At 74.0% G+C, this 55,717-nt stretch carries 51 protein-coding genes, 1 pseudogene and 1 riboswitch (1 of these 53 cut by a window edge); of the genes and pseudogenes, 17 read left to right on the top strand and 35 right to left on the bottom strand.

The window, feature by feature from the left end:
• Positions 1-145: 145 nt before the first annotated feature.
• From ABFY03_RS30670 to ABFY03_RS30655, 4 genes are all read right to left on the bottom strand, one after another.
• Complete coding sequence (locus ABFY03_RS30670) at positions 146-1,453, bottom strand: cellulase family glycosylhydrolase (RefSeq protein WP_346171331.1); 1,308 nt, start codon at positions 1,451-1,453, stop codon at positions 146-148.
• A 342-nt stretch (positions 1,454-1,795) separates the two neighbouring features.
• Entirely contained in the window at positions 1,796-2,986 is a 1,191-nt protein-coding gene (manA, locus tag ABFY03_RS30665) for a mannose-6-phosphate isomerase, class I (protein WP_346171330.1), read from the bottom strand.
• A gap of 150 nt (positions 2,987-3,136) precedes the next feature.
• Positions 3,137-4,111, bottom strand: a complete 975-nt coding sequence (locus ABFY03_RS30660) for an ROK family protein (RefSeq protein WP_346171329.1) — start codon at positions 4,109-4,111, stop codon at positions 3,137-3,139.
• Between the two features lie 141 nt (positions 4,112-4,252).
• Positions 4,253-5,641, bottom strand: coding sequence for a GH1 family beta-glucosidase (locus ABFY03_RS30655; RefSeq protein WP_346171328.1), 1,389 nt, complete (start codon positions 5,639-5,641; stop codon positions 4,253-4,255).
• A gap of 310 nt (positions 5,642-5,951) precedes the next feature.
• Here ABFY03_RS30655 and ABFY03_RS30650 point away from each other — a divergent pair, with 310 nt between their 5' ends.
• Positions 5,952-6,932 carry an acetylxylan esterase gene (locus ABFY03_RS30650; RefSeq protein ID WP_346171327.1) on the top strand — a complete coding sequence of 327 codons (981 nt, stop codon included), beginning with the start codon at positions 5,952-5,954 and terminating at the stop codon, positions 6,930-6,932.
• A gap of 214 nt (positions 6,933-7,146) precedes the next feature.
• Positions 7,147-7,796: pseudogene (locus tag ABFY03_RS30645) on the top strand (pectate lyase family protein); the annotation flags it as partial.
• Between the two features lie 84 nt (positions 7,797-7,880).
• On the opposite strand, the gene ABFY03_RS30640 reads toward ABFY03_RS30645, so the two are convergent.
• Positions 7,881-9,146 carry a phytase gene (locus ABFY03_RS30640; protein WP_319013644.1) on the bottom strand — a complete coding sequence of 422 codons (1,266 nt, stop codon included), beginning with the start codon at positions 9,144-9,146 and terminating at the stop codon, positions 7,881-7,883.
• Between the two features lie 540 nt (positions 9,147-9,686).
• Positions 9,687-10,886: an MBL fold metallo-hydrolase gene (locus ABFY03_RS30635; protein ID WP_319013196.1), complete on the bottom strand. Its 1,200-nt coding sequence runs from the start codon at positions 10,884-10,886 to the stop codon at positions 9,687-9,689.
• A 111-nt stretch (positions 10,887-10,997) separates the two neighbouring features.
• Between ABFY03_RS30635 and ABFY03_RS30630 the strand changes: the two genes are divergently transcribed.
• Together ABFY03_RS30630 and ABFY03_RS30625 are read left to right on the top strand one after the other, a co-directional pair.
• Positions 10,998-12,176 (top strand): Glu/Leu/Phe/Val dehydrogenase dimerization domain-containing protein, encoded by a 1,179-nt coding sequence (locus ABFY03_RS30630; RefSeq protein WP_346171326.1) that lies wholly within the window; start codon positions 10,998-11,000, stop codon positions 12,174-12,176.
• 60 nt (positions 12,177-12,236) lie between these two features.
• Complete coding sequence (locus ABFY03_RS30625; RefSeq protein ID WP_319013198.1) at positions 12,237-12,857, top strand: TetR/AcrR family transcriptional regulator; 621 nt, start codon at positions 12,237-12,239, stop codon at positions 12,855-12,857.
• On the opposite strand, the gene ABFY03_RS30620 is transcribed toward ABFY03_RS30625, so the two are convergent.
• The 3 genes from ABFY03_RS30620 to ABFY03_RS30610 form a co-directional block, all read right to left on the bottom strand.
• Positions 12,842-13,651 carry an SIMPL domain-containing protein gene (locus tag ABFY03_RS30620; RefSeq protein WP_346171325.1) on the bottom strand — a complete coding sequence of 270 codons (810 nt, stop codon included), beginning with the start codon at positions 13,649-13,651 and terminating at the stop codon, positions 12,842-12,844. The two genes, ABFY03_RS30625 and ABFY03_RS30620, sit on opposite strands and share 16 nt — an antisense overlap.
• A gap of 131 nt (positions 13,652-13,782) precedes the next feature.
• Entirely contained in the window at positions 13,783-14,805 is a 1,023-nt protein-coding gene (locus tag ABFY03_RS30615; protein ID WP_346171324.1) for a DUF6745 domain-containing protein, read from the bottom strand.
• Between the two features lie 37 nt (positions 14,806-14,842).
• Positions 14,843-15,169, bottom strand: a complete 327-nt coding sequence (locus ABFY03_RS30610) for a hypothetical protein (RefSeq protein WP_319013201.1) — start codon at positions 15,167-15,169, stop codon at positions 14,843-14,845.
• 184 nt (positions 15,170-15,353) lie between these two features.
• Between ABFY03_RS30610 and ABFY03_RS30605 the strand changes: the two genes are divergently transcribed.
• The 5 genes from ABFY03_RS30605 to ABFY03_RS30585 are packed head-to-tail and all read left to right on the top strand — an operon-like array spanning position 15,354 to position 20,494.
• Positions 15,354-16,313 carry an STM4015 family protein gene (locus ABFY03_RS30605; protein ID WP_346171323.1) on the top strand — a complete coding sequence of 320 codons (960 nt, stop codon included), beginning with the start codon at positions 15,354-15,356 and terminating at the stop codon, positions 16,311-16,313.
• Entirely contained in the window at positions 16,310-17,455 is a 1,146-nt protein-coding gene (locus ABFY03_RS30600) for an STM4014 family protein (protein ID WP_346171322.1), read from the top strand. Before ABFY03_RS30605 ends, ABFY03_RS30600 begins: the two co-directional genes overlap by 4 nt.
• Before the next feature lie 11 nt (positions 17,456-17,466).
• A complete protein-coding gene (locus ABFY03_RS30595) occupies positions 17,467-18,288 on the top strand; it encodes an STM4013/SEN3800 family hydrolase (protein ID WP_346172329.1) in 822 nt (273 codons plus the stop codon).
• The gene (locus ABFY03_RS30590; RefSeq protein ID WP_346171321.1) at positions 18,285-19,622 is read left to right on the top strand and encodes an STM4012 family radical SAM protein; all 1,338 of its coding nucleotides are present in this window, start codon (positions 18,285-18,287) and stop codon (positions 19,620-19,622) included. Before ABFY03_RS30595 ends, ABFY03_RS30590 begins: the two co-directional genes overlap by 4 nt.
• Before the next feature lie 8 nt (positions 19,623-19,630).
• Positions 19,631-20,494 (top strand): STM4011 family radical SAM protein, encoded by an 864-nt coding sequence (locus ABFY03_RS30585; protein WP_346171320.1) that lies wholly within the window; start codon positions 19,631-19,633, stop codon positions 20,492-20,494.
• On the opposite strand, the gene ABFY03_RS30580 is transcribed toward ABFY03_RS30585, so the two are convergent.
• Positions 20,481-21,284 carry an SGNH/GDSL hydrolase family protein gene (locus ABFY03_RS30580; protein WP_319013206.1) on the bottom strand — a complete coding sequence of 268 codons (804 nt, stop codon included), beginning with the start codon at positions 21,282-21,284 and terminating at the stop codon, positions 20,481-20,483. The genes ABFY03_RS30585 and ABFY03_RS30580 overlap by 14 nt on opposite strands.
• Positions 21,285-21,445: 161 nt before the next feature.
• Complete coding sequence (locus ABFY03_RS30575) at positions 21,446-22,423, bottom strand: M23 family metallopeptidase (protein WP_346171319.1); 978 nt, start codon at positions 22,421-22,423, stop codon at positions 21,446-21,448.
• Between the two features lie 4 nt (positions 22,424-22,427).
• Positions 22,428-22,591: riboswitch (cyclic di-AMP (ydaO/yuaA leader) on the bottom strand.
• Between the two features lie 388 nt (positions 22,592-22,979).
• Between ABFY03_RS30575 and ABFY03_RS30570 the strand changes: the two genes are divergently transcribed.
• Positions 22,980-23,804, top strand: a complete 825-nt coding sequence (locus ABFY03_RS30570) for a tyrosine-protein phosphatase (protein ID WP_319013208.1) — start codon at positions 22,980-22,982, stop codon at positions 23,802-23,804.
• A gap of 18 nt (positions 23,805-23,822) precedes the next feature.
• Here the strand turns inward: ABFY03_RS30570 and ABFY03_RS30565 are convergent, their stop codons facing one another.
• From ABFY03_RS30565 to ABFY03_RS30485, 17 genes are all read right to left on the bottom strand, one after another.
• On the bottom strand, positions 23,823-23,987 hold the full coding sequence (locus ABFY03_RS30565; protein ID WP_319013209.1) for a DUF6126 family protein: 165 nt from the start codon (positions 23,985-23,987) through the stop codon (positions 23,823-23,825).
• A gap of 20 nt (positions 23,988-24,007) precedes the next feature.
• Complete coding sequence (locus ABFY03_RS30560) at positions 24,008-24,637, bottom strand: helix-turn-helix domain-containing protein (protein WP_319013210.1); 630 nt, start codon at positions 24,635-24,637, stop codon at positions 24,008-24,010.
• Between the two features lie 88 nt (positions 24,638-24,725).
• Complete coding sequence (locus tag ABFY03_RS30555) at positions 24,726-26,111, bottom strand: aspartate aminotransferase family protein (protein WP_346171318.1); 1,386 nt, start codon at positions 26,109-26,111, stop codon at positions 24,726-24,728.
• A 10-nt stretch (positions 26,112-26,121) separates the two neighbouring features.
• Entirely contained in the window at positions 26,122-27,138 is a 1,017-nt protein-coding gene (hpnH, locus tag ABFY03_RS30550) for an adenosyl-hopene transferase HpnH (protein ID WP_319013212.1), read from the bottom strand.
• Positions 27,139-27,145: 7 nt separating this feature from the next.
• On the bottom strand, positions 27,146-27,799 hold the full coding sequence (locus ABFY03_RS30545) for a phosphorylase family protein (RefSeq protein ID WP_346171317.1): 654 nt from the start codon (positions 27,797-27,799) through the stop codon (positions 27,146-27,148).
• On the bottom strand, positions 27,799-29,817 hold the full coding sequence (shc, locus tag ABFY03_RS30540) for a squalene--hopene cyclase (protein WP_346171316.1): 2,019 nt from the start codon (positions 29,815-29,817) through the stop codon (positions 27,799-27,801). Before shc ends, ABFY03_RS30545 begins: the two co-directional genes overlap by 1 nt.
• Positions 29,818-29,925: 108 nt before the next feature.
• On the bottom strand, positions 29,926-31,026 hold the full coding sequence (locus tag ABFY03_RS30535; RefSeq protein ID WP_319013215.1) for a polyprenyl synthetase family protein: 1,101 nt from the start codon (positions 31,024-31,026) through the stop codon (positions 29,926-29,928).
• A complete protein-coding gene (hpnE, locus tag ABFY03_RS30530) occupies positions 31,023-32,420 on the bottom strand; it encodes a hydroxysqualene dehydroxylase HpnE (RefSeq protein ID WP_346171315.1) in 1,398 nt (465 codons plus the stop codon). The genes ABFY03_RS30535 and hpnE overlap by 4 nt, the downstream gene beginning before the upstream one ends.
• Positions 32,420-33,364 (bottom strand): presqualene diphosphate synthase HpnD, encoded by a 945-nt coding sequence (gene hpnD, locus ABFY03_RS30525; RefSeq protein WP_386723612.1) that lies wholly within the window; start codon positions 33,362-33,364, stop codon positions 32,420-32,422. The genes hpnE and hpnD overlap by 1 nt, the downstream gene beginning before the upstream one ends.
• Positions 33,361-34,266 carry a squalene synthase HpnC gene (gene hpnC, locus ABFY03_RS30520; protein ID WP_346171314.1) on the bottom strand — a complete coding sequence of 302 codons (906 nt, stop codon included), beginning with the start codon at positions 34,264-34,266 and terminating at the stop codon, positions 33,361-33,363. The genes hpnD and hpnC overlap by 4 nt, the downstream gene beginning before the upstream one ends.
• 284 nt (positions 34,267-34,550) lie before the next feature.
• On the bottom strand, positions 34,551-35,186 hold the full coding sequence (locus tag ABFY03_RS30515; RefSeq protein WP_346171313.1) for a TetR/AcrR family transcriptional regulator: 636 nt from the start codon (positions 35,184-35,186) through the stop codon (positions 34,551-34,553).
• A 120-nt stretch (positions 35,187-35,306) separates the two neighbouring features.
• Positions 35,307-36,095, bottom strand: coding sequence for an ABC transporter ATP-binding protein (locus tag ABFY03_RS30510; protein ID WP_346171312.1), 789 nt, complete (start codon positions 36,093-36,095; stop codon positions 35,307-35,309).
• Positions 36,088-37,020 carry an ABC transporter permease gene (locus ABFY03_RS30505; RefSeq protein WP_384668609.1) on the bottom strand — a complete coding sequence of 311 codons (933 nt, stop codon included), beginning with the start codon at positions 37,018-37,020 and terminating at the stop codon, positions 36,088-36,090. Before ABFY03_RS30505 ends, ABFY03_RS30510 begins: the two co-directional genes overlap by 8 nt.
• A 165-nt stretch (positions 37,021-37,185) precedes the next feature.
• On the bottom strand, positions 37,186-37,965 hold the full coding sequence (locus tag ABFY03_RS30500; protein ID WP_078867974.1) for a CDP-alcohol phosphatidyltransferase family protein: 780 nt from the start codon (positions 37,963-37,965) through the stop codon (positions 37,186-37,188).
• Positions 37,943-39,004 (bottom strand): iron-containing alcohol dehydrogenase family protein, encoded by a 1,062-nt coding sequence (locus ABFY03_RS30495; protein WP_319013220.1) that lies wholly within the window; start codon positions 39,002-39,004, stop codon positions 37,943-37,945. Before ABFY03_RS30495 ends, ABFY03_RS30500 begins: the two co-directional genes overlap by 23 nt.
• The gene (locus ABFY03_RS30490; protein WP_319013221.1) at positions 38,992-39,729 is read right to left on the bottom strand and encodes a phosphocholine cytidylyltransferase family protein; all 738 of its coding nucleotides are present in this window, start codon (positions 39,727-39,729) and stop codon (positions 38,992-38,994) included. The genes ABFY03_RS30495 and ABFY03_RS30490 overlap by 13 nt, the downstream gene beginning before the upstream one ends.
• Positions 39,726-41,540, bottom strand: a complete 1,815-nt coding sequence (locus ABFY03_RS30485; RefSeq protein WP_346172328.1) for a DUF5941 domain-containing protein — start codon at positions 41,538-41,540, stop codon at positions 39,726-39,728. Before ABFY03_RS30485 ends, ABFY03_RS30490 begins: the two co-directional genes overlap by 4 nt.
• Before the next feature lie 419 nt (positions 41,541-41,959).
• Here ABFY03_RS30485 and ABFY03_RS30480 point away from each other — a divergent pair, with 419 nt between their 5' ends.
• From ABFY03_RS30480 to idi, 3 genes are all read left to right on the top strand, one after another.
• Entirely contained in the window at positions 41,960-42,901 is a 942-nt protein-coding gene (locus tag ABFY03_RS30480; RefSeq protein WP_319013222.1) for a cation diffusion facilitator family transporter, read from the top strand.
• Between the two features lie 206 nt (positions 42,902-43,107).
• The gene (locus ABFY03_RS30475; RefSeq protein ID WP_346171311.1) at positions 43,108-44,373 is read left to right on the top strand and encodes a bifunctional class I SAM-dependent methyltransferase/N-acetyltransferase; all 1,266 of its coding nucleotides are present in this window, start codon (positions 43,108-43,110) and stop codon (positions 44,371-44,373) included.
• Between the two features lie 145 nt (positions 44,374-44,518).
• Positions 44,519-45,157: an isopentenyl-diphosphate Delta-isomerase gene (gene idi, locus ABFY03_RS30470; protein ID WP_386723611.1), complete on the top strand. Its 639-nt coding sequence runs from the start codon at positions 44,519-44,521 to the stop codon at positions 45,155-45,157.
• Here idi and ABFY03_RS30465 read toward each other — a convergent pair.
• A complete protein-coding gene (locus ABFY03_RS30465; RefSeq protein ID WP_319013224.1) occupies positions 45,123-45,641 on the bottom strand; it encodes an ATP-binding protein in 519 nt (172 codons plus the stop codon). The genes idi and ABFY03_RS30465 overlap by 35 nt on opposite strands.
• 130 nt (positions 45,642-45,771) lie before the next feature.
• The gene (locus ABFY03_RS30460) at positions 45,772-46,437 is read right to left on the bottom strand and encodes an HdeD family acid-resistance protein (protein WP_319013225.1); all 666 of its coding nucleotides are present in this window, start codon (positions 46,435-46,437) and stop codon (positions 45,772-45,774) included.
• A 71-nt stretch (positions 46,438-46,508) separates the two neighbouring features.
• Between ABFY03_RS30460 and ABFY03_RS30455 the strand changes: the two genes are divergently transcribed.
• Entirely contained in the window at positions 46,509-47,261 is a 753-nt protein-coding gene (locus tag ABFY03_RS30455) for an enoyl-CoA hydratase/isomerase family protein (RefSeq protein ID WP_346171310.1), read from the top strand.
• A 3-nt stretch (positions 47,262-47,264) separates the two neighbouring features.
• Here ABFY03_RS30455 and ABFY03_RS30450 read toward each other — a convergent pair whose 3' ends face one another.
• Both ABFY03_RS30450 and ABFY03_RS30445 read right to left on the bottom strand, forming a co-directional pair.
• Complete coding sequence (locus ABFY03_RS30450) at positions 47,265-47,906, bottom strand: DJ-1/PfpI family protein (protein ID WP_319013227.1); 642 nt, start codon at positions 47,904-47,906, stop codon at positions 47,265-47,267.
• Positions 47,907-47,917: 11 nt separating this feature from the next.
• On the bottom strand, positions 47,918-48,892 hold the full coding sequence (locus ABFY03_RS30445) for a GlxA family transcriptional regulator (RefSeq protein ID WP_346171309.1): 975 nt from the start codon (positions 48,890-48,892) through the stop codon (positions 47,918-47,920).
• Between the two features lie 127 nt (positions 48,893-49,019).
• Between ABFY03_RS30445 and ABFY03_RS30440 the strand changes: the two genes are divergently transcribed.
• Positions 49,020-49,886: an SCO6745 family protein gene (locus ABFY03_RS30440; RefSeq protein ID WP_346171308.1), complete on the top strand. Its 867-nt coding sequence runs from the start codon at positions 49,020-49,022 to the stop codon at positions 49,884-49,886.
• 116 nt (positions 49,887-50,002) lie between these two features.
• On the top strand, positions 50,003-52,354 hold the full coding sequence (locus ABFY03_RS30435; protein WP_346171307.1) for a Tex family protein: 2,352 nt from the start codon (positions 50,003-50,005) through the stop codon (positions 52,352-52,354).
• A 124-nt stretch (positions 52,355-52,478) separates the two neighbouring features.
• On the opposite strand, the gene ABFY03_RS30430 is transcribed toward ABFY03_RS30435, so the two are convergent.
• Genes ABFY03_RS30430 through ABFY03_RS30420 form a run of 3 tightly spaced genes read right to left on the bottom strand, consistent with a single transcriptional unit; the run spans position 52,479 to position 54,939 of the window.
• Complete coding sequence (locus ABFY03_RS30430; protein ID WP_319013231.1) at positions 52,479-52,883, bottom strand: hypothetical protein; 405 nt, start codon at positions 52,881-52,883, stop codon at positions 52,479-52,481.
• Positions 52,880-53,302: a 2-phosphosulfolactate phosphatase gene (locus ABFY03_RS30425; RefSeq protein WP_319013232.1), complete on the bottom strand. Its 423-nt coding sequence runs from the start codon at positions 53,300-53,302 to the stop codon at positions 52,880-52,882. Before ABFY03_RS30425 ends, ABFY03_RS30430 begins: the two co-directional genes overlap by 4 nt.
• A complete protein-coding gene (locus tag ABFY03_RS30420; protein WP_319013233.1) occupies positions 53,302-54,939 on the bottom strand; it encodes an ABC-F family ATP-binding cassette domain-containing protein in 1,638 nt (545 codons plus the stop codon). Before ABFY03_RS30420 ends, ABFY03_RS30425 begins: the two co-directional genes overlap by 1 nt.
• A gap of 52 nt (positions 54,940-54,991) precedes the next feature.
• Between ABFY03_RS30420 and ABFY03_RS30415 the strand changes: the two genes are divergently transcribed.
• On the top strand, positions 54,992-55,717 hold the 5' portion of the coding sequence (locus ABFY03_RS30415) for an NAD(P)/FAD-dependent oxidoreductase (protein WP_346171306.1). Its footprint extends 231 nt past the window's final position; the window shows 726 of its 957 coding nt (coding positions 1-726); its start codon is at positions 54,992-54,994; its stop codon lies beyond the right edge, outside the window.

Here is a 55,717-nt window from a genome sequence, read left to right as displayed (position 1 = left end):
CATACCGGTACGGGTATGCCCCTCAACGTCGTCTCCCTCCTCCCTCAGGAGGCGGCGGAAGCGGGCGAGGAGCGGGTTCCGGGGCAGGGACGTGCCGGCGGAACCCGCTCCTCTCGCACCCGGTGCGGCGGATGCGGTACGGGGGTCAGCCCTTGGCGCAGGGGACGCCGTCGAGGCTGAAGGAGGCGGGCACGGCGCCGGGGCCCGTGACGATGACGCCGAAGCTCACGGCCCCGCCGACCGGGACGGGCGCGGTCCAGGACTCGCTGGTGGCGCGGACCTGGCGGCCGTCCTGGGTGACGGAGGCGTTCCAGGCGGAGTTCACCGTGGCGCCCTCCGGGAGGGCGAAGTCGAGCTTCCAGCCCTTGAGGGGCTGTTCGCCGGTGTTGCGGACGCTGATGTCGGCGTTGAAGCCGGTGCCCCAGTCGTCGAGGCGGTGGGCGACCGAGCAGCCGCGCCGGTACACGCCGGCCTCCTGGGAGGTCTGCCGGATGCCGTCGGGGCCGTGGAAGAGGCGCTCGCCCCAGGGGGTGAGCCGGTCGGCGTCGAAGCCGGTGGCGAGGTCGAGGTAATCGACGCCGCCGCCGTTGCCGCTCCAGGACCAGCCGAGGTAGCCGAGGTCGAGTCGGCGGGCGGTGGCCATGATGGCGTCCTCGTCGGGGTTGCCGTCCGAGTGGTCGTGGCCGAACTCGCCCACGACGATGGGCAGTCCGCGGTCGACGAAGCTGCCGAGGTACTCTTCGACCTCGGCGGCGGTGTCATACACGCCGTACATGTGGATGGAGAAGACGGTGTTGCGGTCGGGGTCGGAGGCGAAGACGGCGGGGGCGTTCTCGCGCATGGTGCCGGACCAGTCCTGCCCCCAGTTGGGAGCGTCGACCATCAGGGTGTGGTCGAAGCCGGCCGCGCGCAGCCGGCCGATGGCGTCCTTGGTGTCCTGCGTCCAGGCGGGGTAGCCGGCGTTTCCGTGCGGCTCGTTGCCGAGGTTGACGATGACGTACTTCTCCTGCCCCTTGAGGGCGTCCGCCACCTCCAGCCAGTAGTCCACGGCGTCGGAGAGGGAGGCCGCGTCGCTCTGCTCGCCGTAGCCGGTGGTGTCGTGGGCCTCCAGGACGCAGACGAGCCGGTTGGCCTTGCACCGGGCGACGACGTCCGCGACGTCGGCGGCGTTGTTCTTCGTCCAGCGGGCGCCGGTGGAGAGCACCACCCGGACCGAGTTGGCGCCGAGTGCCTTGATGTCGGCGAGGGACCGTCCGGTGCGGTCCGTGTACCAGGCGTGGGCGTGGTTGACGCCGCGCAGGACAAAGTCTTTGCCGGTGGCGTCGACGAGTCGTCCGTCCACGACGCGGAAGCCGTCCGCGCGCTCGGCGGCCTGGGCGGTGGCGGGGATCGAGGTGATCGTGGCGGCGAGGGCGAGCAGCGTCGCCGCCGAGAGGACCCGTGTCCTGTTCATGTGGTGCTCCCAATTCGGTACCGCGTCCCGCGAGGAGAGCGGGCGCGGTGCTGCCTGACATGGAGTGAGATCGCGGCCGGCCGGGGCCGGTGGCCCGGGGGAGGGTCCACGCGTGGCGGGCGGACAGCCGCCGGGCCCCACCGCCCGGATGGTGCTGCGGCTCGATTCCGGGCGGTGGGGATTCTCCGCGGGTGCGGTTCAGGTCGTCGCCTCGATCGGTCGGCGATTTCTCCTGCCGATTCCCGGCTTTCGATTGGAGGCTAGGGGCCGTCTTGGCCGATCACAAGAGCTGGAACATAACCGGTTAAGGCCCATGAGGGTTTCGTGGCCCGGCCCGACCGTTCAGCCGAGGCGTTCCGCGGTGCCCGTCGTGGCGCGGAACACCGTCCCGCTCCCTTCCAGCCCCGCCTCGACGCCCGCCGCCACGTACACGGCCCGTCCCGGGCCGATGCCGAGGCCCTGCCCGGATGAGGTGACGGTCACGGTCCCGGCGGTGCAGAGGAGGATCTGCGGGGCGTCCAGAGTGAGGCGCCGCCACGGCTCGCCGACCCGCAGGAGGTACCGCGACAGGCGGAAGTCGTCCACCGGCGCCGGGTACACCTCCTCGCCCTCCTCGTCCCGGGGAGTCAGCACGCGGGCCGCGGGGGCGTCGAAGCGGACGATCCGGGTCAGCTCCTCGGCGTCGACGTGCTTGGAGGTCAGTCCGCACCGCAGGACGTTGTCGGAGCTCGCCATGATCTCCACGCCGAGCCCGGAGAGGTACGCGTGCGGGACGCCGGCGCCGAGGAACAGCGCCTCGCCGGGGCTCAGCTCGACGTACCGGAGCAGCAGCGCGGAGAGGAGCCCGGAGTCGCCCGGGTAGGCCCGCGCGATGCGGTCGTAGGCGGTGATGCGGGCCTCGGCGGGACCCTCCGCCGCGACGGCCAGCGCCCTGGCGACGGCGCCGAGGAGGCCCGCCGGCGGGCGGAGGAAGGCCCGGAACACCTCCGCGAGCGCCTGGGGCTCGGGGGCGGCCCGCAGGGTGTCGGCATACGGCCGGAGCGCCGGCACCTCCAGGGAGTCGAGCAGGTCGGCGGCGTCCGACGAGGCCCGGAAGCCGCACAGCCCCCGGAACGGGGTGAGGGCGACGATCATCTCCGGCTTGTGCTGGTCGTCGCGGTAGGTGCGGTGGGCCGCGTCCAGGGGCACGCCGAGCGCGTTCTCCCGGGCGAACCCGGCCTGGGCCTGGGCGAGGTCCGGGTGCACCTGGACGGAGAGCGGCGCGTCCGCGGCCAGGAGCTTGAGCAGGAACGGGAGCCGGGGCCCGAACCGGCGCACGGTGGCCGCTCCGAGCTCACCCTCCGGGTTCCCGGCGACCACCCGGTCCAGGGGGGTGAGGACGTTCTCCCTGAGCACGCGGGAGGGCGCCGCCGGGTGGGCGCCCATCCAGAGTTCGGCCTGGGGCGCTCCGGTGGGCGGCTCGCCCATGAGTTCCGGCAGCAGGGTGCGGGAGCCCCAGTCATAGGGCTGGACGGTGTTGTGGAGGAGGTCCATGGGCGTTTCCTGGAGTTCGGGCGGCGGGGTGGAAGCGGGGGCACCGCGGTGCCCCGAAGGGCGCCCGGTGCCGGTGCGTGCGGGCACGGGGGAGGCCCGTCCTCGCACGGCCGGGGAGGTCGGAGGCCAGGTGACCGCGGGGCGGCCGGGTCAGGTGGCCGTTCGCCCCCGCGTCCCGGCTCCGGCGCGGGAGAGCTCGGAGGCGGCGACGCCCGCGGCGGCCGCGCCGATCAGTCCGGCGTCGAGGGCCAGGCCGGCGGGCACGACCGGGAGGTCACGCGTGAAGTCGAGGGCGGCGTACGCCTTCAGGTGGTGCCGCAGCGGTGCGAACAGCAGGTCGCCCGTCTGCGAGACCCCGCCGCCCACGACGACCAGGTCGAGTTCGACGAGCGCGGCGGTCGCCGCGATGGCGGCGGCCAGGGCGCGGCCGGCCCGGTCGAACGCGGCGAGCGCCCTCGGGTCGCCCGCGCGGGCCGAGGCGGCCACCTCGCGTGCCGTGGCGGGAAGGCCCGCCGGGGGCGTCCAACCGGACTCCAGGGCGTGGGCGGCGATCGCCGTACCGCTGGCGTAGCGCTCGACGCACCCACGGGCGCCGCAGGGGCACAGCGGGCCGTGCTGGTCGACGGTGATGTGGCCGATGTGGCCGGCGTTCCCGGTCCTCCCCGCGTGGACGGAACCTCCCAGGACCAGCCCGCCGCCGACCCCGGTCGAGACGACCATGCACAGGGCGTTCGCCGTGTCCTTCGCCGCTCCGATCCAGTGTTCCGCCGCCGTCATGGCGACCGCGTCGCCGACGAGCACCGGCTCGATCCCGTCCGGAACGGCGGGATGACTCCGCACGCGCTCCACCAGGGGGAAGGAGCGCCAGGCCGGGATGTTGACCGGACTCACCGTGCCCGCGAACGTGTCCACGGGCCCCGCGCTCCCGATTCCCAGGCAGGACAGCGAGGCCCACTCGGGACGGGTGGCCAGCTCGTCCAGGACGGCGGTCACCGCGGCCATCAGCACCTCGGCGGACTCACGCGCGGGCGTCGGCCGCTGCGCCCGCGCCACCACGTGCCCCTCGGCGTCGACCAGCGCCCCAGCGATCTTCGTACCGCCGATGTCCAGCGCTCCGTACACCATCCCGCCCAACCTCTCCGAACCATCCGAACTGTACGAAGCACCACTCTGCCGACGGTTGACAACGTTGTCTAGACCGAAACGGATCCGGTTAAGTCACATACGCGGACGACCGGCGCCTTCTCGCCGTCGGAGGCGCGGGGGTCACTCGCCCCGGTGCTCACGGGCCGCGGAGGCCGCCTTGTACCAGTGGTAGGACGCCTTGGGGGTGCGCGTCCCGGTCGGGAAGTCGACGTGCACCAGGCCGAAGCGCCTGCTGTGACCGAACGCCCACTCGAAGTTGTCCAGAAGCGACCACGCGGTGTAGCCCCGCAGGTCGACGCCGTCCGCGATGGCCGCGGCGGCCGCCCGGAGGTGACTCTCCAGATAGGCGATCCGGTCGGCGTCGTGCACGATGCCGTCCGCGGCGGGGACGTCGTGCTCGGCGGAACCGTTCTCTGTGATGTGGATCGGCGGAAGGAGGGCACCGTAACGGTCGCGGAGGGAGACGAGGAGGTCCCTCAGGGCGTCGGGGACGACGGCCCAGCCCATAGCGGTGTGGCGGACACCCGGGTGGTCCACCCCTTCGAAACGGTTGTCCATCGCGGTGCGCCGGGCCGGATCGGGCTCGCGCCAGGGGGCCGCGCGCACGGTGGACGGCGTGTAGTAGTTGAGGCCGAGGAAGTCCATCGGGGCGGAGACGAGTGCGAGGTCGCCCTCTCGGCGGAAGTCCTGGCGCTCGATCAGCTCCCCGAAGGTGTCCGGCTCGCCGGGGGCGTAGCGTCCCGTCAGCAGCGGGTCGGTCCACATGAGGTTGCGCTGGGTCTCGGCGCGCAGGGCGGCCTCGGCGTCGGCGGGGTCCGGCGTGGCCGGGCGGACCCGGTCGAGGTTGAGCGAGATGCCCGCTTCCCGGACCCCGGCGGCGCGCAGGGCGCCCATGGCAAGGCCGTGGCCGACCAGGAGGTGGTGGGCCGCGGCGAGCGCGGGCGTCCCCTCGCGCGCTCCCGGAGCGTGCTCGCCGTTCGCGTATCCCAGGAAGGCGCTGCACCAGGGTTCGTTCAGGGTGATCCACCGGGCCACGCGGTCCCCGAGCCTCTCCGCGACCAGGGCCGTGTACTCCGCGAAGCGCTCGGCAGTGCCCCTGGACCGCCAGCCGCCCCGGTCCTCCAGGGGCTGGGGAAGGTCCCAGTGGTAGAGGGTGGCGACCGGCTTGATGCCGGCCTCCAGCAGGTCATCGACCAGGCGGGCGTAGAAGTCGAGTCCCCGGGCGTTCACCGGTCCCGAGCCCGACGGCTGGACGCGCGGCCAGGCGACGGAGAAGCGGTAGACGGACACCCCGAGGTCCGCGAGGAGGGCCACGTCCTCCCGGTGCCGGTGGTAGTGGTCGCAGGCCGTCTCGCCGCTGGTGCCGTCCGACACGGCGCCGGCGCGCCGGGAGAAGGTGTCCCAGATCGACGGCCCCCGTCCGTCGTCTCGCGTGCCGCCCTCGATCTGGTAGGCCGAGGTGGCGGCACCGAATTCGAAGCCGGGCGGGAAGACCGGGAAGTCGCTCACGGAACATGAATCCTCTCGTGCGGGGCCGGTGACAGGTGCGAGCTTGGGTGAATACGGCTGATCGGTCCAGGCGTGTATGGCCGGGCAGAAGGAGTTTTACTAAACCTCGGCTTAACCGGAAAGGCTTTACTGGACAACGTTATCGGGACGTGGGCAGAGTGACCTCCGCAACCGCTGTCGGGCCGCCGCGGAGAGGCGGACCGCGAGAGGGTGCGGAGCGCCCGACGCCGTTCCGCCCCTCCTGTCGTACGACGACGACCGCGCCCCGCTCCCCCGCGCGGTCACCCCGTTCCGAGGAGAAGCCCTTCCCATGCCGTACGCCGACCTGCCCCTCGACCACCCGGCCGCCCGGGACGAAGCCCCGGCCGAGCCGGACGGCTTCGACGCCTTCTGGTCCGAGACCCTGCGGACGGCCCGCGCGGCCGGCCGCGCTCCGGAGGTCCGCCCCGTCCGGGACTCCCCCCTGACCACGCTCGACACCTACGACGTACGGTTCTCCGGCTGGGGCGGGCACCCGGTCGCCGCCTGGCTCCTCCTCCCGTCGCAGGCCGAGGAGCCGCTGCCGACGGTGATCACGTACCTCGGATACAGCGGCGGACGGGGACTGGTGACCGACCACCTCCTGTACGCCTCCGCCGGCTACGCCCACCTCGTCGTCGACAGCCGGGGCCAGGGCCACGACACCCCCGACCCCCACCCGGACGCGGGTCCCCACTGGGTGCACGGCTACATGACCCGGGGGATCGAGGATCCCCACGCCCACTACTACCGCCGCCTCGTCACCGACTGCGTCCTCGCCGTAGACGCCGCGCGCTCCATCCCGCACGTGGACCCGGACCGGATCGTCGTCCAGGGAGCCAGCCAGGGCGGTGGCCTGGCCGTCGCCGTGGCCGGCCTGGCCGGCGACGGCATCGCCGGCGCCCTCCCCGACGTGCCGTTCCTGTGTCACGTCCGGCGCGGCGCCGAGACCGCGACCGAGGGCCCGTACACGGAGATCGTCGATTACCTGCGCCGTCACGCCCCGCACGCGGCCGAGCGGGCTTTCTCGACCCTCGCCCACTTCGACGGCGTGCACTTCGCGCGGCGCGCGACGGCCCCCGCCCTGTTCAGCGCCGGCCTGATGGACCCCGTCTGCCCGCCGTCCACCGTGCTGGCGGCCTACCAGAACTACGCGGGCGAGAAGGACATCAGGGAATGGCCCTTCGCCGATCACGCGGGCGGAAGGGGCGCGACGGCCGTCGAGCACCTGCGCTGGCTGCGCCTGCGGGGGCTGGCCCCCACGGAGCGTTGAGGATCCAACGGGGGCGGCACCGGCCCCGACCACGCCACCGCGACGTCCTCCGTCGCCTCGGCCCGGCACCGACGGCAGCCCGTAGCCGGCACGGCTCTCCCGCGCCCGCCGGCCGCCGGCTGGCCCCGCCGGGAAGGACAGCAGACCCGGCAACCTATCCGTCCCCGGCGGCGACAACGTCTCGACCACCCCCTCCACGGAACGGACAGTGCCCATGACGTCGAACCACCGCGCGGCCCGTCACCGCCGGCCCCGGAGGCCCTGGCCATCGCTCTGCCGGTGACACTGGCCGCCGCAGGAGTCCTGGCCTACGGGTCCGTGTTCGGCCTGGGACCGGGCGCGGACGGCAGGGCCGTCGCGGCCGAGGTGCCCGCAGGGGCGGCCGACGCCGCCGACGGCTTCGCCTCGGTCGACGCCCTCGGGCAGAACGGTACGTACGGCGGCCGGAACGGCAGCACCGTCACCGTCACGTCACTCGCCCAGCTGGAGAAGTACGCGACCGCCGCCGAGCCGTACATCATCGTCGTCGCCGACACGATCGAGATGTCCCCCGTAGGCAAGGAGATCGAGGTCGCTTCGGACAAGACGATCATCGGCTCCGGGACGCGGGGGCACATCGTCGGCGGCGGGTTCTTCCTGGGCCCGGGCGTCCACAACGTGATCATCCGGAACCTGACGATCCGTGACTCGTACCAAGGCGTGTGGAACGACAAGGAGCACGACTTCGACGCCATCCATATGGACGGCGCCCACCACGTCTGGGTCGACCACAACGGCCTGCGGCACACCGCCGACGGACTGATCGACGTCCGCAAGGACAGCACGTACGTCACGGTGTCCTGGAACAGGCTGGGCAACGCCAACTGTTCACGGGAACGCCGACGCGCGGGGCTCGTTCGGCCCGCGCGTCGGCATCAGCGGCGGTACACCACGGCCTGGCGGGGGCGGTCAGTCGTCGAGGACGTCCATGACCTCGGCGAGGTCGACGAACTTGAAGTTGGTCGCGTCGCGGTCGCCGTCGCCGGGGGCGTCGTGGCCGTCCTGGACGACGAGGAGGCCGTTGGGGTACTGGGAGCCGAGCGGGGCGTTCAGGACCGCGGCGCCGTCGCACTCCTCGGAGCCGTCGAGGGTCTCGTTCACGGCGGCCACCCGGAAGCCGCCCTCGTACTCGTTGGCGTCCTCCAGCTCGCGGTCGTAGGCGGCGAAGGTGTCGTCGCCCTGGCTGGAGGCGAGGACGTAGCCGTCACCGTCGGACTCCGTGAGAAGCGTCAGGCCCTCGACGTCGGCGGAGATCTTCGTGCCGCCGAAGCCGGGGTCGGCGCCCGGCGTGCATTCCTCGGTCTCCTCGTCGTAGACGCCGGGGACGCCGTACTCGCGGACCTTGTCGATCAGCTTCGGCGTGCCGGTGAGGTCGGCGCGCATGCGCCAGACGCCGACGTCCTCCTGACCGGCGTAGAGCATGCCGTTGGCCGGGTCGACAACCATGCCCTCGACCTGCGGCAGCTCACCGGGCTCGCCGCACGGGGACCACGAGGTGCCGTCGGGCAGCCGGAAGGAGGACGGCAGGTCCAGGGTGCGGACCTTGCGGTAGGTCACCTTGCCGTCCGCGGCCGGCAGCAGCTCCAGGAGGGCGATGCTGGTGCGCTCGCGGCGGCTGACCAGGGCGTAGGACTTCCCGGTCGCCCGGTCCGTCCAGGTCGCCAGGCCGTAGGCGGTCCGCTGGTCGTTGATCTCGGCCTGGTCCTGGGAGAACACCGGCGGCGCGGCCGGGTCGGTGACATCGCTCAGCGGGCCGCCGACGCGGTCGCGGTCGATGCGGTAGAAGCGCAGCCGGTCGTGGCCGCGGTCGCTGGTGACGGCCAGATCCGCCTTCCCCGAGGAGAGCCGGAGCCCATGGACGAGGTCCACGTTGTTGAAGCGGGCCGGGGCGTCGTCCTCACCCGCGGCGGGCGGTGCGGCTATGGACTGCACCAGTCGCGCGTCCAGGTCGTAGACGCGCAGGCCGCCCTCCTTGGCGGTGGCGACGACGAGGCTGCGGCCGGGCGCAGCGGCGTTGCGCCAGATGGCCGGGTCGTCCGCGTCGGCGTTGCCGCCCTCATCGTCGTCGTGGAGCACCGGCGTCTCCGCACGGGGGGTCACGGCGGGCAGGGTGTCGGCGTCCAGGCGGTGCCGGGCCTCGGCGGGCGCGGCCAGTGCCACGGCCGCGAGAGCCATGGTCACGGCCAGCGCGGCCGATCGGACGACGGCGGAGCGGGTCACGCAAGTCTCCTCTGCAAGAGGGTGGTTGGACCTGCGAGAGCCTGAACCCGGAGAGTGTCCGCACGGCGGCCGCCGTGCGACGGGTAACACCGGGTCACGGTGTACGTACGGTGAACGAACCCGTGCCGTCCCGCCGCACACGCGCGTGACCCGCGCCGTGCGGTGTGGGTATGGGCGTCGGTCAGATCCTGACGACCGTACCCGTCGCCCTTCCCCTGGCCGCCGCTACCGCGGCCCGTCCCGACGGGAGGACCGCGTCACGGCCCCACGCACGCGTCTCTCACGCGTACCGTCCCCGCCCCTCGTGGGAACGTTGGAGGGATCCAGGTCTTCATCGCTCCCCCGGGATCACGCCGCCTCCGCCCCCACGCCCCAGGGCGACCGAACGCTACCGCCGGGACGGACCGTCCAGAGCGCGCACCACACGATCACGCTCCTCGCCGGAGAGACGAGCCAGCAGGGCCACGACCCTGCCCAGCTCGTCCTCACCCGACCTCACCGATCACCCGCCAGGTCGAGATCCCGCTCGGACGCCTCGACGGGAATCTGCGCCTGCTTCGGCCGGCGCCACGGACGAGCGATCGGCTGGGACACCCCGCGCCACCACGCATCCGCAGGCAGCTTCCCCGCCGGCTCGAACGGCTCACCGGGACGAGGGAACGCCACCGCCTGCCCGGCCTCCTCCGCCGCGTCCTTCGTCCACTCGCCCGGCTCCGCCCAGGCGTGCGGGGCCAGGTTGAAGGTGGCCCAGTGGATCGGGAGCAGGACGCCGCCGGGGCTGCCGCCCTGGAGGTCGAGGTGGGCCCGGAGGCCCTCGGCCGGGGTCATGTGGATGTCGGGCCAGAACTCGGAGTAGGCGCCGATCTGGATCATCGTCACGTCGAAGGGGCCGTGGGCCGCGCCGATGTCCCGGAAGCCCTGGAAGTAGCCGGTGTCGCCGCTGTGGAAGACGCGGTGGCGCGGGCCGCGGACGGACCAGGAGGCCCAGAGGGTGTGCTGGCGGTTGCGGATCGCGCGGCCGCAGAAGTGGCGGGCCGGGGTGGCGGTGAGGGTGACGTCGCCGACCTCGGTGGACTCGTGCCAGTCCAGCTCGCGCAGGCGGGAGGCGGGGACGCCCCAGTGCTCCAGGTGGGCGCCGACGCCGAGCGGGACGGCGAAGAGGGTGTCCGTGCCGGCCAGCGCCTTGATCGTCGGCAGGTCGAGGTGGTCGTAGTGGTCGTGGGAGATCACGACGACGTCGACCGGGCCGAGCGCGGCCAGCGGCGCGGGGGCCGGGTGGAGCCGGCGGGGGCCGACGAAGGAGAAGGGCGAGCAGCGCTCTCCCCAGACCGGGTCGAAGAGGATCCGTACGCCGTCGATCTCGGCGAGCACGCTGGAGTGGCCCAGCCAGGTGATCCGCAGGCCGGTGGCGGCGGGGCGGGCGAGGTCGGCCACGGTCGTCGGGTGGACCGGGATCACCCCGGCCGGGGCCCGGCGGGCGCGCGCCTCCTTCTCGAAGTAGATCTTCATCAGGTCCGTGGTGGAACCGGACGGGCCGCGGCGGGCCTCCTCGGGGTTCTGGAAGACGCCGTCGGCGAAGTGCGGCGAGCGGCGGATGCGGGCGAGCCGCTCCCCCGTGGGCTCGGCGCCGAAGGACTCGGGCCGCAGGGCGCGCAGCCGGGCCCACAGCGGACGGTCGGAGCCGGAAGCGGTCACAGGTCCTCCTGGTCGGTGGGGGTCGTTCCATTATGGGCGGCCGGGCCGGGGACGGGCAGGCCCTCTCCGTCATACTGAACCGGCGTTCAGCAACCCGCCCCGAGGAGTCCCATGACCGCCGCCCCGCTGATCTCCCTCACCTGGACCGACCACGTCACCGGCCGCCGCGGCCACCTGGTCGTCGACCGGCTGGTCAGGGGCGTGGCCAGCGGCGGGCTGCGGATGCGGGAGGGGTGCACCGCCGAGGAGGTCGCCGGGCTGGCCCGGGGGATGACGATGAAGGAGGCGCTGCACTACGACCCGTCCGCGCGGTACGTGCCGCTGGGCGGCGCCAAGGGCGGCATCGACTGCGATCCGCGCTCCCCCGAGGCGTACGGGGTGCTGGTCCGCTACCTGCGGGCGATGCGGCCGTACGTGGAGCGGTTCTGGACCACCGGGGAGGACCTGGGGCTCGGCCAGGAGACGGTGGACCGCGCGATGGCCGAGGCCGGGCTCGACTCCTCGGTGCAGGCCGTCTTCCCGCTCCTGGAGGACGAGGCCGCGGCCCGGAAGCGGCTCGCGGACGCCTTCGCCGTCGAGGTCGACGGCATCGGACTGGACGCGCTGGTCGGGGGGCTCGGGGTGGCCGAGTCGGTGCTGGTCGCGCTGGACCGGGCCGGGCGGCCGCATGCCGGCACCCGGGTCTCCCTGCAGGGCCTCGGCACCATGGGCGCGGCGACCGCCCGGTTCCTCGCCCGGGCCGGGCTGACGGTCGTCGCGGTCGCCGACGTGCGCGGCACGGTGGTGAACCCCGGCGGGCTCGACGTGGAGGCGCTGATCGCGGCCCGCGACGGGCACGGCACCGTGGACCGGGCGGCGCTGCGCCCCGGCGACCGGGAGGAGCCCGGGGACGCGTGGCTCGCGGTCGACGCGGAGGTGCTGGTGCCGGCCGCCGTCTCGTACGCGATCGACGCCGCGAACCAGGGGCGGATCCGGGCCCGCTGGATCGCCGAGGCGGCGAACATGCCGGTGCTCCCGGACGCCGAGGCCGCCCTGGCCGCGCGCGGGGTCACGGTGCTGCCGGACGTGGTGGTCAACTCCTGCACCAACGCCTGGTGGTGGTGGACGCTCTTCGGCGACGTCGAGGCCGACGCGGACCAGGCGTTCGCGCGGGTGCGGAGCGCGATGCGGGCGCTGACGGGCGCGGTGCTCGACCGGGCCGAGGCCGACGGCGTCCTCCCCCGCACGGCGGCGCACGCCCTGGTGGCGGAGCGGCTGCCGGTGATCGCGGAGCGGTACGGCTGGTACTGACCGGTCCCCGGCGCCTCGCGTCGATCATGACTCCGACATGTGCTGTGTAGGCTTCCCGGCGTGGCGAGAGTGCGGTTGAGCGTGGCCGAACGGCGCGAGGAGCTGCTGCGGGCCGCCGTCGAGCAGATCGAGGCCCGGGGCGCCGCCGCCGTCCGGATCGCCGACGTGGCCGCCGCCCTCGGCGTCAGCAACGCGCTGGTGCTCTACCACTTCTCCACCAAGGAACAGCTGGTCGCCGCGGCCTTCGCACACGCGGCGGAGGGCGACCTCGGCCGGCTGCGGCGGGTCCTCGGCCGCCGCACGACGGCGGAGCGGCGGCTGCGCGCCGCCGTCCGCTGGTACGCCCCGACCGGGCAGGCCAAGGGGTGGCGGCTGTGGATCGAGGCGTGGGCGGCCGGGCTGCGCGACCCGGAGCTGCGCCGGGTCGCGGTCACCCTCGACCGGGAGTGGAAGGCGGCGCTGACCTCGGTCATCGAGGAGGGCGTCGCGGCCGGCGAGTTCGCCTGCGCCGATCCGGCCGGTGCCGCCTGGCGGCTGACCGCCTACCTGGACGGCCTCGCCGTCCAGACGACGGTCTACGCGGGCGGCCTCTCCCGGTCGGCGATGCTCCGGTGGGCGGACGAGGCGCTCGCCCGCGAACTGGGCCTCCCGGCGCCGCCGGGGTCTCAGAGCAGTTCGTAGACCGCGGAGACGGTGACCTGCTCCTGGATCTCGCCGGGGGCGAGCGGCACGCTCGGCTCGTCGGCCGGCATGGACGGCAGCGCGCCGTGGCCGGGCCGCAGCGAGTCGCCCTCGCTGAGCGAGACCAGCCGGCCGAGGCGGTGGCCGCTCAGCCGGGCGTGCTGGGACGCCTTCTCGTACGCGTCCTTGTAGGCGGCCTCGCGGGCCTTGGCGCGCAGCTCCTTCGGGTCGGCCACGTCGAAGACGACGCCGTTCACCCGGCCGGCGTCCCCGGTGGCGCCGTTGACGGCCCCGATGACCTGGCCGGTCCGGTCGATCTCGCGGACCTTCACGGAGAAGGTCTGGCTCGCCTGATAGCCGGTCACCTTGGACTCGCCGCCGGTCGTCTGGGCGTAGACGGGGGTGAGGGCGAGGCTGTCGGTGCGGATGTCCCGGTCCTCGATGCCCTCCTTGCGGAGGACCGCGAGCAGCGCCTCGGCGGCGGCGGTCTGCGCGGCCATAGCCTCCTTCGCCGTCGCCTTGGTGACCTCCACGCCCACGGAGAGGAGGGCCAGGTCGGGGGCGGCGGACGCGCTGCCGCTGCCCGTGACGGTGACCGTCGCCGGGGTCTCGGCCCGGGCGGCGGCGCGCGGTGCGGACCGCTCGGGCGCGGCGGCCAGGGCGGGCGCGGCCGCGCCCAGGAGGAGCCCGCCGAGGACGGCGCCGGCGGCGAGCAGCCGGGCGGCGCGGGCTCGGCGGTCCGGGAAGGCGGTCACGGGGCGGCCTGGGAGGGCGGTCACGGGGCGGTGCGGCACGGGCGGTCCCTTCGACGGGTGGGTGCCGGGGGGCTCCGGCGGGCACATCCCAGCACCCGGTGCCGCCGCCTCCCGGGCGCCACTCCTGACCGGCGCCGCCCTTCACCTCTCCGTACCAGCGGACGGCCGGTTCAGGTCTGGACGAGCGGCTCGTACACCTCCGCCCCGAGGCCGAAGGTCCAGGCGACGCCCTCGCGGGCGGTCCTGGTGGTGGGCGGCACCCGGAGCCAGTAGGTGCGGTGGGTGCCGTCCGGTTCGGGCGTCGAGTTGACCACCTCCACCATGACGACGTCCTCGTCGTCGGCCAGCTCGATCCGCCAGAGCGCGCCCGTCTCGTCGTGCCCCTCGGGGCGGGCCCCGGAGTCGGCCAGGTAGCGCTCGTATCCGTAGAACTCCAGCATCACGCGGCGGAGTTCGGCGTTCTCCTCGGCGCGGATCCGCTCCGGGTCGAGGTCCGCGAGCCCGGCGAGGAAGCCGGGCGTGACCGGCATGCCGCGCCAGGCGTGGAGGGCGAAGCCGTCCCGGTGGGCGAGGGCGGGGCCGTCGCCGCGGTCGAGCCGGCCGGCCTCGTCCCGGTGCAGCTCGACCGGGCGCTCGCAGACGACGGCGACCTTCTCGTACGGCCACCACCAGCCGGCCTGCGCGGCGACGGCGGCGAGGCCGGCGAGCCGGGTCCCGTGGCCGTCGAAGGCGGCGAGCCAGGCGGCGTCGTGCTGGCCGAGCACCGCGTCGTACAGCAGCTCGCGGCCGGCGCGCTCGGTGAGCGCGCCGGGCTCCTCCCGGTCCCCGAGCACGTCCAGGACCCCGGCTCTGACCCGCTCCGCGAGCGCCCGCGTCGGTTCCCAGAGCCGGGCGCCGGTGGCCTGCCAGTGCGCCGTCCAGCCGGCCGGGCCGAGCGCGTCGTGGAGCCGGCGCCGCTCTTCCGCCCAGGGCAGGGTCCGCACCTCCTCGCGCACCGGGCGCCCGCGGTCCGCGAGGCCCGCGACCAGCTCGACCCCGGCGAGCGGCGAGTCCGCCCAGACCACCCGCTCCGGCGCGGGCAGCCCGGCGGCGGCGTAGGCCAGCCGGATGCCGTCCTCGACGGCGGTCCGGTCGGCGGGCCCGGTGGCGGCCGCGACCGCCCGCCACTTCTCGTACACGTCACCGTCGTTCATCGTTCCGTCCCCCACGTCGCCTTCCGTTCCCTCGTCCTCAGTCCGCCACGATCCGGTACGCGCCGGGCACGTACTCCCGCTGCCGCACCACCCGGTACCAGCCCTTCGGGAGCACGATCGGCGCGTGCTCCTCGTGCACCAGCCTCCCGCCCTCGGGCAGTTCGAGCAGGAACGGGCCGTACGGCCCCGGCTCCCGCACCAGCCGGCCGGGTCCCGGTATCGCGTGGGCGTGTCCGGTGACCTCGCCGAAGGCGAGCACGAGCCGCCCCCGGCCGTCCCTCGGCTCGCCCCGCACGCCCTTGGCCCGGGCGGGCACGGCCCGCTCGTCGACGGGCACGATCAGCACGTCCCCCTGCCGGTACATGGCTCTCCCCTCTCCCGTCCGGAACCCGCTGCCCGAACACGAGAACGACGCTAGAGGCCGCCACTGACAACGCGTCGGGTCCGGGCCCCGCCGCCCCCGGCTGTCGGTGCGGCTTGGTACAACTCTTGGCGTCAGTCCGTACGCCCGTAGTCCGTACACCCGTCCGTCGTCTGGAGCCACCGTCATGACCATTGGGGCCTACCTGGAGGAGTTCCACGGCCTCCCCGTCCTCGACTTCGCGGACGCCGCCTCGGCCGACGCCCTCCCCGACGCGGCGGCCGTGGCGTGGCGGGTCTCCGGCGCGACGTACCGCGACGGCGACGACCCGGAGTGGGGCGGGCTCTTCGAGGACTTCCTGAAGACCGTCGACACCCACCGGGTCCGCGCGATCGTGGTCGGCGGCTGGGAGGACGCCTACGACACGTCCTCGGCCGCCATCGTCACCGCGCTCATCGCCGCGAACGACCGGCTGACCGGTCTGGAGGCGGTCTTCCTCGGCGACATGACCGTCGAGGACTGCGAGATCTCGTGGATCGTCCAGTCCGACGTGACCCCGCTGCTCGCCGCCTACCCGGCGCTGCGGGAGCTCGGGGTGCGCGGCGGCAGCGGGCTCGCCTTCCCGTCGGTGCGCCACGCCGGCCTGGAGACCCTGGTCGTGGAGACCGGCGGGCTCGGCGCCGAGGTGGTGCGGGGCATCGCCGGCAGCGACCTGCCCGCCCTGGAGCGCCTCGAACTGTGGCTCGGCACCGACGAGTACGGCGGCGACTCCTCCCCCGCCGACCTGGCGCCGCTCCTCTCCGGCGAGGCGTTCCCGGCCCTGCGCAGCCTGGGGCTGTGCAACAGCGTCATCGAGGACCAGGTGGCCGCGGCCGTGGCGAGCGCCCCGGTCGTCGCCCGCCTCGACCGGCTCGACCTCAGCATGGGCGTGCTCACCGACGAGGGCGCGGCCGCGCTCCTCGACGGCCAGCCGCTGACCCATCTGCGGGAGCTGGACCTGGCGCACCACTACCTCTCCGAGGCGATGCGGGAGCGGCTGACGGCCGCGCTCGCCCCGCACGGGGTGCGGGTCGTCCTGGACGACCCGCAGGAGCCGGAGGACGACGGCGACGGGGACGTCTGGCGCTACGTCGCCGTCGCCGAATGACCGCCGGTCCGCGCCTCGTCGTCGTCGGCGACCCGGCGGGGCGGCGCGTCGCGTTCTTCCAGGACGCGCTGCGCGCCGCCGGGCTGCCCGGGGCGCGGACCGTCGGCTGGCTCGACGTGCTGCGCGGCCGGGCCCGCTTCGCGGCGGGCGAGACCGTGCGCGTCGACTCGCCCGGGGAGGTGCCCGAGGTGGACCGGCTGCTGCGCGACACCGACGACCCGGCCCGGGTCGAGGGCGGCCGGCTCTGGTACGAGCGGTTCACCGCCGCCGTCGCCGGTCTCGCGACCGAGGCCCGGCGGGCCGGCGCGGTGCTGGTGGACGATCCGGCGGAGACGGCGGTCCTCTTCGACAAGCGGCTCACCCACGGCCGGCTCGCCGCCGCCGGGGTGCCGGTGCCGGCCTCGCCGACCTCGGGTCCCGGCGGGGCGCCGGTGCGCGGCTGGGACGACCTGGTCGCGCTGATGGCCGCCGCCGGGCTGCGCCGGGTCTTCGTGAAGCCGGCCCACGGCTCCTCGGCCTCCGGGGTCCTCGCCCTGGAGACGGCCGGCGGCGACCGGGTGCAGGCGACCACCTCGGTCGAGCGGGACGGCTCCGGTCGGCTCTTCAACTCCCTGCGGGTGCGGCGCTACACGGGGGCGCGGGAGGTCGGCGCCCTGGTCGACGCGCTCGCCCCGGACGGGCTGCACGTGGAGCGCTGGCTGCCGAAGGCGATGCAGGGCGACCGGGCCGCCGACCTGCGGGTGGTGGTGACCGGCGGCCGGGCCACCCACGCGGTGGTCCGCACCAGCCGCACCCCGCTGACCAATCTGCACCTCGGCGGCGCCCGCGGCGACCTGCCCGCCGTCCGGGCGGCGATCGCCGCCGCCGGCGGGCGCTGGGAGGACGCCCTCGCCGTCTGCGAGCGGGCGGCGGCGGCCTTCCCCGGCACCCGGTGCGTCGGGGTGGACCTGCTGCCGGGCGCCGGCTGGCGCCGCTTCGCGGTCGGCGAGGTCAACGCCTTCGGGGACCTCCTGCCCGGCCTCACCGGCCTCCCCGGCAGCGGGGCGGAGGGCCTGGACACGTACGGTGCCCAGGTCGCCGACCTGCTGCGCGCCGCCGGGACACCGACATCCAGCACCACAGGAACGAGCACCGCCCCGTGAACCAGCCCGACATGAACGAGGTCGTCGGCAGCCACGACCTGCTCCTGGTCACCCTCGACACCCTCCGGTACGACGTGGCCGCGGAGCTGGCCGCCGCCGGCCGCATCCCGAACCTCGCGCGCCACCTCCCAGACGGCCGCTGGGAGCGGCGGCACGCCCCCGGCAGCTTCACCTACGCCTCCCACCAGGCGATCTTCGCCGGTTTCCTGCCGACCCCGGCCGCGCCGGGCCCGCACCCGCGGCTCTTCGCGGCCCGGTTCGCGGGCAGCGAGACCACCGCGGACGGCACCTTCGTGTACGACTCCCCCGACCTGGTGTCCGCGCTCGCCGCCGAGGGCTACCGGACGGTGTGCGTGGGCGGCGTCGGGTTCTTCAACAAGCGGCCGCCGCTCGGATCGGTGCTGCCCGGTCTGTTCCAGGAGAGCCACTGGGAGCCGTCGTTCGGGGTGGCGTCGCCGACCTCGTTCGAGGAGCAGGTGACCAGGGCGGAGGAAGTGGTGGCCGCGCTCCCGGCGGACCGACGGCTCTTCCTCTTCGTGAACGTGGCGGCGCTGCACCAGCCCAACTGGTTCCACACGCCGGGCGCGAGCCGCGAGGCCGGCGACACCCGCGCCACCCACGCGGCGGCGCTGGAGTACGTGGACCGGCACGTCGGGCGGCTGTTCGCGGCGATGTCCTCCCGCCGCCGCTGCTTCGCGATCGTCTGCTCGGACCACGGCACGGCCTACGGCGACGACGGGTTCACGGGTCACCGGCTCGGCCACGAGGTGGTGTGGACGGTGCCGTACGCGCAGTTCACGCTGGCCGGTCCCCGGGAAGGAGCCGCCGCGTGACCGGCGCCCCGCACCCGCGTCCGTACCGCTCGTACGTGTACGCCTACCCGCACAAGACGGCGTACCGGCCGCTGCCCGAGCGGCCGGAGCTGGCCGCGCTGTGGGCGGACGAGCCGAAGGACGCCCTCTCGCTCTACGCGCACATACCCTTCTGCGAGGTCCGCTGCGGCTTCTGCAACCTCTTCACCCGGATCGGCGCCCCGGACGAGCTGACGACCCGCTATCTCGACGCCCTCGACCGGCAGGCCGTGGCGGTCCGGGAGGCGCTGGGCGACGCGGCGCCGGTGCGGTTCGCGACGGCGGCGTTCGGCGGCGGCACCCCCACCTTCCTGACCGCCGCCGAACTGGAGCGGCTCTGCGACATCGCCGAGCACCGCATGGGGGCGGACCTGCGGGCGGTGCCGCTCTCCGTGGAGACCTCGCCGGCCACCGCCACCGCCGACCGGCTCGCGGTCCTCGCCGCGCGCGGCGCGACCCGGCTCAGCATCGGCGTGCAGAGCTTCGTGGACGCCGAGGCGCGGGCGGCGGTCCGGCCGCAGCGCCGCGCGGACGTGGAGGCGGCGCTCGGCCGGATCCGGGACGCCGGGGTGCCGGTGCTCAACATCGACCTCATCTACGGGATCGACGGGCAGACCGACGAGTCCTGGCGGTACTCGCTGGACGCGGCGCTCGCCTGGCGGCCCGAGGAGCTGTACCTGTACCCGCTGTACGTGCGGCCGCTGACCGGGCTGGGCCGCACGGCCCCCGCCGAGTCGGACCGGGAGTGGGACGAGCGGCGGCTCCGGCTCTACCGGCGGGGCCGCGACCACCTCCTGGCGCACGGCTACGAGCAGGTGTCGATGCGGATGTTCCGGCGGGCGGACGCGGGCCCGGCCGGGCCGGACGACTACGCCTGCCAGACGGACGGCATGATCGGCCTGGGCTGCGGCGCCCGTTCGTACACCGCGGCGCTGCACTACTCCTTCGACTACGCGGTGGACATGCGGGAGATCCGCTCGATCATCGACGCCTACACGGAGACCGCCGACTTCTCGCGGGCCGAGGTGGGCCGGTGGGTGGACGCGGGCGAGGCGCGCCGCCGCCACCTCCTCCAGTCGCTGCTCCAGGCAGAGGGGATGGAGCTCGCCGGGTACGAGAAGCGGTTCGGCTCGGGGGCGTACGAGGACTTCGGTCCGGAGCTGGAGCGGTTCGCCGGGTACGGCTGGCTGGACGGGTCGGCGCCGGACGGGCTGCTGCGGCTTTCGCCGGAGGGCCTCGCGCACTCGGACGGGCTCGGTCCCGAGCTGTTCTCCCCCGCCGTACGGGCCGCGATGGCCGCGTACGAGCCGAAGTAGGGGCGGGCGTGGACCTGACGCTGCTGTACCGGGGGCCGCTCGCCTCCTGCGACTACGACTGCCCGTACTGCCCGTTCGCCAAGCGGCGGGACAGCCCGGAGACGCTGCGGGCGGACCGGGCGGCGCTGGAGCGGTTCACCGGCTGGGCGGCCGGGCAGGCCGGGGACCGGCTGCGGATCCTCTTCACCCCGTGGGGGGAGGGGCTGGTCCGCTCCTGGTACCGGCGGGCGATGGTCGAGCTGTCGCGGCTGCCGCACGTGGAGCGGGTGGCCATCCAGACCAATCTGAGCTGCCGGACCTCGTGGCTCGACGAGGCCGACCTCGGCACGCTGGCCCTGTGGTGCACGTACCACCCGGGTCAGACCCCGTACGACCGCTTCCTCGGCAAGGCGCTCGACCTGGCGGCCCGCGGCGTCCGGTTCAGCGTGGGCGTCGTCGGCCTGCCCGAGCACCACGGGGAGGCGCTGCGGCTGCGGGCGGCGCTGCCGGACCACGTCTACCTGTGGGTGAACGCCGCCGAGGGGCACACGTACACCGACGCGGAGGCGGCGGCGTGGACGGGGGTCGACCCGCTCTTCCCGTACAGCAGGCATCCGCACCGCTCGGCGGGGCTGCCCTGCCGGACCGGCGCGTCGGTGGTGTCGGTGGACGGCGCCGGGACGGTGCGGCGCTGCCACTTCGTCCCGGCGGAGCTGGGCAATCTGTACGACGGCTCGTACCGGGCCGCGCTGCGGCCGCGCGCCTGCCCGCTCGCCGTCTGCGACTGCCACATCGGCTACGTCCACCTGGAGACGCTGCCGCTGTACGACGTGTTCGCCGGCGGGGTCCTGGAGCGGATCCCCGCCGGCCGCCCCTGGACTACAGGGGCATGAGGTCGGGGCGCTTCGCCTCGACGTGGTCGCCGGAGCTCTCGCCGCGCAGCCGCCGGCCGATCCACGGCACCAGGTACTCGCGCGCCCACAGGATGTCGTCCCGGCGGACCTCCAGCGGGCCGCGGGCGGGCAGCGGCGGCCACTCCTGGTCGGGGTCGGCGGGCACCGGCAGGCCGAGGACCTGGGCGGCGCGCAGCGCGACCCGGGTGTGCCCCTCGGGCGAGAGGTGCAGCCGGTCGTCGTCCCAGGCGCGCCGGTCCTGGACCGACCTCAGCGACCACAGGTCGAGGACCGGGCAGTCGTAGCGGTCGGCGATGGCCCGGACGTGGGCGGTGTACGTGGCGATCTTGCCGCGCAGGTGCTTGAGCACGGGCACGTCGCGGGTGTCGAAGCCGGTGGTGACCATCACGGTGCCGACGGCGGAGGTGAGGTCGCGCACGGCCCGCTCGAAGCGCTCGGCGACGTCGTCGGGGTCGGTGCCGGGGCGGATGATGTCGTTGCCGCCGGCGCAGAAGGTCACCAGGTCGGGGGCGAGCTCCTTCGCCCGGGGGACCTGCTCCTCCACGATCTGGTCGAGGAGGCGCCCGCGGACGGCCAGATTGGCGTAGCGGAAGTCCTCGTGGTCCGGCAGCTGGTCGGCGAGGAGCACCGCGAAGCGGTCCGCCCAGCCGACGTAGGTCCCGTCGGGGCCGGGGTCGCCGACGCCCTCCGTGAAGCTGTCACCGATCGCCGCGTACGACCCGAACGAACCGAACGCCTGCTTGTCTGTTTCTCTCGAATCGTCTGCCACGGCAGGACATCCTTCCGTTTCGGATGTGACCTACGCGACCGTAAGGAGGGGTTGACGGCGGGTGATATATGCCACCGCTAAAGAAATGGCCAAAGCCGGAATAGGGCGAAGGCCCGGCACCAGGGGTGCCGGGCCTTCGTGCGGCCGTTCGGCCGGACGGGTCAGAGGGAGACGCCGTGCTGGCGCAGGTAGGCCAGCGGGTCGATGTCCGAGCCGTAGCTCGGCGAGGTGCGGATCTCGAAGTGCAGGTGCGGGCCGGTGGAGTTGCCCGTGGAGCCGGAGAGGCCGATCTGCTGGCCGCCGCTGACCGACTGGCCGGCGGAGACGGAGAGGGAGGAGAGGTGGGCGTACTGCGAGTAGTTGCCGTCGGCGTGCTGGATGACGACCTCGTTGCCGTACGCGCCGCTCCAGCCGGCGGAGACGACCGTGCCGGCGCCGACGGCGCGGACGGTGGTGCCGGAGGAGGCGATGAAGTCGGCGCCGGTGTGGTAGCCGGAGGACCACATGGAGCCGGAGGCGCGGTACGGGGTGGAGATGCCGCCGGAGACGGGGGCGACCCAGCCCGAGGACGCGGCCGGCTGGGCGGCGGCGGCCGGGGCGGCGGCGCGCTCGGTGGAGCGCGAGGCGCGGGTCTGCTCGGTGGCCTTCGCCTCGGCCTTCGGGGCCGCCTTGACCGCGGCCTTCGGGGCGGCCTTGCGCTCGGCCTTCGGGGCGGCCTTGACCGCGGCCTTCGGGGCGGCGGCCTTGGCGGGGTTCTTGGCGCCGAGGGTGAGCTTCATGCCCGGGAGGATGAGCGAGGGGTTCTCGCCGACGACCTGGCGGTTGTCCGCGTAGAGCTTCTGCCAGCCGCCGGCGACGTCGTGCTCGGCGGCGATCTTGGACAGGTAGTCGCCGGCGACGACGGAGTACGTCTTCGGGGCGGCGGCCTTCGCGGCCGGGGCGGCGGCGGGGGCCTGGACGTGGGCGGCGGCGCTCACGACGGTGCCGGAGACGGCGGCCGGGGCGGCCTGCTCGGCGGCGTGGGCTCCGGTGGCGCCGATGAACGGCAGGGCGACGACGGCGCCACCGGTGCCGGCGGCGACCAGGCCACGGGTGATGAGGGTGGACTTCTGGCGGCGGTGCTTACCCTTCGCGGGCATGGCGAATTCCTCTCCGGCGCCTGCGAGGTGAGCTGTCGGGTTCGGACTGGAGATGCCCGGCCGCGCTTCTCACGCGGCTTCACCCCGAGCCGTCCTGCGTCGCGGGACCGGCGTACTTCCTTGGGTCCCCCGCTCCTGCCGTGCGATGGGATGGGGTCGAATTCCGGACGGTGGCAGGATTCGGCGGTCCGACCGGATTGACGGCGACGCTAGACGAGCGGGGTCGGCGCGAACAAGCCGCGGAATTCACCGGGCATTCCGGGGCGATCTTCGGGCCCGGAATTCCGGTCACCCTCCGTCGATGACGGCCCCTCGATTCCCTTTTCGAGGACGGGAATTGGACCGGGCGGTCGGCCACGATCCGTCACTTCTATGACGCTGCTCACGCACTGAATGCCATCTCCCCCTCAACCAGGGCGCGTTACCCCAACCATCGCAATACGGACAGATCACCCATTACCGTCCAGGGGGGTGCGCCGCACCCCCGCTCCCGGCGATGATTGCAGGGGGAACCGATCCGTCCCGGCCCCGCGAACGCCTACCCCCTGGAGCATCCGTGACGCAGCAGCTGCCGCAGGTCCAGTCGCCCCTCGAACCCGGCGAGCCCGAGCTCGCGGAGGTCCGCAACTTCCGGGACGTGGGCGGCCTGCCGACGACGGACGGACGCACCGTCCGCCCCGGCGCCCTGTTCCGCAGCGGCCACCTCGCCGACGCCACCGAGTCCGACGCGGCCTTCCTGGCCGGCCTCGGCCTGCACACCGTCTTCGACTTCCGCAACGCCGCCGACGCCAAGGTGGAGGGGCCCGACGTCGAGCTCCCGGGCGTGCGGAACGTGAACATACCGCTGAGCGACCCGGCCGACGGCAAGGAGTTCTGGCGGATGGTCCGGGAGGGCGACCTCGACACGCTGCGCGGCCTGCTGGGCGACGGCAAGGCGGCGGAGCGGATGCGGAGCTCGTACCGCCGGATGATCGTGGAGCGGACCGCCGAGCACAGCCGGGTGCTGCACGCCCTCGCCGAGGACTCGGTCCCGGCCCTGATGCACTGCGCGGCCGGCAAGGACCGCGCCGGGCTCTCGATCGCGATCACCCTGCTCGCGCTGGGCGTGGAGCGCGCGGCCATCGAGGCCGACTACGTGAAGTCCGACGCCCCGCACCGCCGCTACAAGGTGCGCCGCAGCTCCACCGCCCGGGACGCGATGGCGCCCGAGGTGATGGAGCTGCTGAGCCCGCTCTTCGACGCGCGGGTGGAATACCTGCGGGCCGCCTTCGAGACGATCGACGCGACCTGGGGTTCCGTGGACGTCTACCTCGCGGAGGGCCTGAAGCTGGCGCCCGAGACCCGCGAGCGGCTGCGGGAGCGGTTCCTCACGGAGGCGTGAGGAACCGCCCGGGACCGGCTACTGGTTCTGCCCGCCGAGCATGAAGAGCAGGTAGAGGAAGCCGGCGAAGAGGTGACCGGCGATCAGGTACGCGAAGAGGCGGAGCACCAGCCCCTTGGGGAACTTGCCCTCCCCGCGCTCCTCGCCGGTGACCGGGGCGGAATGCACTGACTTGTCGGACATGTCGGTCAACCCTTCGGGGCTCAGACGGGATGCGGGGCGCCGCCGCCCAGGCACAGCTCGGCGGCGGGGCTCTGCAGCAGGGTGTGGACGAAGAGCACCTCGGCGCCGGCGCGGCCGGCCGCGCCGATCCGGTGCGGGGTGAGCGAGTCGAAGTGCGCGCTGTCCCCGGGATCGAGCAGGTGCACGGTCTCGCCGAGCGCGAGCCGGACCTGCCCGTCGAGGACGTGCAGCCACTCCTCGCCGGGGTGCACGCGCACGATGTCGGCGCGGGTGGCGTACGGCACGTGGACGCGCAGGCACTGCATCGCCCGGCCGGCGCCGCCGGCCTGCCGGTAGACCCAGCCGTCGGCCTCGACCGGCTCCGAGCGGCCGGCCCGGATCACCGGGTCGCGCTCGGGCGGGGTCTCCCCCAGCAGCTCGGCGACCGTCGTACCGTAGATACGGGCGAGGGCCAGCAGCATCGGCAGCGAGGGTTGCCGGTTCCCGGTCTCGAGCCGCGAGAGGTGGGCCGGGGAGAGTCCGGCCCGCTGGGCGGCGGCCTCCAGGGTGAGCCCCCGGCGCCGGCGCAGGGCCCGCAGCTGCGGGGCGACGTCGGGCACCAGATCGGGGGCGGCGGTTTCCGGGGCGGGGCCCCGGGGGACGTGGTCCATGCGTCCATTCCGCCAGGAACGTGCCTCTGAGGCAAGTTTCTTGCCTCAGAGGCAAAAGGCGACAGGGTCAGCTCCCGGGAGCGACCGCTCAGCGCTGCGCGACCGCCTGCTTGACCAGCGTCTTCCCGAAGTCCCAGAGCAGCCCCCCGCCACCGTGGGCGTCCTCCATGACCGCCGTGAAGGCGGTGACGAAGCGGTCCACGTCCGCCTCGTCGATCACCAGCGGCGGGATCAGCTTGATCACCTCCAGATGGTCGCCGGAGACCTGGGTGAGGATCCGGTGCCGCTGGAGCAGCGGCACCACCACCATCTGCGCGAAGAGCCCCTTCCGGGCCGTCTGGAGCATCGCCCACCGGCCGCGCAGCCCCAGCGAGCTCGGCCGGCCGAACTCGATCCCGATCATCAGACCCCGGCCGCGCACCGCGTGCAGCAGCTCGTACCGGGGCACCAGCTCCTCCAGGCGGCTCTTCAGCAGCCCGCCGACCCGCCGCACGTGCGCGACCGTCCCCTCGGACTCCATCACCGAGAGCACCGCGAGCCCGGCCGCCATCGCCTGGGCGTTGGAGCCGAAGCTGGCCGAGTGGACCAGGACCCGGTCCATGGACGAGTAGACCTTCTTGAAGATCCAGTCCCTGCCCAGCGTGGCGCCGACCGGCACGTACCCGCCGGAGAGCGCCTTCGCCACGCAGACCAGGTCCGGCTCGACCCCGTCCTCGTGCTGGTACGCGTAGAAGTCCCCGGTCCGGCCCAGGCCGGTCTGCACCTCGTCGGCGATCAGCAGCGCCCCGTGCCGGCGCAGCAGCTCCTGGGCGGCGGCGAGGAAGCCCGGCGGGGCCTCCTGGACGCCCTTGCCCTGGATCGGCTCGACCACGAAGGCGGCCACGTCGCCCCCGCGGAGCTCGCGCTCCAGGGCGTCGAGGTCGCCGAGCGCGATCGGGGTGTCCGGGAGCAGCGGGTCGAAGCCCGCCCGGAAGCCCTGTTCGCCGTTGACCGAGAGGGCGCCGGTGGTGAGCCCGTGGAAGGCGTGCTCGCAGTAGACGATCCTGGGCCGGCCGGTGGCGTACCGGGCGAACTTCAGGGCGGTCTCGACGGCCTCGGTGCCGCTGTTGCCGAAGAAGACCCGGTCGAGGTGGGGGCTGTGGGCGAGCAGCCGCTCGGCGAGCAGTCCGGGCAGCGGCGGGCAGTCGAAGCGGGTGAGGTCGGGGAGGTCCGCGTCGAGGACGTCGTGCAGGGCCTTGCGGACGACGGGGTGGTGCCGGCCGAGGCCCATGACGCCGAAGCCGGCGAGCATGTCGAGGTGGTCGTTGCCCTCGGCGTCCCAGAAGTGGGCGCCGGCGGCCCGCTCGTAGACCTTGTCGAAGCCGATGGTGTGCAGCATCCGCGGCAGCTGCGGGTTGAGGTACCGGGCGTGCAGCCCGTACCGCTCGCCGCCGCGTTCGGCGAGCAGTGCCCGCAGGTCGAACCCGTCGGTCATGGCCCGCCCCTCAGCTCCCCTGGACGGTCTCGCGGACCGCCCGCAGCGACTCCTTGAGCGAGCCCATGGTGGCGAGCACGGCGGTCGGTTCGTAGCCGCAGTGCGCCATGCAGTTGGCGCAGCGCGGGTCCTTGCCGCGGCCGTACTTGTCCCAGTCGGTCTCCTCGACCAGCTCGCGGTAGGTGGGGACGTAGCCGTCGCTCATCAGATAGCAGGGGCGCTGCCACCCGAAGAGGGAGTAGTTGGGGATCGCCCAGGCGGTGCAGGGGAAGTCGGCCTTTCCTTCGAGGAAGTCGAGGAAGAGCGGCGAGTGGTTGAGCCGCCAGCGGCGCCGGTTGCCGCCGGCGAAGGCTTTCCGGAACAGTTCCCGGGTCTGCTCGACGCCGAGGAAGTGTTCCTGGTCGGGCGCCTTCTCGTAGGCGTAGGCGGGCGAGATCATCATTTCGTCGACCTGGAGGTCGTCGTTGAGGAAATTCAGCACCTCGATGACGGTCTGCGGGGTGTCGGTGTTGAAGAAGGTCGAATTGGTGGTGACCCGGAATCCGCGCCGCTTGGCTTCCTTGATCGCCGCCACGGCCTCGTCGAACACGCCTTCCTTCGCCACTGATTCGTCGTGGCGTTCACGCAGTCCGTCGATGTGGACGGCGAAGGCGAAGTAGGGGGACGGGGTGAAATCGGCGAGCTTCTTGCGCAGCAGCATCGCGTTGGTGCAGAGGAAGACGTATTTCCGACGGGCGACCAGCTGGCGCACGATCTCGTGGATCTGGGGGTGCATCAGGGGTTCGCCGCCTGCGATGGAGACCATCGGGGCGCCGGACTCCAGGACGGCGCCGACCGCCTGGGCGACCGGCATGCGCTGCTTGAGGACGCCGGCCGGGTGCTGGATCTTGCCGCAGCCCTCGCACTTGAGGTTGCAGGCGTAGAGCGGCTCCAGCTCGACGATGAGGGGGAACTTGTCCCTCTTGCGGAGCTTCTGTTCGAAGAGATAGGTCCCGACCCGGACGGACTGACGGAGCGGCATGGCCATGACCGGCTCACCTCCTGGGGAGCAGCAGAGAACGGTGCCATTCGAAGAAAGCGGGAAGGACGGCACGGAGGACGCGGAAGGCCGATATTCCCCCGCGTACCGTGCCGATCCGGACCAGTTCGTGCTCGGGGGCGTCCACGACCACCCGTACGGCGGCAACGGGGCGGGGTCCGGCGGCCCGTGCGGTACGCAGGGTGGCGGCGGACTCCATGTCGACGGCGATCGCCCCGCCGGCGGCCAGCGCGGCCCGCTCGGGGCCCCGCACCACGTGGTCGGAGCCGGTGAGCGGGCCGGTGTGCACGGTCCGTCGGGGCAGCGCCCGGGTGAGGGCCCGCACGAGGAGGTCGGTGCCGTCGCAGACGGTGGCGCCGCCGGGGCCGCGGGTCTCCTCGGCGACGACCAGGTCGCCGGGGTGCATCCCGGGGGCGAGCCCGGCGCAGAAGCCGGAGGCGATGACGGCGGCCCCGTCCCAGCCGGAGCGGCCGAGGGCCTGGGACACCCCGCGGGCGGCGTGGGCGGGGCCCATGCCGGTGCGGACCACCCGGACCGGGCCGGGCGCCCCGTCCCGGCCGCCGCGCAGGGCGAACCGCTCGATGCCCAGCGCGCAGGCGACGAGCAGCGGCGGCACGCCGGTGCCCGGTTCCCCGGGCGGGCGGTCCATCACCCTTCCCGGTGGAGCGTGGGCTCGCCGTACAGGTACCGGCCGAGCGCGGTGAGCGGGAAGACCTGCCGGTAGAGGTGGTAGTTGATGGAGAAGTCCCAGGGGAAGCCGGTGCCGGTGAAGTACGGCTCGTCCCAGGAGCCGTCCTCCCGCTGCGTCTCCGTCAGCCAGGCGACGCCCCGGCGGACGGTCTCCGACTCGCGCTCGCCGGCGGCCAGCAGGGCGATGAGGGCCCAGGCGGTCTGCGAGGCGGTGGAGGTGCCGCGGCCGATCCAGGACCGGTCGTCGTACGAGCGCAGGTCCTCGCCCCAGCCGCCGTCCTGGTTCTGGACGGAGGCGAGCCAGGCGACGGCCCGGCGGACCGCCGGGTGGGAGGCGGGGATCCCGGCGGCGGCGAGGGCGGGGAGCACCGAGCCGGTGCCGTAGACGTAGTTGACGCCCCAGCGGCCGAACCAGGCGCCGTTGGGGTCCTGTTCGGCGAGCAGCCAGTCGATGCCCCGGCGGGTGCGGGGGTCGTCGGTCCGGCCCTCGTGGGCCAGCATCTCCACCACGTGGGCGGTGACGTCGGCGGAGGGCGGGTCGATGACCTCGCCGAAGTCGCAGAAGGGCAGCTTGTTCGGCAGGACGCCGGTGTTGTCGGCGTCGAAGGCGGCCCAGGCGCCGTTGCCGGACTGCATCCCGGCGGTCCAGCGCGCGGCCCGGTCGACGGCGGCGTTCACCCGGGCGGGGTCGGGGTGGCGGACCCGGCGCAGGGCGAGGATCACCTCGGCGGTGTCGTCGATGTCGGGGTAGTTGTCGTTGTGGAACTCGAACGCCCAGCCGCCGGGTGGCAGTCCGGGCCGGCGCACGGCCCAGTCGCCGGCCTTGGTGATCTCCTCGCCGAGCATCCAGTCCGCGGCCTTGACGAGGGCCGGGTGGTCGGCGGGCAGGCCGGCGTCGGCGAGGGCGATGGTGGCGAGGCAGGTGTCCCAGACGGGCGACTGGCAGGCCTCGATCATGCGGACCGGGCCCTCGGGCTCCTCGCGCCAGACGGCGAACCGGTCCAGGGACTCCAGGCCGGCCCGCATGACCGGGTGTTCCAGGTCGTAGCCGAGCAGATGGAGGGCGATGACCGAGTAGACGGCCGGCGGCTGGATGCCGCCCCAGCAGCCGTCGTTCTCCTGCCGTTCGACGATCCAGCGGGAGGCGGCGTTCATGGCCGCCCTGCGCAGCCCGCGGAGGGCGAAGCGGTGGTAGACGTGCAGGGCCTTGTCGAGGCGCTGGAAGAGGCCGTCCCAGCCGGTGAGCGGGGCGAGCGGGCGCGGCGGCGCAGGCCGGTTCGGGTCGGTGTGCAGCTCGTCGAGGGGGAAGGGCGCGGGGCGGACCGGGCGGTGCGCGGAGACGATGGTGAGCGGCACGATGGTCTGCCGGGCCCAGCAGCCGAAGTCGTAGATGTTCAGCGGGAACCAGGACGGCAGGAAGATCAGCTCGGGCGGCAGCTCGGGCAGGTCCTCCCAGCGCCACCAGCCGAAGAGGGCCAGCCAGATGCGGGTGAAGACGCGGGCGCCGGCGATGCCGCCGCGGGCCCGGACCCAGGAGGCGGCGCGGGCCATGTGCGCGGCCTCGGGCCGGTCCCCGGCGAGCCGGAGGGCGACGTACGCCTCGACGGTGGCGGACAGGTCGCCGGGGCCGCCGTGGAACGTGGGCCAGGTGCCGTCCTCGTACTGCCGGCTCCGGATGTGGCGGGCGGCCGCGGCGAGGGTGTCCGGGTCGAGGATGCCGAGGAACCGGCGGAGCAGGAGGTCCTCGGCGTCCATGGTGACGTTGGTCTCCAGGTCGCCCTTCCACCAGCCCTCGGGGTCCTGGCGGGCGAGGAGGTGGTCGGTGGCCATGCGGGCCGCGAGGGCGGCGGCCTCCTCCAGGAGCCCCGGGGCGGCGGCGGGGCCGTCCGCGGGGGTGGTGCGGTGTCGTGGTGTCGTGCGGGCCGCGGGCGCGAGGGGACCGAGGGCCCCGGCGTTTCCGTCGGTCGTCGCTGTCATGGCTTCCCCTTCGTGGCAGTCGGTTTCCTCTGCTCCTGCGGGTCTGCCGTCGGCCGGCGCCGGGTGGCACCGGCCGGCGACTGCGCACTCATATCTGGCTGTGGGTGATCATTTCTTCCGTACGACGACGAAGTCGGCGAGGGCGATCAGCTGGTCGCGGACCCGGGCGGGCATGTCGACCTCGTGCAGGGCACGGAGCGCGATCGCGTGCTGGCGGCGGGCCTCCTCGGCGGTCCACTGTCGGCCGCCGGCCTCCTCGATGAGGGCGGCGCGGTAGGCGAAGTCCTCCTCGGAGAAGGAGTCGAACTCGGTGGACTTGGCGTCCTCGGCGAGCAGCCGGCCGAGTCGCTCGGACGCCTCCCCGCCGGCCGCGAGGGCGGCGACGACCGGCAGCGACTTCTTGCGCTGCCGCAGGTCGCTCCAGGTCTGCTTGCCGGTGGCGTCCGGGTCGCCCCAGATGCCGAGGAGGTCGTCGACGGCCTGGAAGGCGAGGCCGAGGTGGTAGCCGTACTCCTCCAGCTTGTCGGCGGTGCGGTCGTCGGCGCCGCCGAGGACGGCGCCGATGGAGACGGCGCAGGCGAGGAGGGCGCCGGTCTTGTTGCCCTCCATCTCCAGGCACTCCTCGACGGTGACCCGCTCGCGGTGCTCGTAGGAGATGTCCTGGGCCTGACCGTCGATGAGCTTCCGGTTGGCCGTGGTCAGCCGGCGGGTGGCGCGGCCGGCCTCGACGGTGCCGAGTTCGAGCAGCACCTCGTTGGCGAGGGCGGAGAGCGCGTCGCCGACCAGGATCGCCTGGGCGGGGCCGAAGACCTTCCACACGGTGTCGCGGTGGCGGCGCTGCTCGTCGCCGTCCATCAGGTCGTCGTGGAGCAGCGAGAAGTTGTGCACGAGCTCGACGGCGACCGCGCCGGGGACGCCGACCTCGGGCGCGGCGCCGGCGGCCTCGGCGGAGAGCAGGGCGAGCGCGGGGCGCACGGCCTTGCCGCTGTCGCCGTCGGTGGGGTTGCCCTGGGCGTCGATCCAGCCGAAGTGGTAGGCGGCCACGGTGTCCATGGGAGGCGCGAGGCGGCCGACGGCCGCCCGCATGACGGGGGCGGACAGGGTCCGTCCCCTCTCCAGCAGGGCGTTGACGTCGGCGGTGTCGACGGCCGGGGACCCCGGGGGCACGGTCGGCACGGTCTCTCCTCTGGTTCCTGTGATCACACTCATGCCGCCTCCTGCAGCGGATGGTCGTGGCGGCGGCCGAAGGCGGAGAGCGCGGCGCCGGCGGCGCTGAAGCCGCTTCGGACGGCACCCTCCATGGTCGCGGGCCAGCCGGTGGCGGTCCAGGCGCCGGCCAGGTAGAGGCCGGGCGCACGGGTGCGGGCACCGGGGCGGAGGCGCCCGACGCCCGGGGTGGGGGCGAAGGTGGCGGTCCGCTCCCGGGTGACGAAGAAGTCGCGGACGCCGGCGCCGCGGGCGGCCGGCAACAGCCGCTCCAGCTCCGGGAGGTAGCGCGCGCGGAGGGCGGCGACGGGCACGTCGATCTCGTCCTGGGCGGCGGACTGCGAGATGGCCAGGTACTGGCCGCCGCCGGTGAGCCCGGCGGACTCGGTGCGGTCGAAGACCCACTGGACCGGGGAGCCGAGGGCGGTGAAGAAGGGCCGCTTCAGCACCTTGCGGTCGTAGACCACGTGCAGGTCGAGGATGGGCGCGGTGCCGATGTCGAGGAGCCGGTCGGCGTCGTCGAGGGCGCCCTCGGGGAGCAGGGCGTGGGTCTCGGTCTGCGGCACGGCGAGGACGACGGCGTCGGCGGTGAGGGTCTCGCCGGGCACCTCGACGGTCCAGCGGCCGTCGCCGGTGCGGGAGATCCGCTCGGCCTTGGTGCGCAGCAGGGTCCGGACGCCGAGCCCGTCGAGGGCCTTCGCGGCGAGGGTGTCGTGGAGCCGGCCGAGCGGCACGTGGGCCCAGCCGATGTCGGCGGCGCCGGGGTCGGTGAGCAGCCCGGTCTTGAAGACCATGGCCGCGAGCCCCATGGAGGCCCCGGGGGCGGGGGCGTTGAGGGTGGGGACGCCGATGAGGTCCCACAGCGCCTCGACGGCGCGGGGCGACTGCCCGTGCCGGCCGAGCCAGGTGCCGAAGTCGATGCCGTCGAGGGCCGGGTCGGCCGGGTCGAGCTTCCTGAGCGCGAGCGCGGCGCGGCCGACGGAGGCCCGCTCGGCGAGGGAGAGGTGGGGGTACGTGGCGAGGCTGCGGGCCAGGTGGAAGGGGACCGGCAGCGGGTCGCGGCGGATCCGGCCGAGGCGCGGTCCGCGGGGGTGGCCGACGTCGAGGACGGGCACGTCGAGCCGGTCCTGGAGGGGGGCGAGGCGGGTGCCGTCGATCCGGTCGAGGAACCAGCGGTAGGCGGTGCAGCAGCGGAGGTAGACGTGCTGGCCGTTGTCGACGGTGAGCTCGCCGCGGCGGAAGGAGAAGGCGAGGCCGCCGAGGCGGGGCCGGCCTTCGAGGAGGGTGACGGCGACGCCGGCCTCGGCGAGCTGGAGGGCGGTGGTGACGCCGGCCAGCCCGCCGCCGACGACGACGGCGCTCGGGGCCGGTTTCCCGGCCTGGTCGACGGGGGCCATCAGGCGCGCCCCCGGGCGGTGCGGCGGGCGATGTGGCGGGCGTCGAGGCCGGAGAGGCCGCGGACGGCGACGTACGCCTTCTCGGGGCCGGGCAGCGAGACCCGGCGGCGGAGCACCGCGTCGGGGTCGCGCTCGATGCGGTCGAGGAGCCGGCGGTAGATGCCGGCCATGGCGGCGACGCAGGCGCCGCTGCGCCGGTCGAGCATGGGCAGCAGCCGGTAGCCCTCGGCGAAGAGGGCGCGGGCGCGGCGGACCTCGAAGTGGACGAGCCCGGCGAAGTCGGCGCCGGCGGGCAGGGCGCGGGCGCCGAAGCCGTCCTCGCAGCCGAAGCGGGCGAGGTCGTCGGCGGGCAGGTAGGTGCGGTCGTTGCCGGCGTCCTCGCGGACGTCCCGGAGGATGTTGGTGAGCTGGAGCGCGAGGCCGAGGGTGTCGGCGTACTCGGCGGCCCGGTCGGCTCCGGCGGCGCCCGGCTGGGTGCCGAAGACGCCGAGGGAGAGCCGGCCGATGGCTCCGGCGACGCACCGGCAGTAGACCTTGAGGTCGTCCCAGGTGCGGTAGGTGGCGCCGCGGACGTCCATCAGGACGCCGTCGATGAGTTCGTCGAGCCCTTCGAGGGGGATCGGGAAGCGGCGGGCGGAGTCGGCGAGCGCGACGCCGACGGGGTCGGTGTCGTCCTCGGCGACGTCGCCCTTGCGGACCCGGTCGAGCAGGGTCCGGGTGGCCTCGAGCCGCTCGTGCTTCTCCTCCGGGGCGAGCGGGCCGTCGCCGATGTCGTCGACGCGCCGGGAGAAGGCGTACAGGGCGGACATGGCCTGCCGCTTGTCCGCGGGCAGGAGGCGGATGCCGTAGGCGAAGTTGCGGGCCTGCTGTCCGGTGACGGCCTCGCAGTAGCTGTACGCGGCCTGCACCGGCGCGGACGGCCGGGTCAGTTCCTCCACGGTCACGATCCCCCCTCTTTTCGCGCGTGGAGCAGGACCGCTCCCGCCTGGCGCGTCAGGCTCGGCTTGGTGGGCTTCGGCGGTCCGGCGAGGACGTCGAAGCCGGCGGCGGCGATGGCGTCGAGCGCGGCGAGTCCGCCGGCGGTGAAGCCGGCGAGGAGCAGGCGGAGGCGGCCGCGGACGCTGCCGACGAGCGGGGTGCCGGCGTGCAGCAGGGCGCGGGCGCGTTCGGCCTGGAAGGCGACGAGGGAGCGCACGGCGGCGCCGGCGGTGGGCCGGGCGAGCTCGTCCTCGGTGACGTGGAACCGCTTGAGGTCCTCGGCGGGGAGGTAGATCCGGTCGCGGCGCAGGTCCTCGGCGACGTCCTGGAGGTGCTCGACGATCTGGAGGGCGGTGCAGATCTCGTCGGAGCGGCGGATCCGCTCGGGGGTGGCGGTGCCGGTGATGCCGAGGACGATCCGGCCGACGGGGTTGGCGGAGAGCTCGCAGTAGGCGAGGAGCTCGTCGTAGGTCTCGTAGCGGCTCACGAGCTGGTCCTGCCGGTTGGCCTGGATCAGGCCGAGGAAGGGGCCGCGGGTGAGGCCGTGGCGCCGGACGGTCGGCTGGAGGGCGCGCAGCAGCGGGTGGCGGGGGGTCCCGTCGAAGACCCGGTCCAGGTCCTCCTCCAGCGCGTCGAGGAGGGGGAGCGGGCCGGCGTCGGACCCGAGGCCGAAGGCGTCGGCGCCGCCGGGGGCGAGGTCGCCGTCGCCGATGTCGTCGACGAGCCGGGCGTAGCCGTAGACGGCCATGAGGTCGTCGCGCCAGGCGCGGGGCAGGAAGAAGGGGGCCACGGGGAAGTTCTCGTCCGCGGCCTTGCCGAGTGTGGTGCGCGAGGGGTCGTCGGTGCGCACGTGCCGGGAAGCCGTCACCGGGCGGCGCCCGACGGGGGGACGGCGACACCCACGGGGAGATGGAGATTCTGCGTCATGGCCGTCATATCTCCCGTTCTACACTGCCGATCGAATCCATCCCATTTCGGACACGCCGCCGCACGCGGAGCACGCGCCCGCCGGGTTGTCCCGGGGGCGCCGCGGGCGGTGTGGATCAGACCGGTACAGCTTACGTTGTACGAGGGATGTCGCCATTCGGGGGCCCCGCGCCACGCCGGGCCGGTCCGGCGGGGCCGCCCGTGGCGAGGGGACGCGCCGGGAGGTCAGCGGGCGCGGGCTCCGGAGACGACCATGGCGAGGGTGGTCTCGACGACGTCGGCGCGGCGCTGGGCGGAGAGCCGGCGCAGCGGGCCTTCGAGGAGGAGCAGCGAGAGGCCGTGCACGGCCGACCAGGCGGCGGCGCCGGCGGCGGGCCGCAGGCCGCCGGTGCGGTCGAGCGCCTCCAGGGCCTCGCGGAGCAGGGCGAAGGCCCGGATCTCGGGCGCCGGCGGGGCGGCGGGTCCGGCCGGCGGCTCCTCGGCGGCGGGGCGGACGGCGCCGAAGGCGGCGCGGTAGAGGCCCGGGTGTTCGACGGCGAAGCCGACGTAGCCGCGGCAGAGGGCGGCGAGCCGGCGTTCGGCGGCGAGGACGGGGTCGTCGGCGCCGGGCTCGCGGGCGGCGGCCCGCTCCATGGCCTCGGCGAGCCGGGCCCGGGCGTGGCCGCGGACGGTACGGAGCAGTTCGCCGCGTCCGTCGAAGTGGCGGTAGGCGGCGGTGGGCGAGACGCCGACGCGGCGGGCCGCCTCGCGCAGCACGACCCGCTCGGGGCCGCCCTCGGCGGCCAGGCCGACGGCCGCGCAGACCAGGGCGTTGCGCAGGTCGCCGTGGTGGTAGTTCTTTCCGCCCGAGATCCCTGCCATGGGCTCATCCTGCCCGATGTTGACCGCATGAACATTCCGCGGGCAAGGGCGACCGGCGAAAACCGGAACGCCCCCCGCCGGGGTGGCGGGGGGCGTGCGGCACGCGATGCGGCGCGGGCGTCAGCGGGCGGTCTCGCGCTCGTACGCCTTGAGGACCTCCTCGGTCGGGCCGTCCATCAGGAGCTGGCCCTTCTCCAGCCAGAGCACCCGGTCGCAGGTGTCCCGGATGGACTTGTTGCTGTGGCTGACCAGGAAGACCGTGCCGGCCTCCTTGCGCAGCTCGCGGATCCGCTCCTCGGAGCGGATCTGGAACTTGCGGTCACCGGTGGCGAGCGCCTCGTCGATGAGGAGCACGTCGTGGTTCTTGGCGGCCGCGATGGCGAAGCGGAGCCGGGCGCCCATGCCGGACGAGTAGGTGCGCATGGGCAGGCTGATGAAGTCGCCCTTGTCGTTGATCCCGGAGAAGTCGACGATGTCCTGATACCGCGCGTGGATCTCCTCGCGGCTCATGCCCATGGCGAGGCCGCCGAGGATGACGTTGCGCTCGCCGGTGAGGTCGTTCATCAGGGCCGCGTTGACGCCGAGGAGCGAGGGCTGGCCGTCGGTGTAGACCTTGCCGCTCTCGGTGGGGAGCAGGCCGGCGATGGCGCGCAGCAGGGTGGACTTGCCGGAGCCGTTGGTGCCGATGAGGCCGATGGCCTCGCCGCGGTAGGCGGTGAAGGTGACGCCGCGGACGGCGTGCACCTTGCGGACGCCCCGGGAGACCTCGGCCTTGCCCTTGCCGACGATCCGGCTGAGGGCCGCGGTGGCGCTGCCCTTGCCGCCCCCGCCGGTGTTGACGCGGTAGACGATGTGGACGTCGTCGCAGATCACGGTGGGCGTCTTGGCGCCCGGGGTGGTGTCAGCCACGGCCGTACCTCTCCTCGGCCTTCCAGAAGTAGACGAAGCCGCCGATCCCGAAGAGCAGCGCCCAGCCGAGGCCGGTGGCCCACACGTGGTCGGGCAGGTTCTCGGAGCCGTAGCCGTCGATGAGGGCGAAGCGGATCAGGTCCATGTAGACCGCCGCCGGGTTGTACATGAGGATGTCCGCGATCCACTGCGGCTTGTCCTGGAGCATCACGGGGATCGAGAACATGACGCCGGAGGCGTACAGCCAGGTCCGCATGACGAAGGGCATCAGCTGCGCGAGGTCGGGGGTCTTGGCGCCGGCCCGGGCCATGATCAGGGCGAGGCCCACGTTGAACACGAACTGGAGGAGCAGCGCCGGGATCACGAGCAGCCAGCTCGCCGACGGGTAGCTGCCGGAGACCATGACGATCGCGACGAGCACGATCATCGAGAAGAGCAGCTGCTGAAGCTGCTGGATGGAGAAGCTGATGGGGAGGCTGGCGCGCGGGAAGTGCAGGGCGCGCACCAGTCCGAGGTTGCCCGAGATCGCCCGTACGCCGGCCATCACGGAGCTCTGCGTGAAGGTGAACACGAAGATGCCGGTGACCAGGAAGGGGATGTAGACGTCCTTCTCCATGCCCTTTCCGGCGCCCAGGATGAGCCCGAAGATCAGGTAGTAGATCAGGGCGTTGAGCAGCGGCGTCGCCACCTGCCAGACCTGGCCGAGCTTGGCCTGGCTGTACTGGGCGGTGAGCTTCGCCGAGGAGAAGGCCATGATGAAGTGGCGATGGCTCCACAGCTGCCGGACGTACTCGAACAGTCCGGGCCGGGCGCCGCTGACCGCGAGGCCGTACTTCGCGGCGAGGTCGCCCGGGGCCAGGCCCGCGTCGACGGGGGCCGGAGGCGCGCTGGTCGCGACCGCCCCGCCCTGGTGAATGTCACTCACAGTCGAAACTTTCGTGTTCACGGTGTGCGGCACGTCGGGGTGCCGCGATGTCAGCTGACCGGTGGGCGGCCCCCGGCACCGGGTCCGCCGCCACACCGTACGCCATCCGGGGGTCCCGCCGGGACGCCGGGCGATCTTCCCGGCGGGCGGCGGGCCCCGGGCCCGCTACTTCAGTCTGCTGGACGCGAGGACCGAGACGAGGTGCAGCAGCGTCTGCAGCAGGGCGATGCCGGCGAGGACGGCGACGCCGAGCCGGGAGAAGAAGAGGTCTCCGCGCATCTGGTCGACGACCGCCAGGACCAGGATCAGCAGGGAGGCCTCGATCCCGAGGATCAGCCGGTGGAACTTGAGCGCGGCGGCGGCCCGGCGGGCCAGCGCCATCCCGGAGGAGCGGGGCTCGGAGGCCGCCTCCTTGACCGGGGGCATGCCGTTCTGGTGGCGGGCGACGCCGACCAGGTCGGTCTCGGCCTTGATCAGGATGGCGCCGAGCGCGGCCAGTGTGCCGAGGAAGGCCCACAGCCAGTCGGCCCCGCCCTCGCCCCACAGGTCGGCGGCGCGCAGGCCGAAGCCGACCAGCACGGCCGCGTCGCACAGGTAGGCGCCGACCCGGTCCAGGTAGACGCCGGCCAGCGAGTACTGCTTCTTCCAGCGGGCCAGCTCGCCGTCGACGCAGTCGAGCAGCAGGTAGAGCTGCACCGCGACGACGCCGAGCACGGCGCCCGCCACGCCCGGCACCAGGAGCGCCGGGGCGGCGAGGACGCCGGCCAGGGTCATCAGGTACGTCAGCTGGTTCGGGGTGACCCGGGTGTTCGCCAGCTGGCGGGTGATCCGCAGGGAGATCTCCCGCATGTAGAGGCGGCCGCCCCAGTGCTCGCCGCTCCGCCGGTCCTTCACACCCGGCGGGTGGACGACCGGGCGGAGCTCAGCTACCGATGGCTTTGGCATAGTCGGCGTACGCGTCCCTGATCTCGTCGGCGGACAGGTCGAGGTGTTCCAGGATGGTGAACCGGCCCGGCCGGGTCTGCGGGGCGAACTCCACCGCGCGCACGAACTCGTCGACGGTGAAGCCCATCTCCTCCGGCAGCACGGGCAGGCCGTGCCGGCGCAGGGTCTCCACGATCACGCCGGACTCCTCGCGGGCACCGCGCAGGTGCATCGCGAAGGCCGCGCCGAGGCCGCACTGCTCGCCGTGGCTGGCCGCGCGGGTGGGGAAGAGCAGGTCGAAGGCGTGGCTGATCTCGTGGCAGGCGCCCGAGGAGGGACGGCTGTCGCCGCTGATCGACATGGCGATGCCGGACATCACCAGGCCCTCGGAGAGGGTGACGAGGAAGTCGTCGTCGCCGACGCCGCCGGGGTGCCGGAGCACCGCCTCGCCCGCGCTGCGGGCCATGGCGGCGGCCAGGCCGTCGATCTTCTCGCCGGTCTCCCGGTGGGAGAGCTCCCAGTCCGCGAGGGCGGAGATGTTGGAGATCGCGTCGCCGATGCCCGAGCGGATGAAGCGGATCGGGGCGTCCCGGATCACGTCGAGGTCGATGACCAGCGCGATCGGGGTCGGGACGCCGTACGAGCCGCGGCCGTTGTCGTTGTCCAGGGTGGAGATCGGCGAGCAGATGCCGTCGTGCGACAGGTTGGTGGCTATGGCCACGAGCGGCAGTCCGACCCGGGCCGCCGCGTACTTCGTCACGTCGATGATCTTGCCGCCGCCGAGGGCGACCACGGCGTCGTACCGCTTGCCGCGCATGGCGTCGGCGAGCTTCACGGCCTCGTCGATGGTGCCGCCGGAGACCGTGTACCAGTCGGCGCCGGGCAGCTCGGGCGCGAACTGGTCGCGGAGCTTGAGCCCGGAGCCGCCGCTGATGGCGACGGCGATCTTGCCGTTGCTGGAGATCCGCTGGTCCGCGAGGAGCGCGGACAGGTCGTCCAGCGCTCCCCTGCGGATGTCGACGACGACCGGCGACGGGATCAGTCGGGTCAGTACCGGCACGCGATCTCCCGGCCCTTGGCGAGGTCGTCGTGGTTGTCGATCTCGACCCAGGAGACCTCCCCGATGGGCTCGACGTCGACGGTGAACCCGCGGTTGACGAGCTCCTGGTAGCCGTCCTCGTAGTACAGGTCGGGGTCGCGCTCGAAGGTGGCCTTCAGGGCGTCGGCCAGCTCCTCGGCGGCCTCGGCCTCGATGAGGGTGACGCCGATGTACTCGCCGGTCGCGTCGGCCGGGTCCATCAGCTTCGTGATCTTCTGGACGCCCTTGCCCTCGGCGGTGACGACCTTCATCTCCTCGTCGGCGAGCCGCTTCACCGTGTCGAGGGCGAGGATGATCTTCTGGCCCTTGCCGCGGGCGGCGAGCAGGGTCTTCTCGACGGAGACCGGGTGGACGGTGTCGCCGTTGGCGAGGATCACACCGCGCTTGAGGACCTCGCGGGCGCACCACAGGGAGTAGGCGTTGTTCCACTCCTCGGCCTTGTCGTTGTCGACCAAGGTGATCTGGAGACCGTACTTCGCCTCCAGGGCCTCCTTGCGCGCGTAGACGGCCTCCTTGCGGTAGCCGACGACGATCGCGACCTCGGTGAGGCCGATCTCGGCGAAGTTCTTCAGCGTGAGGTCGAGGATGGTGGTGTCACCGTCCACGGGCACGAGGGCCTTCGGGAGGGTGTCGGTGTACGGGCGCAGTCGCCGTCCGGCACCGGCTGCCAGAACGAGGCCGATCATGCTGTTTCTCCTTCGTCGTGAACGGCGGGTGCTCCGGAGGAGACCCAGAAGCGGATGGACTCCACGAGCACCACGAGGGCGAGCGCGCCCGCCAGGGCGGTCAGCGCCAGGGTGAAGTCGTCGCCGCGGTCCACGAGGAGCGCGGCGAGGACGGTCACCAGGAGCGTGCGCCCCTCGTGTCCGCCGGTGATCCGCACCAGCCAGGCGGGCGGCGCGCCGGTGCCGCCGCGAATGCGGTACACCGTGTCGTAGTGATGGTAGGCGACCGCCGCGACCAGGCCGAATGCGGCCGGGACGGCCTGCGGCAGGTCCGACCGGGCGGCGAGGACCAGGACCGTGCCGTACTCGGCGGCGCGGAAGAGCGGCGGGACGAGCCAGTCGAGGGCGCCCTTGAGCGGGCGGGCGACGGCGCGGCCGGCCAGGAGCGCGTAGCCGCCGGCGGCGGCGACGCCGGCCCAGGCGCCGACCGGCGCGGTGAGCGCGACGCCGAGCATCAGGGCGGCGCCCAGGAGCGCGGCGACCGGGGCGGGCGCCGGGAGGCGGCGGGTGACCCGGCCGGCCAGGAGGGCGAGCGGGCCGGAGTCCGCGAGGTCGGCGAGGGCCCGGGCGGCGCGGTCGGAGCGCGGGGCCCGGCGCTTCACCGAGCGCAGCAGCCGGCCGGCGGTGGTGTAGCAGGCGGCGAAGGCACAGCCGACGATCAGCGCCCAGAAGACGGTCCGGGGGCTGGTGGCGGCGGTGAGGACGGCGATCATCGCCCAGCGCTCGCCGATCGGCAGGATGATCATGCGGCGGGCCCAGACGGTCCAGCCCACGCCGTCGAGCCGGCTGGACAGGGCGAGGCTCGTCCTGGCGGTGGAGCCCGGCGTCGCCGCGTCGTCGACGTTGGACTCGTTGAAGGCGAAGTCCACGACGTGCCGGCAGGTCATGAGGACCATCGCGGCGAGCGCGAGCGTCCACACGTCGTCGCCGTTCCGGGCCGCGCCGAGGGCGAGGCCGGCGTAGAAGGCGTACTCCTTGGCCCGGTCGAAGGTGGCGTCGAGCCAGGCGCCCATCGTCGAGTACTTGAGCGCGTACCGGGCGAGCTGCCCGTCGGTGCAGTCCAGGACGAAGGAGACGAGCAGCAGCACGCCGGCGGCGACGTAGCCGCCGCGCTCCCCGGTGGCCGCGCAGCCGGCCGCGATCAGGGCGGTGAGCAGCGAGGCGGTGGTGACCTGGTTGGGGGTGAGGCCGCGGCGGGCGCACCAGCGGGCGATGTACCGCGAGTACGGGCTGATGAAGAAGGTGGTGAAGAAGCCGTCGTGGGCCTTCACGGCGGAGCGGAGGCGGACGGCCTCGTCGTCGACGGCGTCGACGGCGGCCCGGGCCTCCTGGCGGGCCTCGTCGTCGGCCGGGACGGCGGCGACGAGGGTGCCGAGGGCGGGCCGGTGCACGGCGACGCCGTCGGCGTCGAGGGCGTCGGCGACGGCCTCGGTGACGTCCCGCTCGGGCGCGGCGGCGGCCGGGGCGGTGAGCGCGGGGGCCGCGGTCAGCGCGCGGGCCAGCGCCGGGCGGGCCTCGGGCTGCGCGGTGAGCGCGCCGGGCACGGCGGCGGCCGGGAAGCGGGGGTCGGTCAGCGCGAGGCGCAGGGCGTGCCGGTGTCCGACGAAGCGGGCGTCGACCAGGGCGACGCGCTCGCCCGCGGGGACGGCGGCCAGGAGGGTACGGGCCTCGTCGGCGCCGGTCGCCCGGCGGACGTCGAAGCCGAGCGACCGCAGATCAGCGTCGAGCGAGGATCCGGGTGCCGGCGGGCCGGTGAGGATGGCGGTCGACAGACGAACTCACTCCTTGGAACGGGCAGTGGGCCGGCGGGGGTCCTGACGGCCCCGGGCACGACGGTGCGCCCCTGGCCCCGGGCACCGGGCGGCGGCACGTCGGCTGAGGCTATCGGATGAACGGAGCGTGAGTTCACCGAGGCTTCGCACGCCGGACTCCCCCCGGTCCGCCCCTCGCCGCCGGGGTGCGCCGCGCTCCGCGCGATCATCATCGGTGATCGGCGGCCCGCCCTCCAAACCGCCGCCGGGGAGGCTTCCGACGGCATTCCGGCAGGTGATCGCGGGGATATCGGCCGAATGGACATCGTCGCAGGTCAGAGCAATGACAACGGTGTTCAGTACCGTGTTGCGCATACCCCCCACCCGTAGTTCACTGGCGACTCGGGGCACCGACGGAACAGGACTTGGGAGGCCATGTCATGGGGGCTGGACACGACCACGGGCACAGCCACGGGGGGACGCCGCCGACCGGCACCGCGGGCGCCGCGCACCGCACCCGGTTGCGGATCGCGCTCGGGATCACGCTGTCCGTGATGGTGATCGAGATCGTCGGCGGTCTGGTCGCCGACTCGCTGGCGCTGATCGCCGACGCGGCGCACATGGCGACCGACGCGATCGGTCTGGCGATGGCGCTGCTCGCGATCCACTTCGCCAACCGGCCGCCGTCCGGGAACCGCACCTTCGGCTTCGCCCGGGCGGAGATCCTGGCGGCGCTCGCCAACTGTCTGCTGCTCCTCGGCGTCGGCGGGTACGTGCTCTACGAGGCGGTCCAGCGGTTCATGGAACCTGCCGAGACCAAGGGCGGCCTCGCCATCGCCTTCGCCGTGGTCGGTCTGGTGGCCAACGTGATCTCGTTGTCGCTGCTCATGCGGGGGCAGAAGGAGAGCCTGAACGTCCGCGGCGCCTATCTGGAGGTGCTGGCCGACGCCCTCGGCTCGGTGACGGTGATCGTCGCCGCCGCGATCATCCTGCTGACCGGCTGGCAGTACGCCGACCCGATCGCCTCCCTGGTCATCGGCCTGATGATCGTGCCGCGCACGGTGAAGCTGCTGCGGGAGACGCTGGACGTGCTCCTGGAGGCGGCGCCCAAGGGCGTGGACATGGCGGAGGTGCGGGCGCACATCCTGGCCCTGCCGAGCGTGGAGGACGTGCACGACCTGCACGCCTGGACGATCACCTCGGGGATGCCGGTGCTCTCCGCGCACGTGGTGGTGGACGCGGCGGCGCTGGATTCGGTGGGCCACGAGAAGCTGCTGCACGAGCTCCAGGGCTGCCTGGGCGACCACTTCGACGTGGAGCACTGCACCTTCCAGCTGGAGCCGGCCGGGCACGCCGCGCACGAGGCGAAGCTCTGCCTGTGACCTCCGGAGGGCCCGGCTGTTAGGCTCGGGGGACGAACTCGTGTGGGAAGGGAGCTGAGGTTGATGACCGTCGCGATGGAGGCCGCCCTCCGCGGCCGCACCCGGTCCAGCTTCAGCTCCCGGGTCTCCGGCTGACCTGATCCCGGTTCTTCCACCGGTCCGTCACGTCGTCGGCCGGGGCCCTTTCACACCAAGGGTTTCCCACGTTGTCCGACAACGACATCCAGAACACCTCCGCGTCCCACGACGCCTTCTTCGCCCTGCACCACGGTCTTCCGCGGCAGGGTCCCGGCTCCGACGACACCACCCGCCGTCTGCTCGCGCTGGCGGGTCCGCTCCAGGACCGCCCCCGCGTGCTCGACCTGGGCTGCGGCCCGGGCCGCTCCGCGCTGCTCCTCGCCGCCGAGGCGGGCGCCGAGGTCACGGCCGTCGACACCCACGAGCCGTTCCTCGACGAGCTGCGCGCGGCGGCCGCCGACCGCGGCCTCACCGGGTCCGTCCGTCCGGTACGGGGCGACATGGGCGCGCTGCCCTACCCCGACGGCTCCTTCGACCTGGTCTGGGCCGAGAGCTCGGTCTTCGTGCTCGGCTTCGACCGGGCGCTCGCCGAGTGGCGCCGGCTGCTCGCGCCGGGCGGGACGCTCGTCCTCACCGAGTGCGTGTGGACCACCGACGCGCCCGCCCCGGCGGCCCGCGCCTTCTGGGACGAGCACTATCCGCTCCGTACCGTCCCCGAGCTCGCGGCCGCCGCGACCGGGGCCGGGTACCACGTCCTCGGCACCTTCCTCCAGCCCGACGGCGACTGGGACGAGTACTACGTCCCGCTGGCCGCGCACGCCGACGCCGCCGACACCTCGCTGCCCGGCATGGCCGGGGCGGTGGCGGCCGCGCGGGCGGAGATCGCGCTCCGTCGCGACCACGGCGGCGACTACGGCTACGCGGGGCTGGTGCTCCGCCCGGCCGACCCCCGCTGGCCGACCCGCGCCGAGCGGGAGACCGACCACGCGGCGGTGCGCGAGGTCGTGGCCGCGGCCTTCGGCTCGCCGGCCGAGGCCGCGCTCGTCGACGCCCTGCGCGCCGACGCGGACGCCTGGCTGCCCGGGCTTTCGGTGGTCGCCGAGGCCCCGGACGGCTCGGTCGCCGCGCACGCGCTGATCACCCGCTGCCGGGTGGACGGGGCGCCGGCGGCGGCGCTGGCGCCGGTCTCGGTGGCGCCGGAGCACCAGCGGACGGGGGCCGGGCAGGCCGTCGTCCGGGCGGCGCTCGACGCGGCGCGGCTCGCGGGTGAGCGGCTGGTGCTCGTGCTGGGCCATCCGGAGTACTACCCCCGGTTCGGTTTCGTACGGGCGTCCGCATACGGAATCAAGCCAGGTTTCGAGGTTCCGGACGAAGCGATGATGGCGCTCGTCCTGGACGGTTCGGTTCCGGTGCCGCCGGGCACGATCGCCTATCCGGCGGCTTTCGGGGTCTGACCTGCCCCTGACGGGCCCGCCGCTCCCCCGCCCCGGTGTACTCCGGTGCGGTGGGAGCGGCGGGCTCCGGCCGCCGAAGTGCGGACAAGCCGGTTTTGTACGGCAGACTGGGGTGGCCCTCACGGGCCGAGGACCGAAGCGAAGGATGGGTATGCCGACCACACAGGGCACCACGGCCGAGATCGCGCCGGGGCTTGCGTCGAAGCTCTCGTCGAACGGCACGGAGCCGTCCGCCACCCCGGAGCCGATCATGCTGGAACTGGTCGACGAGGCCGGGAACACCATCGGCACGGCGGAGAAGCTGGCCGCCCACCAGGCCCCCGGGCAGCTGCACCGCGCGTTCTCGGTCTTCCTCTTCGACGAGGAGGGCCGGCTGCTGCTCCAGCGCCGGGCACTCGGCAAGTACCACTCCCCCGGCGTCTGGTCGAACACCTGCTGCGGGCACCCCTACCCGGGCGAGGCGCCGTTCGCGGCGGCCGCGCGGCGCACCTTCGAGGAGCTGGGCGTCTCCCCCACGCTGATGGGCGAGGCCGGCACCGTCCGGTACAACCACCCGGATCCTGCCTCGGGCCTGGTGGAGCAGGAGTTCAACCACCTCTTCGTCGGCCTGGTGCAGGCCACGCCGCGGCCGGACCCGGAGGAGATCGGCGAGTACGCCTTCGTCACCCCGGCCGAGCTGGCCGAGCGGCACGCGGCCGCGCCGTTCTCCGCCTGGTTCATGACGGTGCTCGACGCGGCCCGCCCGGCGATCAGGGAGCTGACGGGTCCTGCCGGGGGCTGGTGACCCGGCCTTCCGCAGCCGTCCCCGGCCCCGGTGCCATCGGGGCCAGGGGCAGCGCCGCCCAGATGATCTTGCCGCCGCCCGCGGTGTGCTCGACGTCGCAGGCGCCGCCGGCCTCCAGGGCGATCTCCTTCACGAGGAGCAGTCCCCGGCCGCCGGTCTGCCCGTAGTCCGCCTCCAGCGCCTTGGGCCGGTAGGGGTGGTTGTCCTCGACGGACACCCGCACCCATTCCGGCCCGATGGCCACCTCGACCGCTATCTCCGGGGAGAGCAGCGCCGCGTGCCGCACGGCGTTGGTCACCAGCTCGGAGACGATCAGCAACAGCCCGTGCCGGATGTCCTCGTGGACCGGAACTCCCTGGCGGGCCAGCAGGTCGCGTACCGCGTGCCGGGCCTGGGGGACGGAGACGTCGACCGCGGGAGCGGTGAAGCGCCAGACTCCTTCGTAGGACGGTGGCCGGGCGGGGACACCTCCGCGGGTCTCCATGGTCCGGTTCCCACCCTCGTGCTCGATTCTCGCCACGCTTCGAGTCTTGGCAATCCGGAGGGGTCTCCCGACCTACTGACCAGAAGTCGACATCTATCGGCCACCTTCTGATCGATGGCGTATGCCGACGTCAGTTGTTCGACTGATCCTGCGCGTTTTCCGAGGGGGTCCCCGGGGTCGGTTCCGTGGCCTGTTCCGGCTGCGGGGTGACCATCCCGACGATCCGCCGGCCGCCGACGCCGATCGCGATCAGCCCGAGGCCGTCGAAGAGCAGCGCCAGCGAGAAGAACACGCCGATGACGTACCGGCTGCTGTCCGGCCAGTCGAAGAGCACCAGAACGCCCAGGAGCACCCCGAAGGCGCCCTGGAGCAGCGTCCACCCGAACTGGGGGCCGCGCACCACCACGCTGCCGACCAGCCGGAAGACGCCGCCGGTGAGGAAGAGCAGGGCGGCGAACATGGTCAGCGCCTCGGCCGTGCCCTCCGGGTGGCGCAGGACCACGCAGCCGGCCGCGAGGTTCACCGCCGCGACCACCGCCGCCAGCCAGAAGTAGCTGGTGCCCCGCGACGAGTACGCCTGGAGCAGCCCCACCAGGCCGCCGATGAGCAGCAGCCAGCCGAAGAGCCACATCGACGTGAGGGTGGCGAGCCCGGTGTAGACCAGGCCGACGATCCCGCAGACCACCAGGATCGCGCCGAGCGCGGCCAGCCAGCCGAAGCTCCGGCCCAGCTTCTTCCCCTCGCGGGCCATCTCCTGGACGGGATCGAGAGCCTCGTCCCGGGACTTCCTGGCCATCGTGCCTCCTCGCGGCTGCCTGACGACCCCTTCCTGATCGTACGGTCGGCACCGCTGGATAGCATCCGGCCATGGAGACCGTGGAGCCCCGGCTCGTCGACAGCGTCACGGACGGGGTCGCGACCGTCGTCATCAGCAACCCGGCCAAGCGCAACGCCATGACGGCCGGGATGTGGCGGTCGCTGCCCGCCGTCCTCGACCGGCTCGCCGCCGATCCGGCCGTCCGGGTCCTGGTGCTGACCGGCGCGGGCGACACCTTCTGCGCCGGCGCCGACATCTCGACGCTGCGCGAGCCGGGCGACGAGCAGCAGGCGCTGGCCGTCCGCGCCGAGGAGGCGCTCGCCGCCTTCCCCAAGCCGACCGTCGCGGCCGTGCGCGGCTACTGCGTCGGCGGCGGCAGCCAGCTGGCCGGCGCCTGCGACCTGCGGTTCGCCGCGGAGGGCGCCCGGTTCGGCATCACCCCGGCGAAGCTCGGCATCGTCTACCCCTCCTCCTCGACCCGGCGGCTCACCGCCCTGGTCGGCCCGGCCACCGCCAAGTACCTGCTCTTCTCCGGCGAGCTGATCGACACCGAGCGGGCGCTGCGGACCGGTTTCGTGGACGAGGTGCACCCGGCGGAGGGGCTGGCGAAGCGGGTCGAGGAGTTCTGCCGGCTCCTCGTCTCCCGCTCGCTGCTGACCCAGGCGGCGGCCAAGGAGTTCGCCGACGGGCGCCTGGACCGGGACGCGCACTGGACGGCGCAGGCGCGCGGCAGCGGCGACACCGCTGAGGGTGTCGCCGCCTTCCTGGAGCGCCGGGCGCCCCGCTTCACCTACGGGCTCTGACGGTCAGCCCTGGGGCAGGTCCTCGGTCCGGACCCCGCGCCAGCGCTCCACCAGGTGGGCGGGGGCCTTGAGCGGGGAGCCCGCGTCGTACGGCGGCTGCGGGTCGTACTCGGTGAGCAGCTGGACGGTCATGGCGGCGTCGTCGCCGGCGATCCGGCCGAGCAGGTGGAGGCCCATGTCGATGCCGGACGAGACGCCGGCGGCCGTGACGTACTTGCCGTCGAAGACGACCCGCTCGCCGGTGGGCTCGACGCCCAGGGCGCGCAGCTCCTCGTAGGCCAGCCAGTGGGTGGTCGCGCGGCGGCCGTCGAGGAGTCCGGCGGCGGCGAGCAGGAGCGAACCGGTGCAGACCGAGGTGGTCCAGGTGCTGGTGGAGTCGGCGGTGCGCAGCCACTCCCGGATCTCCGGGTCGTGCATGGCCGTGCGGGTCTCGGGGCCGCCGGGGACGAGGACGACGTCCGGGTGCGGCACGTCGGCGAGGGACTTGTCGGCGACGAGCGCGAGGCTGCCCTGGTCGTTGCGGACCGGGCCGGGCGCCTTGGCGACGAAGACGGTCTCCGCGCCGGGGAGCCGGGAGAGGATCTCGTACGGGCCGACGGCGTCGAGCGTGGTGAAGCCCTCGAAGAGGAGCACGGCGATCTGCATGGCGGTCCCTTTCAGCTGACGGGTGCGTGGAAGCGGCGGCGGTAGTCGGCCGGGGCGGTGCCGAGCGCCTTCGCGAAGGCGCGGCGCATCGCCTCGGGGGTGCCGTAGCCGGCGGCGCGGGAGACCTCCTCGACGCCGTCGGTGGTCTCCTCCAGGAGCCTGCGGGCGTGTTCGAGGCGGATCCGGTCGACGTATCGGCCCGGGGTGACCCCGGTCTCGGCGTGGAAGGTGCGGGCGAAGTGGCGGGGCGAGAGCCGGGCGCGGGCGGCGAGCCGGTCGACGGACAGGTCCTCGTCCGGGTGCTCGGCGATCCACGCCTGGACGTCGCGCAGCGGTTCGCGGCGCGCGGTCTGGGCGGCGAGCTGGGCGCTGAACTGGGCCTGGTTGCCCGGTCTGCGGAGGAAGACCACGAGCATCCGGGCGATGGCGAGGGCCGCCTCCCGGCCCAGGTCCTCCTCCACCAGGGCGAGGGCCAGGTCGATGCCGGCGGTGACGCCGGCGGAGGTCGCGATCCGGCCGTCCCGGACGAAGATGGGCTCGGGGTCGACGTCCACCTGCGGGTGGCGGCGGGCGAGGTGCTCGCACGCCATCCAGTGGGTGGTGGCCCGGTGTCCGTCGAGGAGCCCCGCCTCGGCGAGGCGCAGCGCTCCGGTGCAGACCGAGACCAGCCGCTCGGCGTGCGGACCGTGGGCGCGCAGCCAGTCGACGAGGGCCGGGTCGGCGCCCCGGGTGCCGTCGCCGCCGGGCACGACGAGGGTGTGCGGCGGGCCGTCGGCGACGGCCTCGGCGAGTCCGGTGTCGGGGAGGATCCGCAGGCCGCTGCCGGTGCGGACCGGGCCGCCGTCCAGGGAGGCGGTACGGATCGGGTACGGGTCCTCCGGGGCGCCCGAGGCCCAGCCGGCGGCGTGGAACACCTCGACGGGTCCGGTGACGTCGAGGCTCTGCACGCCGTCGAAGAGGACGACGAGGACGGGGCGCGGGGTCATGGCTCCATCCTTCGGGCCCGGCGAGGGCGGCCGCAAGGACGACGACCCCACCTTTCCTGCCATCGGCGGCGGAGGTGACCGGAACGCCATTCCCTCCGTACCAAGCAGTCGGTTAGGTTCTGGTGCCATGACGACCTCGCTGCCGCCGCGGGCCGGGCGCCGCTGCCACAACGCCCTGAACCCGCTCCACTCGACGCTGTACTTCTCCCCCGACCTCGACCGGGAGTTCGGGGCGCTCGGCTTCACCGACCCCTCCGCGATGCGGCTCGCCGCCCGCAGCGCCGCGCTCGGCGCCGTCGGCCCCGGCACCGTCGCCGCGGCCTTCTACAACTACAGCCACGAGCTGCTGGCCCGGCATCTGCCCGCTGTGTGGGAGACCGCCTCCCCCGCCGCCGTCCTCGACGCCCGGCTGCGGACCGCCGACGCCACCCTGCGCCGGCTGCTCGGCGAGGAGGCCGTCGCCTCCCCGGAGATGGCCGAGGCCGCCGGGCTGGCCCTGCGGGCCGCCGAGGCGTGCACCCGGCACGCCCGGCCGCTGTACTCCGCCAACGCCGACCTGCCGGTGCCCGAGGAGCCGCACCTCGCCTACTGGCACGCGGCGACGCTGCTGCGCGAGCACCGCGGCGACGGACACCTGACGGCGCTGCTCGCCGCCGGCCTCGACCCGGTCGAGGCGCTGGCCTCGCACACCGCCACCGGCAAGGGCATGGCGCCGCGCTGGGTCCTCGGCACCCGGGGCTGGGGCCGCGCCGACTGGGAGGCCGCCCGGGAGCGGCTGCGCGGCCGCGGGATCCTCGACGCGGACGGCGAGCTGACGGAGTCCGGCGTCCGGCTGCGGGAGGAGCTGGAGGAGACCACGGACCGCCTGGACGCCGCCCCGTACGAGCACCTCGGCGCGGCCGGTGTGGAGCGGCTCACCGAGCTGGGCCGCGGCTTCCTGTTCGCCGCCGCGGGCGCGGGCGCCTTCCCCGCCGACCTCGTCGGCAAGGGCTGAGCTCCGGGGGACGGCCGCGCGGCGCGCGCGGGGACGGGTCGGTTGCCGCGTACGGGTGACCGACCCGGCACAATGCACTCGCAAGCAGCAGGCACGAGAAGGCGAGTCGGGACACCGTGACGACGTCCATCGAAGCAAGGATCGCCGAGGAGCTCGGCGTACGCGAGCGACAGGTGAGGGCGGCGGTCGAGCTGCTCGACGGCGGCTCCACCGTGCCGTTCATCGCGCGCTACCGCAAGGAAGCGACCGAGATGCTCGACGACGCGCAGCTCCGCACCCTCGAGGAGCGGCTGCGGTACCTGCGGGAGCTGGAGGACCGGCGGACCGCCGTCCTCGACTCGGTGCGCGAGCAGGGCAAGCTCACCGAGGAGCTGGAGGCCCGGATCCTGGCCGCCGACACCAAGGCGCGCCTGGAGGACATCTACCTGCCGTTCAAGCCGAAGCGGCGGACCAAGGCGCAGATCGCCCGCGAGGCCGGGCTCGCGCCGCTGGCGGAGGGGCTGCTCGCCGACCCGTCGGTGGAGCCGGCGGCCGCCGCGGCGGCCTTCGTCGACGCGGACAAGGGCGTCGCGGACGCCGCGGCCGCCCTGGAGGGCGCGCGGGCGATCCTCACCGAGACGTTCTCCGAGGACGCCGACCTCATCGGCGAGCTGCGCGAGCGGATGTGGGGCCGGGGCCGGCTGGTCGCCCGAGTCCGCGAGGGCAAGGAGCAGGAGGGCGCGAAGTTCTCCGACTACTTCGACTTCGCCGAGCCGTTCACGGCCCTCCCCTCCCACCGGGTCCTCGCCATGCTGCGCGGCGAGAAGGAGGACGTGCTCAGCCTGGAGCTCGAACCGGAGGAGCCCACCGACGGGCCCTCGTCGTACGAGCCGATCGTGGCCGGCCGCTTCGGCATCGCCGACCGGGGGCGCCCCGGGGACAAGTGGCTCCAGGACACGGTCCGCTGGGCCTGGCGCACCCGGATCCTGGTGCACCTCGGGATCGACCTGCGGCTGCGGCTGCGGACGGCCGCCGAGGACGAGGCCGTCCGGGTCTTCGCGGCGAACCTGCGGGACCTGCTGCTCGCCGCCCCGGCGGGCACCCGGGCCACGCTGGGCCTCGACCCCGGCTTCCGTACCGGGGTGAAGGTGGCGGTGGTCGACGCGACCGGCAAGGTCGTCGCCACCGACACGATCTACCCGCACGTCCCGGCCAACAAGTGGGACGAGTCGCTGGCGAAGCTGGCGCGGCTCGCCAAGGAGCACGCGGTCGAGCTGGTCGCCATCGGCAACGGCACGGCCTCCCGCGAGACGGACAAGCTCGCCGGTGAACTCCTCGCCAAGCACCCCGAGTTGAACCTGACGAAGGTGATGGTCTCGGAGGCCGGGGCCTCGGTCTACTCGGCCTCCGCCTTCGCCTCGCAGGAACTCCCCGGCCTGGACGTGTCGTTGCGCGGCGCGGTGTCGATCGCCCGCCGCCTCCAGGACCCGCTGGCCGAGCTGGTGAAGATCGACCCGAAGTCGATCGGCGTCGGCCAGTACCAGCACGACCTCGCCGAGACGAAGCTCTCGCGCTCGCTCGACGCGGTCGTCGAGGACTGTGTGAACGGCGTCGGCGTCGATGTCAACACCGCCTCGGCGCCGCTGCTTTCACGGGTCTCCGGGATCAGCGCGGGCCTCGCCGAGAACATCGTGGCGCACCGCGACGCCCACGGCCCCTTCCGCTCCCGCAAGGCGCTGAAGGACGTGGCCCGGCTCGGCCCGAAGGCGTACGAGCAGTGCGCGGGCTTCCTGCGGATCCGGGGCGGCGACGACCCGCTGGACGCCTCCGCGGTGCACCCGGAGGCGTACCCGGTGGTGCGGCGGATGGCGAAGACCACCGGCGGCGAGGTCGCCGCGCTGATCGGCGACACGGGGACGCTGCGGTCGCTGCGGGCGGGCGACTTCGTGGACGAGACCTTCGGTCTGCCGACCGTCACCGACATCCTGCGCGAGCTGGAGAAGCCCGGCCGCGACCCGCGGCCCGCCTTCAGGACGGCCACCTTCAAGGAGGGCGTCGAGAAGATCGGCGACCTGGTGTCGGGGATGGTCCTGGAGGGTGTCGTCACGAACGTGGCGGCGTTCGGGGCGTTCGTGGACGTCGGTGTGCACCAGGACGGTCTGGTGCACGTCTCGGCCATGTCGAAGACCTTCGTCAAGGACCCGCGGGACGTGGTGAAGCCGGGGGACGTGGTGAAGGTGAAGGTGCTGGACGTCGACATCCCGCGGAAGCGGATCTCGCTGACGCTGCGGCTGGACGACGAGGCGACGGCCGACGGCTCCGCGCCGAAGCGGGAGCGGGAGCGGCCGCCGCGGCAGCGGCAGGGTGGCCAGGGGCGTGGCCAGGGCGGCCAGCCTCGGAGTCAGGCGCAGGCGCCGGCGAACTCCGCGATGGCGGACGCGCTGCGGAAGGCGGGGCTGCTCGGGGAGGGTGGACGCGAGAAGCGCTGAGGTACGACGGGGGCACGACGGAGCGGAGGCGCCCGCGAAGGCGCCGTTCCGTCGTGCCCACCCCCGAGGACTTCGTCCAGGGGGTGCCCCCGGCCCTGCGGCACGGATGCCCACGACGGAGCGGCTACGGCAGGAAGCGGAGGGCCCAGTCGGCTCGGTTCGAGACGGTGAGGTCGTCGTCCTCCGTCAGGGGGCGGAGGACCTTCTCCGCCGTCTTCGGGTCGGACTGGACCAGGTCGACGATCTCCGTGGCCAGGCCGTCCTGGTCGTCGCCGAGGTCCACCGCCGAGGCGCGGACCAGGACCGGGAGGGTCGTCGGGCCGCCGAGGGCGGCGATCACGCCGCCGAGGAGTTCGCGGGCGTAGCCGTTGCGCTCGGCGACGGCCCGGTCCAGCTCGGACTCCAGGCGCGGCAGCAGCGCCCGGTCGCCGCTCGCCGCGATCTCGTCGGCGAGGTCGATCGTGGCGTCGACGTCGGCGTCGAGGTCGTCCAGCATCGCGAGGAGCCGGGTCACGCTGTCGTCGGTCATGGTGCCTCCTGGAATGCGCCGTCCACGAGGGCGGGGACGGTCGTCGACGCGTCGAGTTCGGCGGCCACCTCCACGTCCCGCGGATAGCCGTACTCGTACAGTTCACGGCCCGCGTCGCAGCCGTGCAAGGCGGCGACCGGGTCCTCCGTGGCCGCCCGCAGCGTGGCCGCCGCGGTCGCCTCGGGGGTCAGGGGGAGCCCCGGCGCGAGGGTGCGCAGGGCGTCGAGGACGGCGCCGGCCCCGAGGTGGTCCTCCAGGGCGGGGCGCAGCGAGCCGTCCGGCCACCGCTCGCCGGCGGCGATCACGGTCGCGACGCCGGCCCCGGCGGCGAGGGTGGAGCCGTTCGGGGAGGGCAGGACCGGGCAGGCCGGGGCGAGGGCCCGTGCCTCGACGGGCCCCCCGCCGAAGGGGACGGTCATCAGAGTTCGGTGACCTTGCCGTCGGCGACCTCGACGCGGCGGTTGACGCGGATGGCGTCGAGCATCCGGCGGTCGTGGGTGACGAGGAGGAGGGTGCCCTCGTAGGAGTCGAGGGCGGACTCCAGCTGCTCGATGGCGGGCAGGTCGAGGTGGTTCGTCGGCTCGTCGAGGACCAGGAGGTTGACGCCCCGGCCCTGGAGGAGGGCGAGCGCGGCCCGGGTCCGCTCGCCGGGCGAGAGGGTGGTGGCGGGGCGCAGCACGTGGTCGGCCTTGAGGCCGAACTTGGCGAGCAGGGTGCGGACGTCGGCCGGTTCGGTGTCCGGGACGGCGGCGCAGAACGCGTCGAGGAGCGTCTCGGTGCCGTGGAAGAGCCGGCGGGCCTGGTCGACCTCGCCGACGACGACGCCGGAGCCGAGGACGGCGTGGCCGGAGTCGAGCGGGAGGCGGCCGAGGAGGGCGGCGAGCAGGGTGGACTTGCCGGCGCCGTTGGCGCCGGTGACGGCGACCCGGTCGGCCCAGTCGATCTGGAGCGAGACGGGCCCGAAGGAGAAGTCGCCGCGGCGGACCTCGGCGTCGCGGAGGGTGGCGACGACGGAGCCGGAGCGGGGCGCGGCGGCGATCTCCATCCGCAGCTCCCACTCCTTGCGGGGCTCCTCGACGACGTCCAGGCGCTCGATCATGCGCTGGGTCTGGCGGGCCTTCGCGGCCTGCTTCTCGCTGGCCTCGCCGCGCAGCTTGCGGCCGATCTTGTCGTTGTCGGTGGCCTTGCGGCGGGCGTTGCGGACGCCCTTGTCCATCCAGTTGCGCTGCATGAGGGCACGGCCCTCCAGGGCGGCCTTCTTGTCGGCGTACTCCTCGTACTCCTCGCGGGCGTGCCGGCGGGCGGTGGCCCGCTCCTCCAGGTAGGCGTCGTAGCCGCCGCCGTAGAGGGTGATCTGCTGCTGGGCGAGGTCGAGTTCGAGGACCTTGGTGACCGTGCGGGTGAGGAACTCGCGGTCGTGGCTGACGACGACGGTGCCGGCTCGCAGGCCCTTGACGAAGGTCTCCAGGCGCTCCAGGCCGTCCAGGTCGAGGTCGTTGGTCGGCTCGTCGAGGAGGAAGACGTCGTAGCGGGAGAGGAGCAGGGAGGCGAGGCCGGCGCGGGCGGCCTGGCCGCCGGAGAGGCCGGTCATGGGCTGGTCGAGGTCGACGGTGAGGCCCAGGGAGGCGGCGACCTCCTCGGCGCGCTCGTCGAGGTCGGCGCCGCCCAGGTCCAGCCAGCGCTCCAGGGTGGTGGCGTACGCGTCGTCGGCGCCGGGGGTGCCGTCGACGAGGCCCTGGGTGGCCTCGTCCATGGCGGCCTGGGCGGCGGCGACGCCGGTGCGGCGGGCCAGGAACGCGCGGACGGTCTCGCCGGGGCGCCGCTCGGGCTCCTGCGGGAGGTGGCCGACGGTCGCGGTCGGCGGGGAGAGCCGGACCTCGCCCTCCTCGGGGGCGTCGAGCCCGGCGAGCAGCCGCAGCAGGCTGGACTTGCCGGCGCCGTTGACGCCGACGAGGCCGATGACGTCGCCGGGGGCGACGACGAGGTCGAGCCCGGCGAAGAGGGTGCGTTCGCCGTGGCCGGCGGCGAGGTCCTTGGCGACGAGTGTGGCAGTCATCAGACCACGCATCCTACGTGGGAGCCGGGGGGCTCCCGGGTACGGTCCGGGCATGGACAGCGACGTGATCGTGGTGGGCGACGGGGTCGTCGGGCTGACGACGGCGGTGACGCTGGCGGAGCGGGGACTGCGGGTGCGGGTGTGGTCCCGGGACCCGGCCGGGGAGACGACCTCGGCGGTGGCGGGCGCCTCGTGGTGGCCGTACCGGATCGAGCCGGCGGAGGAGGCCGGGGCCTGGGCGCTGGAGTCGCTGCGGGTGTACGGGGAGCTGGCGCGGACGCCGGAGGAGACCGGGGTGCGGTGGGTGCCGGGGGTGCACGCCGACACCGTCCTGGACGGGCTCGGGGCGTGGGCGGCGCGGGTGGCGGGGCTGCGGCAGCTGCCGGCCGGGGAGGTGCCGGGGCCGTACGCCACGGGCCTCGCGGCCCGGCTGCCGCTGATCGACATGCCGGTCCACCTGGCGTGGCTGCGGGACCGGCTGGCGGCGGCGGGCGGGGTGGTCGAGCGGCGGGCTGCGCGGGGCTGGGCGGAGCCGGCGGCGGTGGCGCCGGTGGTGGTGAACTGCACGGGTCTCGCCGCGCGGGAGCTGGTCCCGGACGGCGGACTGCGGCCGGTGCGGGGGCAGTTGGTGCTGGTGGAGAACCCGGGGATCGAGGAGTGGTTCACGGCGGCGGACGCGGGGGCCGCGGAGACGACCTACTTCTTTCCCCAGCCGGGTCGGCTGGTCCTCGGCGGGACCGCCGAGGAGGGGGCGGAGGGGCTGGCGCCCGATCAGGCG

This window comes from Streptomyces roseofulvus (assembly GCF_039534915.1).
Lineage (GTDB): Bacteria > Actinomycetota > Actinomycetes > Streptomycetales > Streptomycetaceae > Streptomyces > Streptomyces roseofulvus.
The sequence above is the reverse complement of the archived record's forward strand: the minus strand, read 5'-3'. Positions and strand labels throughout refer to the sequence as shown.

What these genes read in the sequence shown, in the direction of transcription:
- ABFY03_RS30425 (WP_319013232.1), bottom strand. Translation starts at nt 53,302, where the DNA reads ATGACCGTCCCCTTCGGCGGGGGGCCCGTCGAGGCACGGGCCCTCGCC.
- ABFY03_RS30465 (WP_319013224.1), bottom strand. Translation starts at nt 45,641, where the DNA reads ATGGAGACCCGCGGAGGTGTCCCCGCCCGGCCACCGTCCTACGAAGGA.
- ABFY03_RS30460 (WP_319013225.1), bottom strand. Translation starts at nt 46,437, where the DNA reads ATGGCCAGGAAGTCCCGGGACGAGGCTCTCGATCCCGTCCAGGAGATG.
- ABFY03_RS30560 (WP_319013210.1), bottom strand. Translation starts at nt 24,637, where the DNA reads ATGGACCACGTCCCCCGGGGCCCCGCCCCGGAAACCGCCGCCCCCGAT.
- ABFY03_RS30660 (WP_346171329.1), bottom strand. Translation starts at nt 4,111, where the DNA reads ATGGTGTACGGAGCGCTGGACATCGGCGGTACGAAGATCGCTGGGGCG.
- ABFY03_RS30420 (WP_319013233.1), bottom strand. Translation starts at nt 54,939, where the DNA reads ATGACTGCCACACTCGTCGCCAAGGACCTCGCCGCCGGCCACGGCGAA.
- ABFY03_RS30600 (WP_346171322.1), top strand. Translation starts at nt 16,310, where the DNA reads ATGACCGCCGGTCCGCGCCTCGTCGTCGTCGGCGACCCGGCGGGGCGG.
- ABFY03_RS30445 (WP_346171309.1), bottom strand. Translation starts at nt 48,892, where the DNA reads ATGACCCCGCGCCCCGTCCTCGTCGTCCTCTTCGACGGCGTGCAGAGC.
- ABFY03_RS30575 (WP_346171319.1), bottom strand. Translation starts at nt 22,423, where the DNA reads ATGCCCGCGAAGGGTAAGCACCGCCGCCAGAAGTCCACCCTCATCACC.
- ABFY03_RS30630 (WP_346171326.1), top strand. Translation starts at nt 10,998, where the DNA reads ATGACCGCCGCCCCGCTGATCTCCCTCACCTGGACCGACCACGTCACC.
- ABFY03_RS30650 (WP_346171327.1), top strand. Translation starts at nt 5,952, where the DNA reads ATGCCGTACGCCGACCTGCCCCTCGACCACCCGGCCGCCCGGGACGAA.
- ABFY03_RS30545 (WP_346171317.1), bottom strand. Translation starts at nt 27,799, where the DNA reads ATGGACCGCCCGCCCGGGGAACCGGGCACCGGCGTGCCGCCGCTGCTC.
- ABFY03_RS30440 (WP_346171308.1), top strand. Translation starts at nt 49,020, where the DNA reads ATGACGACCTCGCTGCCGCCGCGGGCCGGGCGCCGCTGCCACAACGCC.
- ABFY03_RS30605 (WP_346171323.1), top strand. Translation starts at nt 15,354, where the DNA reads ATGACCATTGGGGCCTACCTGGAGGAGTTCCACGGCCTCCCCGTCCTC.
- ABFY03_RS30450 (WP_319013227.1), bottom strand. Translation starts at nt 47,906, where the DNA reads ATGCAGATCGCCGTGCTCCTCTTCGAGGGCTTCACCACGCTCGACGCC.
- ABFY03_RS30615 (WP_346171324.1), bottom strand. Translation starts at nt 14,805, where the DNA reads ATGAACGACGGTGACGTGTACGAGAAGTGGCGGGCGGTCGCGGCCGCC.
- hpnH (WP_319013212.1), bottom strand. Translation starts at nt 27,138, where the DNA reads ATGGCCATGCCGCTCCGTCAGTCCGTCCGGGTCGGGACCTATCTCTTC.
- ABFY03_RS30500 (WP_078867974.1), bottom strand. Translation starts at nt 37,965, where the DNA reads ATGCCAAAGCCATCGGTAGCTGAGCTCCGCCCGGTCGTCCACCCGCCG.
- ABFY03_RS30670 (WP_346171331.1), bottom strand. Translation starts at nt 1,453, where the DNA reads ATGAACAGGACACGGGTCCTCTCGGCGGCGACGCTGCTCGCCCTCGCC.
- shc (WP_346171316.1), bottom strand. Translation starts at nt 29,817, where the DNA reads ATGACAGCGACGACCGACGGAAACGCCGGGGCCCTCGGTCCCCTCGCG.
- ABFY03_RS30640 (WP_319013644.1), bottom strand. Translation starts at nt 9,146, where the DNA reads ATGGCTCTCGCGGCCGTGGCACTGGCCGCGCCCGCCGAGGCCCGGCAC.
- ABFY03_RS30610 (WP_319013201.1), bottom strand. Translation starts at nt 15,169, where the DNA reads ATGTACCGGCAGGGGGACGTGCTGATCGTGCCCGTCGACGAGCGGGCC.
- ABFY03_RS30595 (WP_346172329.1), top strand. Translation starts at nt 17,467, where the DNA reads ATGAACGAGGTCGTCGGCAGCCACGACCTGCTCCTGGTCACCCTCGAC.
- ABFY03_RS30455 (WP_346171310.1), top strand. Translation starts at nt 46,509, where the DNA reads ATGGAGACCGTGGAGCCCCGGCTCGTCGACAGCGTCACGGACGGGGTC.
- idi (WP_386723611.1), top strand. Translation starts at nt 44,519, where the DNA reads ATGGGTATGCCGACCACACAGGGCACCACGGCCGAGATCGCGCCGGGG.
- ABFY03_RS30490 (WP_319013221.1), bottom strand. Translation starts at nt 39,729, where the DNA reads ATGATCGGCCTCGTTCTGGCAGCCGGTGCCGGACGGCGACTGCGCCCG.
- ABFY03_RS30515 (WP_346171313.1), bottom strand. Translation starts at nt 35,186, where the DNA reads ATGGCAGGGATCTCGGGCGGAAAGAACTACCACCACGGCGACCTGCGC.
- ABFY03_RS30480 (WP_319013222.1), top strand. Translation starts at nt 41,960, where the DNA reads ATGGGGGCTGGACACGACCACGGGCACAGCCACGGGGGGACGCCGCCG.
- manA (WP_346171330.1), bottom strand. Translation starts at nt 2,986, where the DNA reads ATGGACCTCCTCCACAACACCGTCCAGCCCTATGACTGGGGCTCCCGC.
- ABFY03_RS30555 (WP_346171318.1), bottom strand. Translation starts at nt 26,111, where the DNA reads ATGACCGACGGGTTCGACCTGCGGGCACTGCTCGCCGAACGCGGCGGC.
- ABFY03_RS30430 (WP_319013231.1), bottom strand. Translation starts at nt 52,883, where the DNA reads ATGACCGACGACAGCGTGACCCGGCTCCTCGCGATGCTGGACGACCTC.
- ABFY03_RS30535 (WP_319013215.1), bottom strand. Translation starts at nt 31,026, where the DNA reads ATGAGTGTGATCACAGGAACCAGAGGAGAGACCGTGCCGACCGTGCCC.
- ABFY03_RS30565 (WP_319013209.1), bottom strand. Translation starts at nt 23,987, where the DNA reads ATGTCCGACAAGTCAGTGCATTCCGCCCCGGTCACCGGCGAGGAGCGC.
- hpnE (WP_346171315.1), bottom strand. Translation starts at nt 32,420, where the DNA reads ATGGCCCCCGTCGACCAGGCCGGGAAACCGGCCCCGAGCGCCGTCGTC.